The 57,671-nt window shown below is 45.4% G+C and carries 48 protein-coding genes, 1 pseudogene and 1 riboswitch (1 of these 50 running past the window's edge); of the genes and pseudogenes, 16 read left to right on the forward strand and 33 right to left on the reverse strand.

Features of this window, described 5'->3' with window-relative positions; translation table 11 throughout:
- A protein-coding gene (locus tag C558_RS0111265) for an ABC transporter substrate-binding protein (protein ID WP_018756375.1) crosses the window boundary here: on the reverse strand, positions 1-275 show its 5' end (the start). The gene continues 730 nt to the left of window position 1, outside the view; only the first 275 of its 1,005 coding nucleotides appear in the window; it begins with the start codon at positions 273-275; the stop codon falls past the left edge of the window.
- Positions 276-438: 163 nt separating this feature from the next.
- Positions 439-638, reverse strand: a riboswitch (cobalamin riboswitch).
- Positions 639-809: 171 nt separating this feature from the next.
- Here C558_RS0111265 and C558_RS0111270 point away from each other — a divergent pair.
- Genes C558_RS0111270 through C558_RS0111285 form a run of 4 tightly spaced genes read left to right on the forward strand, consistent with a single transcriptional unit; the run spans position 810 to position 5,170 of the window.
- Positions 810-1,514, forward strand: a complete 705-nt coding sequence (locus C558_RS0111270; protein ID WP_018756376.1) for a response regulator transcription factor — start codon at positions 810-812, stop codon at positions 1,512-1,514.
- On the forward strand, positions 1,511-2,527 hold the full coding sequence (locus C558_RS30870) for a sensor histidine kinase (protein ID WP_018756377.1): 1,017 nt from the start codon (positions 1,511-1,513) through the stop codon (positions 2,525-2,527). The genes C558_RS0111270 and C558_RS30870 overlap by 4 nt, the downstream gene beginning before the upstream one ends.
- Positions 2,528-2,532: 5 nt before the next feature.
- Positions 2,533-3,303, forward strand: a complete 771-nt coding sequence (locus C558_RS0111280) for an ABC transporter ATP-binding protein (RefSeq protein ID WP_018756378.1) — start codon at positions 2,533-2,535, stop codon at positions 3,301-3,303.
- On the forward strand, positions 3,278-5,170 hold the full coding sequence (locus C558_RS0111285) for an FtsX-like permease family protein (protein WP_018756379.1): 1,893 nt from the start codon (positions 3,278-3,280) through the stop codon (positions 5,168-5,170). Before C558_RS0111280 ends, C558_RS0111285 begins: the two co-directional genes overlap by 26 nt.
- Before the next feature lie 501 nt (positions 5,171-5,671).
- On the opposite strand, the gene cbiB is transcribed toward C558_RS0111285, so the two are convergent.
- The 3 genes from cbiB to C558_RS0111300 are packed head-to-tail and all read right to left on the reverse strand — an operon-like array spanning position 5,672 to position 8,473.
- Positions 5,672-6,646, reverse strand: coding sequence for an adenosylcobinamide-phosphate synthase CbiB (gene cbiB, locus C558_RS0111290; protein WP_018756380.1), 975 nt, complete (start codon positions 6,644-6,646; stop codon positions 5,672-5,674).
- Entirely contained in the window at positions 6,646-7,371 is a 726-nt protein-coding gene (locus C558_RS0111295) for an adenosylcobinamide amidohydrolase (protein WP_040674859.1), read from the reverse strand. The genes cbiB and C558_RS0111295 overlap by 1 nt, the downstream gene beginning before the upstream one ends.
- A 7-nt stretch (positions 7,372-7,378) precedes the next feature.
- Complete coding sequence (locus C558_RS0111300) at positions 7,379-8,473, reverse strand: pyridoxal phosphate-dependent aminotransferase (RefSeq protein WP_018756382.1); 1,095 nt, start codon at positions 8,471-8,473, stop codon at positions 7,379-7,381.
- Positions 8,474-9,055: 582 nt separating this feature from the next.
- Between C558_RS0111300 and lplA the strand changes: the two genes are divergently transcribed.
- The 3 genes from lplA (at position 9,056) to C558_RS0111315 (ending at position 12,032) form a co-directional block, all read left to right on the forward strand.
- Positions 9,056-10,057 (forward strand): lipoate--protein ligase, encoded by a 1,002-nt coding sequence (gene lplA, locus C558_RS0111305; RefSeq protein ID WP_018756383.1) that lies wholly within the window; start codon positions 9,056-9,058, stop codon positions 10,055-10,057.
- Positions 10,058-10,065: 8 nt separating this feature from the next.
- Positions 10,066-11,001 carry a DMT family transporter gene (locus tag C558_RS0111310; protein WP_018756384.1) on the forward strand — a complete coding sequence of 312 codons (936 nt, stop codon included), beginning with the start codon at positions 10,066-10,068 and terminating at the stop codon, positions 10,999-11,001.
- A gap of 236 nt (positions 11,002-11,237) precedes the next feature.
- Positions 11,238-12,032, forward strand: coding sequence for a Cof-type HAD-IIB family hydrolase (locus C558_RS0111315; protein WP_018756385.1), 795 nt, complete (start codon positions 11,238-11,240; stop codon positions 12,030-12,032).
- Positions 12,033-12,107: 75 nt separating this feature from the next.
- Here C558_RS0111315 and nrdG read toward each other — a convergent pair whose 3' ends face one another.
- From nrdG to C558_RS0111330, 3 genes are all read right to left on the reverse strand, one after another.
- Positions 12,108-12,581, reverse strand: coding sequence for an anaerobic ribonucleoside-triphosphate reductase activating protein (gene nrdG, locus C558_RS0111320; RefSeq protein ID WP_018756386.1), 474 nt, complete (start codon positions 12,579-12,581; stop codon positions 12,108-12,110).
- A complete protein-coding gene (locus tag C558_RS0111325; protein ID WP_018756387.1) occupies positions 12,578-14,425 on the reverse strand; it encodes an anaerobic ribonucleoside triphosphate reductase in 1,848 nt (615 codons plus the stop codon). Before C558_RS0111325 ends, nrdG begins: the two co-directional genes overlap by 4 nt.
- A gap of 161 nt (positions 14,426-14,586) precedes the next feature.
- Positions 14,587-16,344, reverse strand: coding sequence for a glycoside hydrolase family 35 protein (locus C558_RS0111330; protein WP_018756388.1), 1,758 nt, complete (start codon positions 16,342-16,344; stop codon positions 14,587-14,589).
- 165 nt (positions 16,345-16,509) lie between these two features.
- Between C558_RS0111330 and C558_RS0111335 the strand changes: the two genes are divergently transcribed.
- Positions 16,510-17,409 carry a helix-turn-helix domain-containing protein gene (locus C558_RS0111335; protein WP_018756389.1) on the forward strand — a complete coding sequence of 300 codons (900 nt, stop codon included), beginning with the start codon at positions 16,510-16,512 and terminating at the stop codon, positions 17,407-17,409.
- A 64-nt stretch (positions 17,410-17,473) separates the two neighbouring features.
- Here the strand turns inward: C558_RS0111335 and C558_RS0111340 are convergent, their stop codons facing one another.
- Entirely contained in the window at positions 17,474-18,358 is an 885-nt protein-coding gene (locus tag C558_RS0111340) for an AraC family transcriptional regulator (RefSeq protein ID WP_342662329.1), read from the reverse strand.
- Between the two features lie 120 nt (positions 18,359-18,478).
- Here C558_RS0111340 and C558_RS0111345 point away from each other — a divergent pair, with 120 nt between their 5' ends.
- From C558_RS0111345 to C558_RS0111355, 3 genes are all read left to right on the forward strand, one after another.
- Positions 18,479-19,537: a Gfo/Idh/MocA family protein gene (locus tag C558_RS0111345; protein ID WP_018756391.1), complete on the forward strand. Its 1,059-nt coding sequence runs from the start codon at positions 18,479-18,481 to the stop codon at positions 19,535-19,537.
- A 62-nt stretch (positions 19,538-19,599) separates the two neighbouring features.
- Positions 19,600-20,457 (forward strand): sugar phosphate isomerase/epimerase family protein, encoded by an 858-nt coding sequence (locus tag C558_RS0111350; protein ID WP_018756392.1) that lies wholly within the window; start codon positions 19,600-19,602, stop codon positions 20,455-20,457.
- Positions 20,458-20,498: 41 nt separating this feature from the next.
- Positions 20,499-21,374, forward strand: a complete 876-nt coding sequence (locus tag C558_RS0111355; RefSeq protein ID WP_018756393.1) for a sugar phosphate isomerase/epimerase family protein — start codon at positions 20,499-20,501, stop codon at positions 21,372-21,374.
- A 78-nt stretch (positions 21,375-21,452) separates the two neighbouring features.
- Here the strand turns inward: C558_RS0111355 and C558_RS0111360 are convergent, their stop codons facing one another.
- From C558_RS0111360 to C558_RS0111395, 8 genes are all read right to left on the reverse strand, one after another.
- On the reverse strand, positions 21,453-21,758 hold the full coding sequence (locus C558_RS0111360) for an MTH1187 family thiamine-binding protein (protein ID WP_018756394.1): 306 nt from the start codon (positions 21,756-21,758) through the stop codon (positions 21,453-21,455).
- Positions 21,759-21,893: 135 nt separating this feature from the next.
- Positions 21,894-22,979 (reverse strand): sulfate ABC transporter substrate-binding protein, encoded by a 1,086-nt coding sequence (locus tag C558_RS0111365; RefSeq protein ID WP_018756395.1) that lies wholly within the window; start codon positions 22,977-22,979, stop codon positions 21,894-21,896.
- 38 nt (positions 22,980-23,017) lie between these two features.
- On the reverse strand, positions 23,018-24,082 hold the full coding sequence (locus tag C558_RS0111370; RefSeq protein ID WP_018756396.1) for a sulfate/molybdate ABC transporter ATP-binding protein: 1,065 nt from the start codon (positions 24,080-24,082) through the stop codon (positions 23,018-23,020).
- Between the two features lie 2 nt (positions 24,083-24,084).
- A complete protein-coding gene (locus C558_RS0111375; protein ID WP_018756397.1) occupies positions 24,085-24,882 on the reverse strand; it encodes a sulfate ABC transporter permease subunit in 798 nt (265 codons plus the stop codon).
- Entirely contained in the window at positions 24,879-25,694 is an 816-nt protein-coding gene (gene cysT / locus C558_RS0111380) for a sulfate ABC transporter permease subunit CysT (protein ID WP_018756398.1), read from the reverse strand. Before cysT ends, C558_RS0111375 begins: the two co-directional genes overlap by 4 nt.
- A 228-nt stretch (positions 25,695-25,922) precedes the next feature.
- Positions 25,923-26,522, reverse strand: a complete 600-nt coding sequence (locus C558_RS0111385) for a TetR/AcrR family transcriptional regulator (protein ID WP_018756399.1) — start codon at positions 26,520-26,522, stop codon at positions 25,923-25,925.
- A gap of 11 nt (positions 26,523-26,533) precedes the next feature.
- Positions 26,534-27,166 carry a YigZ family protein gene (locus C558_RS0111390; RefSeq protein ID WP_018756400.1) on the reverse strand — a complete coding sequence of 211 codons (633 nt, stop codon included), beginning with the start codon at positions 27,164-27,166 and terminating at the stop codon, positions 26,534-26,536.
- 109 nt (positions 27,167-27,275) lie between these two features.
- Positions 27,276-28,631 carry a glucose-6-phosphate isomerase gene (locus tag C558_RS0111395; protein WP_018756401.1) on the reverse strand — a complete coding sequence of 452 codons (1,356 nt, stop codon included), beginning with the start codon at positions 28,629-28,631 and terminating at the stop codon, positions 27,276-27,278.
- 237 nt (positions 28,632-28,868) lie between these two features.
- Between C558_RS0111395 and C558_RS0111400 the strand changes: the two genes are divergently transcribed.
- Positions 28,869-29,756 (forward strand): NAD(P)-dependent oxidoreductase, encoded by an 888-nt coding sequence (locus C558_RS0111400; RefSeq protein WP_018756402.1) that lies wholly within the window; start codon positions 28,869-28,871, stop codon positions 29,754-29,756.
- Positions 29,757-29,849: 93 nt separating this feature from the next.
- Here the strand turns inward: C558_RS0111400 and ppnP are convergent, their stop codons facing one another.
- From ppnP to C558_RS0111420, 4 genes are all read right to left on the reverse strand, one after another.
- Positions 29,850-30,167, reverse strand: a complete 318-nt coding sequence (gene ppnP / locus C558_RS0111405; RefSeq protein ID WP_026263854.1) for a pyrimidine/purine nucleoside phosphorylase — start codon at positions 30,165-30,167, stop codon at positions 29,850-29,852.
- A gap of 38 nt (positions 30,168-30,205) precedes the next feature.
- A complete protein-coding gene (gene tkt / locus C558_RS0111410) occupies positions 30,206-32,221 on the reverse strand; it encodes a transketolase (RefSeq protein ID WP_018756404.1) in 2,016 nt (671 codons plus the stop codon).
- Positions 32,222-32,415: 194 nt separating this feature from the next.
- Positions 32,416-33,276 carry a formyltetrahydrofolate deformylase gene (gene purU / locus C558_RS0111415; protein ID WP_018756405.1) on the reverse strand — a complete coding sequence of 287 codons (861 nt, stop codon included), beginning with the start codon at positions 33,274-33,276 and terminating at the stop codon, positions 32,416-32,418.
- Positions 33,277-33,293: 17 nt separating this feature from the next.
- Positions 33,294-34,415, reverse strand: coding sequence for a deoxyribonuclease IV (locus tag C558_RS0111420; protein WP_018756406.1), 1,122 nt, complete (start codon positions 34,413-34,415; stop codon positions 33,294-33,296).
- A gap of 142 nt (positions 34,416-34,557) precedes the next feature.
- On the opposite strand from C558_RS0111420, the gene C558_RS0111425 reads away from it, so the two are divergent.
- Together C558_RS0111425 and C558_RS0111430 are read left to right on the forward strand one after the other, a co-directional pair.
- Entirely contained in the window at positions 34,558-35,031 is a 474-nt protein-coding gene (locus C558_RS0111425; RefSeq protein WP_018756407.1) for a DUF2621 domain-containing protein, read from the forward strand.
- A gap of 24 nt (positions 35,032-35,055) precedes the next feature.
- On the forward strand, positions 35,056-35,964 hold the full coding sequence (locus C558_RS0111430; RefSeq protein WP_018756408.1) for a TIGR01777 family oxidoreductase: 909 nt from the start codon (positions 35,056-35,058) through the stop codon (positions 35,962-35,964).
- Here the strand turns inward: C558_RS0111430 and C558_RS0111435 are convergent.
- From C558_RS0111435 to C558_RS0111495, 13 genes and pseudogenes are all read right to left on the reverse strand, one after another.
- Positions 35,961-37,568: a DUF6382 and FHA domain-containing protein gene (locus C558_RS0111435; RefSeq protein ID WP_018756409.1), complete on the reverse strand. Its 1,608-nt coding sequence runs from the start codon at positions 37,566-37,568 to the stop codon at positions 35,961-35,963. The genes C558_RS0111430 and C558_RS0111435 overlap by 4 nt on opposite strands.
- Before the next feature lie 18 nt (positions 37,569-37,586).
- A complete protein-coding gene (locus C558_RS0111440; RefSeq protein WP_018756410.1) occupies positions 37,587-38,036 on the reverse strand; it encodes an A24 family peptidase in 450 nt (149 codons plus the stop codon).
- Positions 38,033-38,977, reverse strand: a complete 945-nt coding sequence (locus tag C558_RS0111445; protein WP_018756411.1) for a TadE/TadG family type IV pilus assembly protein — start codon at positions 38,975-38,977, stop codon at positions 38,033-38,035. The genes C558_RS0111440 and C558_RS0111445 overlap by 4 nt, the downstream gene beginning before the upstream one ends.
- 320 nt (positions 38,978-39,297) lie before the next feature.
- The gene (locus tag C558_RS0111450; RefSeq protein ID WP_018756412.1) at positions 39,298-41,586 is read right to left on the reverse strand and encodes a hypothetical protein; all 2,289 of its coding nucleotides are present in this window, start codon (positions 41,584-41,586) and stop codon (positions 39,298-39,300) included.
- Between the two features lie 35 nt (positions 41,587-41,621).
- Positions 41,622-42,329: a TadE/TadG family type IV pilus assembly protein gene (locus C558_RS0111455; protein ID WP_018756413.1), complete on the reverse strand. Its 708-nt coding sequence runs from the start codon at positions 42,327-42,329 to the stop codon at positions 41,622-41,624.
- The gene (locus C558_RS0111460) at positions 42,330-42,518 is read right to left on the reverse strand and encodes a Flp1 family type IVb pilin (protein ID WP_018756414.1); all 189 of its coding nucleotides are present in this window, start codon (positions 42,516-42,518) and stop codon (positions 42,330-42,332) included. It abuts the gene before it with no gap.
- Between the two features lie 36 nt (positions 42,519-42,554).
- On the reverse strand, positions 42,555-43,433 hold the full coding sequence (locus tag C558_RS0111465; protein WP_018756415.1) for a type II secretion system F family protein: 879 nt from the start codon (positions 43,431-43,433) through the stop codon (positions 42,555-42,557).
- A 36-nt stretch (positions 43,434-43,469) separates the two neighbouring features.
- Positions 43,470-44,360, reverse strand: a complete 891-nt coding sequence (locus C558_RS0111470; protein ID WP_018756416.1) for a type II secretion system F family protein — start codon at positions 44,358-44,360, stop codon at positions 43,470-43,472.
- Positions 44,357-44,770 (reverse strand): annotated as a pseudogene (locus C558_RS0111475) (ATPase, T2SS/T4P/T4SS family); the annotation flags it as partial. The pseudogene C558_RS0111475 and the gene C558_RS0111470, both read right to left, overlap by 4 nt.
- Positions 44,771-45,168: 398 nt before the next feature.
- Positions 45,169-45,606: a hypothetical protein gene (locus tag C558_RS0111480; RefSeq protein WP_018756418.1), complete on the reverse strand. Its 438-nt coding sequence runs from the start codon at positions 45,604-45,606 to the stop codon at positions 45,169-45,171.
- A 16-nt stretch (positions 45,607-45,622) separates the two neighbouring features.
- Positions 45,623-51,892, reverse strand: a complete 6,270-nt coding sequence (locus C558_RS30875; RefSeq protein WP_018756419.1) for a polymorphic toxin-type HINT domain-containing protein — start codon at positions 51,890-51,892, stop codon at positions 45,623-45,625.
- 88 nt (positions 51,893-51,980) lie between these two features.
- Entirely contained in the window at positions 51,981-53,666 is a 1,686-nt protein-coding gene (locus tag C558_RS0111490) for a hypothetical protein (protein WP_018756420.1), read from the reverse strand.
- Between the two features lie 305 nt (positions 53,667-53,971).
- Positions 53,972-55,855, reverse strand: a complete 1,884-nt coding sequence (locus tag C558_RS0111495; protein ID WP_156826066.1) for a recombinase family protein — start codon at positions 55,853-55,855, stop codon at positions 53,972-53,974.
- Positions 55,856-56,186: 331 nt separating this feature from the next.
- Between C558_RS0111495 and C558_RS0111500 the strand changes: the two genes are divergently transcribed.
- Together C558_RS0111500 and C558_RS0111505 are read left to right on the forward strand one after the other, a co-directional pair.
- Positions 56,187-56,975: a Cthe_2314 family HEPN domain-containing protein gene (locus C558_RS0111500; protein WP_211220752.1), complete on the forward strand. Its 789-nt coding sequence runs from the start codon at positions 56,187-56,189 to the stop codon at positions 56,973-56,975.
- Between the two features lie 47 nt (positions 56,976-57,022).
- Positions 57,023-57,652 (forward strand): hypothetical protein, encoded by a 630-nt coding sequence (locus C558_RS0111505; protein ID WP_018756423.1) that lies wholly within the window; start codon positions 57,023-57,025, stop codon positions 57,650-57,652.
- The last annotated feature ends 19 nt before the right edge of the window (positions 57,653-57,671 follow it).

Here is a 57,671-nt window from a genome sequence, read left to right on the forward strand (position 1 = left end):
GCGAAGAGGGACTCCGTCTCTGCCGGCGATACCGATACGATACGTTCAGGTGCTTTGTCAAATGTAAATTCCTCGCCAGTCGCATCCTTAATCGTAAGAGGATACTTCGTCTTGAGGTCCGATGTTTCTGTATTGTCCTTCTGCTCCTGTTTGCTCTGCTCTGTCTGAGCCCCTTGCTTCGCTGCGTCTTCTGTCCCCTTCGTACCGCAAGCAGCGATACTGACAACGAGCGCGAGAATCAGTGCCCACGTCGATAAACCTTTCCAAATCTTCATCCTTGTCTCTCTCCCCTTATTCTTTATTGATGCTGAACGTTTGAACAGAGAAAACCCCAGATCCTGAAGGACCCGGGGCACGTCAATTTCGGAATAAATCCGTATGTATGCGTACTGCATGTCACACGTCTTCCAACTGAGCGCAACCCTTTCCTCGAAGGTTTGTCATTCGTATCCATAGGCAGGTCTCCTGACTTATGGGTCTTGCATGCCCTCGCCTTCCCATTCCTGCTATGGAACAGTGGCTATTGAGGTCATCCCCAGATTACAGTGGCGGGACCGTCCCGGATTTGCACCGGATTCCCTTTTAACCCGATCTATACGACATTCGCACAGATAGGGACCTACAGATTTCCTATTCAATTCAGGCTATGCCTTTCAGCCTTTCACCTAGTTATTATAGGGGAAAAGCCCCCACCTTACAACTAAATTAGTAGCACATTTTCAGCCTCGTGATTTGTATTTCGAATAAGAAATCTTTATCATCATAACTAGCAAATAACGAACCTCTTGTTGAAGGAGAGAAATGCCCTCATGGATAGAATCATGATTGTAGAAGATGATCCCAAGATATACACCTTGCTCAAAGAGCAGCTTGAAAAATACGGCTATGAGGCTGTCGTCGCAGATGATTTCGACCGCATTGCGGATCAGTTCACCCAGATCGAACCCAATCTCGTACTGCTCGATGTCAATTTGCCGAAGTTCGATGGATTCTATTGGTGCCGCCAAATCCGCCAAATCTCCACCTGTCCCATCCTCTTCATCTCAGCAAGGGAAGGTAAAATGGAGCAAGTGATGGCCCTAGAGCACGGTGCCGATGATTATATTACCAAGCCTTTCGATTATGATATTGTCATGGCCAAAATCGCCAGCCACCTGCGCCGCGCCTATGGCAGCTATGCACCAAAAGCTACGGAACGTTCTTTAAGTCTCCACGGACTTACCCTCTTACCTGAACGTCTGGAGGTTTCCTTAGCGGATCAAAGTCTAGAGCTGCTGCGGAAAGAATCGTTGCTGCTGGAAGTGCTCATGGAGCGTTATCCTCGCGTTGTTAGCCGTGATCGAATTCTGGAGAAGCTATGGGATGAGAACCATTTCGTGGACGAGAATACGCTCAATGTGTATGTCACGCGCCTTCGCAAGAAGCTGAAGGATCTTGGCATAGAAGAAGCGGTCGAGACGGTCCGGGGCGCGGGCTATCGCCTGAAGGTGACATGGGCGGATGTCTCCTCATGAGACTTTTCCTTCGTGATCACGTTCCATTAATGATTATTCTAGGACTTCAAATTGTTATAACATCCATTGTATATGCCTTTAATGACGGTTCAGCACTATCGACCATCAGTTACGTCTTCTTCGTAAGTCTATTTCTGTTACTGGTCTTCCTCGTCTATCAATATGTGTCCAAACGGGGGTTCTATGCCAGATTATCGAATCCGGAGGCATCCATGGAGCCCATCTTCACATCCAAGAGCAGACAGTTCACACCGATCGAACAAGCATTGCAAGATTTGCTCACTGACCAGTTTCATTTTATGCAGCAAGAGCTTCATCAGGCAGAGAATCGTATGAACCGCCATGTTACATTTATGAATCAATGGGTGCATGATATGAAGACACCGCTCTCCGTCATCCATATGACGATTCAAGATGAAGATGAGCCGATTTTTGATAGTATACGGGAAGAGACAGACCGGCTAACCAAGGGGCTTGAGACCGTGCTCTATATGGCTAGGCTGGATAGCTTCGAGCATGACTTTTATATTGAAGAGGTCGACCTCGCCCAGATGATGGGGCAATTCGTGAAGCAGAATAAAAGGTTATTCATTCGCAGTCAAGTCTTCCCGAAAATCGGGATCGCTGAGAACCAGACGGTCGTGTCCGATGAGAAATGGCTTACCTTCGTCTTTAGTCAGATCATTAACAATGCCGTAAAATATTCCGCAGGCAAAAGCCGCACCATCGAGATCAGCGCTTCCATGGAGCAGGAGCATACCGTGGTCCAAGTACGTGATTATGGCATTGGTATTCCAGCGCACGATGTTGAACGTGTATTCGAACCGTATTTTACCGGAGATAATGGGAGACAATATCCCGCTTCGACCGGCATGGGCTTATATCTCGTCCATGAGATCTGCAGTCGACTCGGTCATCGCATCACCGTCGATTCGGAACAAGGCGAAGGCACAAGTGTAAGAATATATTTCACCAATACAACCGAAGACGATGCTTACCGGCGAAAGGAGTGAGGCGCGTGGATATGCTTCAAGTTCGAAATATCAATAAAGTATACAGCGGACGCAAAGCGTTCCGAGCATTGACCGACCTCAGCTTAACGATCCGTGAAGGCGAATTCGTCGGTATTATGGGACCATCCGGCAGTGGGAAGACCACGCTCTTAAATGTGATCTCGACGATTGATATGCCGTCATCCGGCCAGATTCTCATTAACGGCAGCAACCCGTACAAGCTTCGCAAGAACAAGCTTGCCGCTTTTCGAAGACAACAGCTCGGGTTCGTATTCCAAGAGTTCCATCTCATTGAGACGCTGACAATTGGAGAGAACATCATCCTTCCGTTAACGCTGGACGGCGTACGCGTCTCCGAAATGGAAGAGCGGCTGAGCAGCATTATTCAGAAGCTTGGGATCAAGGATATTCGTGATAACAGTATTTTCGAAGTATCACGGGGACAGCAGCAGCGAGCAGCAATCGCACGCGCAATTATTCATCGTCCATCGCTCCTGCTCGCCGATGAGCCGACAGGGAACTTGGACTCTAAAGCATCCAGACATGTCATGGAGACGCTTCAGCAGATTAATGAAACCGATCGCACCACGATGATGATGGTAACCCATGACCCGATCGCAGCCAGCTATTGCCACCGGGTGATCTTCATTAAGGACGGAATGCTCTACAATGAGATCGTTCAGGGACAGAATCGTTCCGCATTCTATCAGAAGATCATCAATGCGATCGCGCTTCTAGGAGGGGACGCGAATGAATTTTCTACAATTCGCGTTTAACAATGTCAAGCGGCATGCTCGGAAATATGCAGCCTATTTCTTCAGCAGCGCCTTCGCCGTGATGATCTTCTTCTTATACGTTGCCTTTAGCCTACATCCCAAAATTCTACCAAGCACGGTCAATGAAATCGTATCCGGCGGCATGACGCTTGGGGCAAGCTCTATCGTATTTTTCTCATTCATCTTCATTCTCTATTCCACGGCCGTCTTTGTCCAAGCTCGCAGTCAGCAGTTCGGCATTCTGACGATCCTCGGAATGACGAAGAGGCAGCTGCGATTCATGCTATTCTTGGAATTTTCCATTATTGGCGTCGGTTCGATACTAACAGGGACTGTCACAGGACTTGTCTTCCTGAAATTATTCCTGATCATCGCATCGCTTGCGGTTGGCGGCAGCTCAATGACGTTCTATTTTCCAATCGAAGCATTGAAGACAACGGCCATCACATACGGCATCTTGTTCATCTTCATCTCGCCATTGTCCTATCTGTTCATTGGCAGACAACCACTGATGGAGCTGCTCACGGTTCGCCGCAGAAAACTACGATTCCGTAATTCTTCCTACATTTTCGCGACCATCGCACTATGCTGCTTGATCTGGAGTTACGTGCAAGCTTTCAGAAAAGATATAGGGACCTTTCTCATCGCGTTTATGGTCATTCATATTGGGTTATATGGATTGTTCAGGCATGTCCTTCCTATCATTATGCGCTGGATGAAGAAGATTCGCTCGCTGTTCTGGAGGAAGACGAATCTGCTCAAATTATCGGAGACAGAGCTTCGCATTCGTGAGAATGGGCTGATGTTCTATTTGCTTACGATACTCTGGACCATTACCTGCTTATGTGTTGTCGTCCTCGTATCCATCCGATTTCTGATGGACGTAACGCCGAACAAAGAACCGTTTCAGTTATACTATGTTTCCAACTTGAACAATCCGAAGCAGGATACACATATCCAATATATTGAGCAGAGTCTGAAGCAAACAGGCGTAACGTACAGTAAACAACGTATACCATTGTTGCGCTTCACAACAACACCAGAGAACTATGTGGATTATTTCATGCGATATCAAGATTATGTGCGTCTCGGCGAGTTCTACAAGTCTCCGATCACACCATTGCAAGAAGGTGAGGCGTTATGGCTTTCCAGGGGAAAAGAAAACATGGCGAAAAATCGTACCTCGATTCAGATACCTAACCATTCGAGCTCACTGCAACTGTTAAAGCCACTAGATACCAAAAAGAACTGGATGCCAGAGCTGCGAGGTAAGAACGGGAGCGTACTGGTGATCACTGATTCCCTGTACAAGGAACTAGCAGCCAACACAGCAGGCGAAAGCATGACTTTCTTCGGTTATCAATTCACGAATAGCAATAATGCATTAACCTTGTTCGCACTCGTGGAGAAAGGACTAGGCCAGGAAGGAGTTCAAGATCGTTATCAATATTCCCTCGCCGCCTATTATGAATATCTCTTCCAGCAGATGCCGTACATTGTGATCTTTATCGGCTTATTCATTACAGCTGTATTCTTCACAGCCGGCGCCAGCTTCGTCTATTTCAAAATCTACTCTGACTTGAACAAAGATCTCGTTCAATTCCGGGCGCTCTATAATATAGGCGTCAGCATTCCTGAGCTCTATCAGATCGTCAAAACCCGCGTCGTCCTGATGATGGGCCTGCCGAGTTTGTTCGCAATATTGAACAGCGCAGGGCTCTTGCTCTTCATCAAGCAGCAGGATGACACAATGTTCAAGTGGCTTCCGTTCATTGTGTCCTTCGTCCTCTTCATCTTGATCCAGACGTGCTTCAGTTTAATTCTGCGGAAGCGGTATTGGGCACATATTGAGAATAGTCTGAAGTGAGGAGCGGCTTGCGATGAGGGGGGCGAGCCGTTTAGGGCAAATAACTGCAAAAATGCAGTTATTTGAGTCTCTGCGAGCGGGGTATCGCGATTTAACTGCGCTTTTGCAGTTACTTGCGCCTCTGCGAGCGAGGTATCGCGATTTAACTGCATTTTTGCAGTTATTTGAGCCTCTGCGAGCGGGGTATTGCGATTTAACTGCGTTTTTGCAGTTATTCGCGCCTCTGCGAGCGGGGTATCGCGATTTAACTGCGTTTTTGCAGTTATTCGGGCCTCTGCGAGCGGGGTATCGCGATTTAACTGCGTTTTTGCAGTTATTTGTGCCACTGCGAGCGGGGTATCGCGATTTAACTGCATTTTTGCAGTTATTTGCGCTACTGCGAGCGGGGTATCGCGATTTAACTGCATTTTTGCAGTTATTCGCGCCGCTCAATGAGACATATAAGAAAAGGGGCTTGTCAACCTGCATACCTGCAGTGACAAGCCCCTTTTTCGTTCGTGATTACCACATCGATGACGATGCAGCGAGCCATAGGATGGCCGCACTGATCAGCGCGAACATTGCTGAGCTCAGGTACATCAATCTCACGGTCATCGGAATGTGGTCCGCGCGAAGGGGCTCCTTCGGTTCCCCCATGTATGCGCGAAACGATGCGATCCCCTTGTAAACGTTATGCCCTCCGAGCCTTACGCCAAGCGCGCCGGCAACCGCAGACTCCGGGTATCCGCTGTTCGGACTCGGGTGCTCCTTCGCATCTCGGCGAACCGTCCGCCAAGCGCTTCGTGCATCATGACGCAGCAGCCAAGCAGCTATCGTGAGTAATATCGCGGTTATCCGCGCCGGGATCCAATTTGCCACATCATCCAGCCGTGCCGATGCGAATCCAAGGTCTTTATACTTCTCATTCTTGTAGCCGACCATCGAATCGAGCGTATTTACCGCGCGGTAAGCCATGGCGAGTGGTGCGCCTCCAATAGCAGCATAGAATAAAGGCGATGTAATCGCATCGACGATATTTTCGGCGACGGTCTCGACGGTTCCTCGCACGATTTCCGGTTCGTCCAAATGCTCCGTATCTCGACCAACGATCATCCCGAGTGATCGTCGTGCCGCAGGCATATCCCCTGCACGGAGATGACGGTATACCTCCATCCCTGCATCCTTCAAGCCTTTCGTTGCAATCGTCGTCGCGATCAGCAAGACCTCCAGCGCCCAAGCCAGCAACGGATGAATCAGCGCAACCAAATAGAGCACTCCCCATGTGAGCAGGAATACACCCCCGACGAGGATCAGTGGGAGCAAGAACCCTCCTGCTTTCAATTGCTTTGGTGTATGTGCGATGCGGCGAACGCCACGTTCCAATTGGGTAATCGCTCTGCCCATGAAGATAACCGGATGCGGAATCCAGCGGGGATCGCCGATAATGCAATCGACGATATAAGCGAGAATGATAAAATACGCATGCTCTAACATCATTATGCTTCTCCTTGCGTTCGTACCGCTTCATAGACGGTGTTGTACACGAGACGTCCGAGCAGATTGCCGAGCGTCGTCGCGCTGCCCGCATACTGGTGCTCCGCACCATAGCGGGCGCTCTGGCTCACGGCGAGCACGACGGTGTCCGTCGTCGTGCCCGTCGCCACATCACCGTCCTGCGGGTCGGTGATGCCCAGATCTTGCAGCGCGGCGGCCTTCGCTTCCGTCGCGGTAATAACCGCGCCGACCAGCGCAGCCGGCGCGAGCCGCCCGTCCACGGCCACGATCGTATTGATCGTGCCCGGCGCGTAGGCGGCGAACGTCTCGCGCGCTCGCCCAGCGCGCGCGGCATTGGAGGTGCCCGCCGTCGTACACACGACGATACGGGCCTGGTCACCCTCCGCTTCCGCAATGGAGGCATGCGTCAGCTTCGCTGCGGTCAACAGGCCTACCGTCTGATCCAGCGGATAGCCCCAAGCCGTAATCTCCGATTCCAGATGCTGAATCGGATCGGGGCGATTATAATCTTTCGTGACGTAGACGTTCACGATATGATCAGCAACCGTACTGCCGCCTGCATATGGAGCACTGCTAAGCATCTGCAGTGGCTCCGGTGCGAGCATCCGAATATGATGCTGTGCCCGATCATAACGGAATACAAGACCTGGCCAGTACGTACTCTCATACACCATCAGCGCTTCACCAACTCGAAAAGGCTGTACCATCTTCAAGCTACACCCCTCCCTGCCACACTTCGATAAGCTTATTGAATAGGATTTCATTCCGTTCTCGATCCTTCACCGCAAGCCGGATGTCCGTTTCGCTGAGCCCTTCATACATAGCACAGCTCCGAATTAATATTCCTTTCAGCCCCAGCTTTGTCTGAAGCTGCTCCGCAGTCCAAGGCTTCGGTAACCGCACGAGGATGAAATTCACAAGACTTGGCCAGGTCTGGCAGCCAAATTCCTGTTCCAATCGCTCAATCATGTAATTCCGTTCAATCACCGTCTGTTCTCGCGTTACCGCCTCATATTCCTCACAATCTACCAAACAGGCTTCCCCAGCCGCTAATGCAAGCCGATTCACGCTCCATGTTACCTGCTTCGATTTTAGCCGATGAATGAGTGACGGCCCTGCGACCGCATAACCCAACCGCAATCCAGGAATCGCATAGAACTTCGTCATCGAACGAATGAGGATGACATGCGAATATTGCTCCACACAAGGCAGTAAGGTCGCCTGCCTATCCGGTGCGATGAAATCCATGAACGCTTCATCAATAATCAACATTGTGTCCGTATCAGCCGCGATCGCCGCAAGCTGCTCCAGCTCTTCGAGATCGTACTGCACACCTGTCGGATTGTTCGGCTGCCCGAGGAAGAGAAGATCCACATCCTGCATCAAGCCTGCAATTTCATTCAGTTCCGCACGAAACCCCTGTTCCGCATACCCATGGATCCCAATGACCTCCGCACCGAATTTTCGGGACAACTCCGCATATTCGGAGAAACATGGGTAGATCACGCCAACGCGGCTCGGCGCCATCGCAAGCAATGCGAGTGCCATGCATTCCGCTGCGCCGTTCCCAATGCAGATCATCGATTCATCCACATGCAGCGCTTCCGATAACAAAGCCCGCAGCCGCCGATGATCCGGGTCCGGATAATGCACCACATCCCGCAGCTCCTGTTGAACCCTTGCCAGCACATGCTGCGGCGGACCGAGTGGGTTAATATTTGCGCTATAATCGATGAACGCCCCTCGGTCCACACCAAATACCGCTTGGGCCGTCTCTAAATCTCCCCCATGACCAAACCTTTCAATCATTTTTTCAATCGTCCTTTCCCCATCGCACACATGTTTATTTCGTTCAAATATAAGAGTCTATAAGTTATAGAGGTTGTTCAAAAAGTCAACTTTTGATCACGATGTGTTTCAAGTAGCAAATTCGACATCGAATCTTGCGTTCATCCTCGAAGAGCTTACGCTTACGAAGTATGTTTCCTTTGGAAACATTTCAGGTACTCATTTAGGTTTTGCCTAAACTCCGTTCCTCCTAAAAGTTTTTCGAAGAAAAACTTGCTACGGGAGCATCGGCTTTCGGATTCACGCAACCTAAGCATATGCTTACGATGTCAGTTTTCCGCGAAAACGCTCAGGTGCTGAAAAGCCGACTTTTTGAACACGCACTTATACGTTCTTATATTTCTCGCTTAAACGCTTCCCATCCATGTAAGGATCCCGTAGTCGTTTATGCTTGATTATGGGCATGAATGCACCTTGGCGTCAACACTGATTCTGCCTTGATCCTTTGTAGATTTTGACGAAATAGATTACAATGAATAGTTGAATGAACATTCGTGAAATTTGCAATATTTTCAGAAAAATCGATCTGCTGGAGGGGTACACATGTTATTTATTGACAACCAAGGGATTACCGACCCGACACTCAATCTAGCCATTGAAGAATATGCGCTTCGGCATCTCCCAATGGATGACAGCTACTTGCTGTTCTATATTAATGAACCGTCCATTATCATCGGTAAGCATCAGAATACGATTGAAGAGATTAATGCGGAATATGTCAAAGAACATGGCATTCACATCGTACGCCGTTTATCCGGTGGCGGAGCCGTGTATCACGATCTTGGCAACCTGAACTTCAGCTTCTTGACCAAGGACGATGGACAATCCTTCAACAATTTCAAGAAATTCACCGAGCCTGTCGTCGATGCCCTTCGCAAGCTTGGCGTCGAGTCCGAACTAACAGGCCGCAATGATATCCAGATCGGCGAGCGTAAAATCTCGGGGAATGCGCAATTTAGCTCCCGCGGACGTATGTTCAGCCACGGTACATTACTCTTCAACTCCGAAATGGAGAATGTCGCTTCCGCACTGAAAGTGAACGCTGAGAAGATCGCTTCCAAAGGAACCAAATCGGTTCGCAGCCGCGTCGCGAATATCTCGGAGTTCCTCACCGAGCCGATGACGATCGAACAATTCCGTGCTGAGGTTTTACGCAGCATTTTCGGCATGGAGCCAGATCAAGTTCCACAATATCGACTGACCGAGGAAGATTGGGTCAAAATCCGCCAAATCGCGGATGAACGCTACCGTAATTGGGATTGGAACTACGGCGAATCGCCAAAATTCAATATCCGCAACTCGAAACGCTTCCCGATTGGCATCGTCGATCTACGTCTTGATGTGGAAGATGGCAACATCCATGAAATCAAAATTTATGGCGATTTCTTCGCTAAACGTGATATTTCAGAACTCGAAGATCTTCTACGCGGTACTCGATATGAAGAATCCTCTGTTCGCGCCAAGCTAGAAGGTACAGACATTACGCAATTTTTCGGCAATCTCGAATTCGATGCATTTGTGGGCTTGCTCTTCTTGGAGGCTTAATCCGCACCATGAAACGCTCGCTCTTCGCAGATCTGATTCTTCTATCGGTTGCCCTCATCTGGGGGACGACCTTTCTTATTGTGCAGCATGCCGTTCAGGCCTTGCCGCCGCTTGCTTTTAACGGTATCCGGTTTACAGGGGCCGCACTCTTATTCTTCATCATTCTAATCTTCGTGCATCGAGATTGGTTGATGCGCGTGAACACAAGGTTGCTCTGGCACGGCTTCGTGCTCGGCGTACTGCTGTTCGGCGGATATGGGTTCCAAACCTACGGCCTCCTATATACGACATCCTCCAATGCAGGATTTATTACGGGACTCTCCGTCGTTTTGGTTCCCTTCTTCTCGATGTGGTTCCTACGCCAGCGGCTGAACTGGATCGCTTGGCTCAGCGCAGCCGTTGCACTTATCGGCTTATTCCTGCTCTCCACCGGCGGAGCATCATTATCCATTAATTTCGGAGATCTACTCGTGCTCCTCTGCGCGATTTGCTTCGCATTGCAAATTGTCGCAACCGGCCGATATGCCCCGGAACATCCGACACTGCTGCTCGTGACAATTCAACTCGGTACGGTAGGGATTCTCGGCATCATCGGTTCTATTCTACTCGAGGACACGGGGACGATGCAGGATTGGATCCACCTTGCCTCGCAGCCGGAGGTTTTGATGGCACTTGGCATTACCTTGCTGTTCGGTACCGCCTTCGCGTTCTGGGCACAGACTTACTGTCAGAAATACACGTCTCCAGCGCGCGTCGCGATTATTTTCGCCATGGAGCCCGTGTTCGCAGGCATTACAGGATACATCTGGGGCAACGAGAAGCTCGGCGTCACGTCCATTATCGGTTGTATCCTCATGTTCATCAGTATGTTAATCGCAGAGCTGCGTCCCTCAGGGCAGCACGCTTCTGAACCCTCTGCTGAACGATTGGAACGAGCGAACTAGTCATGATTTCACGAAAAGCACCGGACACTGGATCCGCTAAACGCCCCGATTCTAGCCATTTGTGATGACTTACGGACCGACGTGCTCTTATTGACCCATTCATGAACACTTTATGTGTAAAAAGGAGCGAATAACGGATTCATTGTCCGTTACACCGCAATATAAAGATCCCATATCCAAAATAACGGACGTACCGTCCGTCGGGAGTTGGGATGCTTACTTTAGGAGGTTCCACCATGTACAAACTTATCGCGATCGATGTAGATGACACACTCATCAATGATGATAAAATCGTGACCGAGGCGACCCAACTCGCCCTCGAGCAAGCGATTGCGCAAGGCGTGACGGTCACACTCGCAACAGGACGCATGTATGCGTCCGCGCAGGCCATCGCCCGCCAAATCGGGATGAACGTACCATTGATTACCTATCAAGGTTCCTTGGTCAAAAACTTACTGGACGGTCACGTATTATATGAGCGCAGCGTGCCGCAAGATGCCGCGCGCCGCATTCTCCAATATTCCGAAGCGCATGGGCTGCATTTGCAGCTCTATATTGATGACCAACTCTATGTGCAAGTAGATAACGAGAAGACGCAATCGTATGCGGGACTCTCCAAAATCCCTTACATCGTCGAGCCCGACTTCAGCAAATTGATCGATCAACCTTCTACCAAAATGCTCATCATCGATGAGCCAGATTACCTGGATGAAGTCGCTGTGAAGCTTCGCGACATGTTAGGCGATCAAGTGCACATCACGAAGTCCAAGCCGCATTTCCTCGAGATCATGCACAAAGAAGGTACCAAAGGCCACGCGCTCACGTATCTCGCTGAGCATTTTGACTGCGACCTCTCCGAAGTCATGGCGATCGGCGATGCTTGGAACGACCGTGAAATGCTTGAGGTAGCTGGACTTGGGGTAGCCATGGGCAATGCAGTCCCATCCCTCAAAGAAATCGCCGATGAAATCACCCTCTCGAACAATGAAGACGGCGTGGCGCACATCATTCGCAAGTATATCTTGAACTAGCTAGTACACGTGATAAAGCCCTCCCGTTGTCGCAACACTGAAATGTTGATGACACGAGAGGGCTTCTTATTTTATTTACCTTCGAATCGCATCCATCAACACTGCTTTTGAGAGCAGTCTCTGATTCCGACTCCCCCGAAAAGCAAGCGTGATATCCCGCTCCGCGAGCATAAAAGGACCATCTACCAGCATATCGCATTCCTCTAAGAGCAATCGCTGTTCGGCCGTTCCATGCTCAAGCAGCTGTTCTAACGTGTAGCCCGTGTAGACCCATAAGTTCTTGCCCATTCGTTTCACTTCGCGTGCTAGCAGATAAGCTTCCTCGGCTTGCGCGAACGGATCGCCCCCTGAGAAGGTCACATCCGATATCGGATTGCTCACAATCTCATCGGCAGCTTCCGCAATCGTCATTTCGGTTCCATTCGCCATTCGCCAGCTCTGGGGGTTATGACATCCAGGACAATGATGCGGACAGCCTGCGAAGAACAGCACCGTCCGCAATCCTTCACCATCCACGACGGAATCATGAATGATATTCATCATTTTCATGTATGCTTCACCCGGTCCGACTCTTCCGCCTTCTTGGCTGAATTCCAGCGGGACAATGCGCCGACCAGGTACCCCGTAATGCGGCGAATCCTTTCAATGTCCGCTTCATCTGTCGCTCCGCAAGATGGGCATGCTTCATGAATGATTCCCGAATATCCACATGGTTTGCAGCGATCGACCGGATGATTAATCGATCCATAGCCAATCCCTTCGCGGTGCATCGTACGAACGAGTGCATCGATTGCAGCGGTATTGTGTCGCAGCGACCCGTCGCATTCCACATACGTAATATGCCCGGCATTGCATGCGGCATGGAACGGCGCCTCTTTACGAATTTTATCGACTGCCTTCAATTTGTAATAGACCGGCACATGGAAGCTGTTCGTATAGTACGACCGATCTGTAATTCCAGGCAGCTTGCCGAACCGCGCACGATCTTCACCTACGAACTTACCCGATAACCCTTCTGCTGGCGTTGCGAGGAGCGAATAATTCAATTGATATTGCTCCAACGCTTGATCCATCTTCTCACGCATATAGCGTACAATCGAGAGACCCAGCTCCCATGACTCATCACTCTCGCCATGATGCTGTCCACGAAGCGCTACGAGTGCCTCTGCGAGTCCAATAAACCCTAGACTAAGCGTCCCCTGCTTCAGCACCTGCTCCAGCGTATCGTCCATCTGAAGCTTCTCCCCGCCGCGCCAGACGCCTTGGGCATATAAGAAGCGGAAGTTCGCCGCTTTTTTCTTGCATTGATAGAGATAGCGGTCATAGAGCTGCTCAATCCCCACTTGCATCACGTGATCCAATCGACGCCAGAAATCTTCCAGATCCGTACTCAGTAGTGCCAGCCGAACCAAATTCACCGTCGAGAAGGAGAGATTCCCGCGCCCAATACTCGTCTCTTCGCCATGGATGTTCCCCATCACCCGAGTACGGCATCCCATGTAAGCCACTTCGCTCTCCGGTGTTCCGTTCAGATATTGCGTATTAAATGGTGCATCCAAGAAGCTGAAATTCGGGAACAGCCGCTCACTCGTCGTCTCTAGCGCCAATTGATAGAGATCATGATTCGGATCACCTGGATTGAAATTGACGCCTTCTTTGACCTTGAACACCTGAATCGGGAAAATCGGCGTCTCGCCGTGTCCTAGTCCTGCCTTGGTTGCGCGCAGCAAGCTTCGCGTCAGCATACGCCCTTCTCGCGATATATCGGTGCCATAATTGACCGAAATGAACGGCACTTGTCCACCCCCACGCGAATGCATGCTATTCGCATTATGTACGAAAGCTTCACATGCTTGATACGTATCTCGTTCCGTCTCCAGCCACGCCTGCTCCTCGCACTGCTCTATTGTAAAAGTCGTCGGATAGCTCTGAATTCGTGCGAGATTCCGTTCATAGGTTCGTGTTATATATGGCGCCAGATCATAATCGAACATCGGATAGGCTTGTCCCCCATGCTGCATATTTTGATTCGATTGGAGAATGATCGAAGATAGTGCCATCGCACTCTTAATGTCCCGCGGTGAACGCATATGCCCATGTCCTGTATTGAATCCCGAAGCCAATAACTGCCCGAGTGGGATTTGACAACATGTCGTCGTTCCGGTCGCCATGAAGTCCGCATCATGGACATAGAGTAGATTCTCATCCACCATCGCATGTGCTTCTGCAGATAATAGATGCTGTTTCATATACCATTTACTGCTCTCGGAAGCGAGCTTCGCCATCTGCCCCATCGGAGAGCGTCCATCCATATTCGCATTCTCCTGCAAAATATCGCTATTCTCCTCCCCGAAAATAGCTTCAAAATGGTTATCTAAATGATGTGATTTCATAGTCTCCGTCCTTATCCCTACAAGATATAGTTGATATTTACGGATTTTACTACGAGATATAGATTTTCACTGTGACTATTCGCACTACTCCAAATCGTTCCCAAGACGCAGCGAAGCGCCTCTCGCCCGTTACTGACAGGGCTGGAAGCGCTTCGTAAAAATTAATTTTTCGTCGATGCTAAAATAGGCTGATCTGTGAACTCAAGTTCGGATTGTCCGGAAGGGTGAAGCTCAAGCACCACGATTTCATTCTCGCCTTGACGCAATAGCGGAGCCGGGATATAGAGCGTCTGCTGCGGTCCGCGATTCCAGTAGCGTCCGATGTTGAAGCCATTCACATACACGACGCCTTTCTTCCAGTCTTCCATCTGCAAGAACGTATCGGCTGGCGCGCCTTCAATGTTCAGGACTGCACGATGGAAGGTTGGTTCATTCGATAACGACTCGGTTCCATAGGCAATTCCTTCCGCATTATCGAGCGGTAAGCAATAAGTCGTCCATCCGAACAAGAATTGGTAACCGTGGCGTACGCCTTCCGTGATCCCCTTACGGTCCATCATGTACGGGCCATAATTGATTCGGCCCATATTCTCAAGGATGATTCGCAGCTTCGCACCGCCTTCAGGCACCGAGAAGGCAACTTTCTTCGAGGCATCCCAACGCTCGATCACGCCCATATATTGATCATCCAGGAAGACAATCGCACGGTCATGACAATCCTGAATCGTGAGCTCGCTCTCGCCGCGTGGCCCGGAAATGAAAGTCTCGTAGACGATAAAGCCATCATTTTGGCCTAACGCTTCCATCGTCTCCGGCGCTGCGGTCTGAATCGGCGTCGAAATTCGGTTCAACTGCGCGAAGAAGCCAGCCGTCTCTTGAATCGCAACTTTGCCATAAGCCGCCTTCGCAATTGGCGCAGGCAGTTCAAGCTCAGGAAGATCGACATATTTTCCGACAACTTCTCTGACTTTGAAATATTTCTCCGTCGGTTCGCCGGACTCATTCAGCGACACATCGTAATCGTAGCTCGTAATTGTAGGATCGTACTTGTCGCCGCAGTTTGCCCCGCTCGTAAATCCGAAGTTCGTGCCGCCGTGGAACATGTAGAAGTTCACCGATGCGCCTTGGCTGAGCATCTCTTCTAAATTCGCCGCGGCATCATCCGCATCGCGCGTATGGTGTTCTTCGCCCCAATGGTCGAACCAACCGTTCCAATATTCCATACACATGAGCGGTCCTTCTGGCTGATACTTACGCAGCTCCTCGAATGCCTCCTTCGAACGAGAGCCGAAGTTGACCGTCTCCAGCACCCCAGGAACCATACCACCTTGCAGCATGAAGTCGCCAGGACCGTCCGACGTGAACAGAAGCACGTCGATGCCGCGCTGAATCATCGATTGCTGCAGATGTACAAGATAAGACGTGTCATTGCCGTAGCTGCCATATTCATTTTCGATTTGCATCGCAATGATCGGTCCGCCGTTCGTAATGAGAAGCGGCTTCAGGATCGGAAGCAAGACATCATAGTACGCATCCACGTGATCTAGGAAAGGCTTGTGATTGCAGCGGATTTTCATCCCTGGTTCTGCAAGCAGCCATGCCGGCAATCCGCCGAACTCCCACTCAGCGCAAATATATGGACTCGGACGCACGATCACATGCAGCCCAATTTCGCCTGCCGTGCGGATGAATCCTGCCACATCCGCCATGCCATCGAAGCGGAATTCCCCTTTTTTCGGCTCATGGAAGTTCCATGGAATGTAAGTCTCCACCGTGTTGAAGCCGCAGGCTTTCAATTTAAGTAACCGATCCCGCCAATATTCCGGCACCACGCGGAAGTAATGGATTGCTCCTGATAGAAGGCGAATCGGTTCGCCGTTTAGCACAAAATCATTCTTTTTGACGATAAACTCTCCCATTATGCCACCTCAATATTCATGATTGTAAACGCATACCCTCATACTAAATGAAATCGTGCGAACTCCACATAGCCAAACCCGCCCATTATTTGACCTTTTTTTCTAGCATACTTATACTTGAATAGAAATCATCATAAATCGTCTTGTCGGAGGGGATGACGGGATATGGAACTCTATTTGCCGGACCTGACCAGCACGATGCAAATTATTGGCTGCCATTTCGGAACGAAACCGCCAGGGTGGCGTTATGCGCGGCATCACCATTTTTTGTTCGAAATTCTACATTGTATGGAAGGTTCAGCTTACCAAATGATCGGGGACGATGAGACGACCCTTCATGCCGGTGAATGGATGCTCTTCAAGTCAGGCGTTGCGCATGAGATGATGAATCTTGCCGATCAACCTTATCGTTATTTCAACGTCCATTTTGACCTAGACGATCCGATCCTGCGCGCTGCCCTGTGTCAATTCGACTATACGATCCTAACGCCTGAGGAGATTGGTGCGAGTATGGATCAGCAATTAGCCATCGTGGAAGGGACAATACTGTCGCTGACGCAGAATACCGGCAATAAGCTTAGCGGCTCGATACAACAGCTGCATATTCAAGCTTTTATTCTGGAGCTGATCGAACGGTTCTCACAGAAAATCCAAGCCCAGCTATCGGCATCTGTTGGCGAAAGCGCTGCCAGACCTACATCCTATACCCCAACGAGCAGTGAGACGGCTATCGCACGTGAGATGGAGTACATCCTGAGAATGGAGCAGCCCTATAAAGGGACGATCGGAGACATTGCATCCGAACTTGGCCTCAGTCGAAGCCAATGCAGCAAAATTTTCACCAAAGTGTATGGACAATCTCCGCGTCAATATATTAGCCGACTCATCTTGAACAAAGCGAAGCACTTATTGGTTAACTCCAACTTATCGATTGAACAAATCGCCGAAGAACTCGGCTTCGAATCCACGAGTCAATTTTCCAGACAATTCCGGAGATGGACGGGAACGGCACCATCGCATTTCAGACCGCGTCTGCACAATTCCGTGACTGTCGCTTCTCAATAAATGCAAAACACAAATAAGACGCCTACAGCAATAATGCGGGCGTCTTTTTCTTATGCGATTGAGTTTAGTGCAATCCCATACGACGCACATGCGAAGGGGAGACACCTTTATAGGTTTTAAACAACCGGCTGAAATAATAAATATCGTTAAACCCTGTAGCCAGTGCGATCTCCGAAATACTCTTCGACGTATTGTGCAGCATATATTCCGAATTGTTGATGCGCACATGATTGATATAATCTGAAATCGTCTTCCCGGTTAGCTCCTTGAACAGGCGGCTAAAATGGAATCGGCTCATATTGACCTGCTTGGCTAGATCGTCCACGGTCATTTTCGACGCATAGTTCTCCTCAATATATTGTAGGATTGGATCGAACCGTTCTAGATTTTTGATCCTTGTCTTATATTCGTTCACAGGCAGAACCCGCGCCACATATCTTCGCAGCAAGATTGTAAGCAGACGGTACAATTCTGACTTTACCGCGAGCTCATAGCCGAACTCCCTACCATCGTACTCTTCGATCAGCTTCTTCAGGCAGGCATTTACCTCGGCATCCTGCGATATTTTATGCTGGAACGAGATCTGATTCTGGGTAATCGGCGTAATGTACTTCGTCTCCACTGCATCCACGGATTGACTGTGCAGTAAGGACGGGTCCGCAATCACCGTAAAATAGAACAAATTATCCGATAGATTCACGCCGTGGTGCAAATCCGTACTATTCACAACCACTAAATCCCCGCCCGATACATAGCTCGGCTCCGAGTTGCATTCGATCATCGCCTCACCCTCAACAATGACAAGGAATTCAATATGTTCATGCCAATGATGCGGAAAACACGTCATACCATATTCGGTAAAACGCGTTCGATGAATTTTGAGCGGAAAATGCGGATCGGGCATATCCATATGCTCACGATGGGATTGTAGTTTTTCCAATTTCCTCACCTCAAATAGCACAATAATACAAAACATCAGCAATGCTTTTCATGGAGTTCCCTCCTCTAAATAATATAATACAGACATAAAGATTAATAGATGAAATCATTGAGAGGAGCAAAAAATATTATGTCTACAATTAAAATTGGTGTCATTGGTGCAGGTTCCATCTCGGAGGCGCATTTTAATGCGTACAAAGGCAATAAAGAAGTTGAGATTTATGCGGTTTGTGATTTGAATGAACAAAGAGCGCAAGACAAAGCAAATAAATACGGTGCTTCGAAAATATATACAGACTATAACGAGCTGCTAGCTAACCCGGAAATTGAAGCTGTCAGCATCTGTACTTGGAATAACACACATGCAGAGATTAGTGCTGCAGCGATTCGCGCAGGCAAACATGTTCTTGTCGAGAAGCCACTTTGCCGCACTGTTGAGGAAGCGCTTCAATTACAAGAAGTGGTTCGCTCTTCGAACAAAATTCTTCAAGTCGGTGTCGTTCGTCGTTACGATCCTAACGCGCAAATGCTTCGTAAATTCATCGACAATGGCGATATTGGCGAAATCTATTATGCCAAAGCATCCAGCATTCGCCGTCTTGGCAACCCAGGCGGCTGGTTCTCGGATATCGAGCGTTCCGGCGGCGGACCACTTATCGATATCGGCGTACACGTCATCGACTTGTGCTGGTACATGATGGGCAGACCAAAAGTAAAATCCGTAAGTGGTAATACGTACCGCAAGCTGGGCAACCGTTCGAACATCCAGAACCTTTCCTTCTATCAAGCAGCAGACTATGATGCTGAGAAGAATACGGTTGAAGATATGACGAACGCATTGATTCGCTTCGAAAATGGCGCTTCCCTACTCGTTGATGTGAGCTTTACGCTGCATGCAAGAAAAGATGAAGCGACTGTGAAATTGTTCGGAACGAAGGGCGGCCTTGAAATCGATCCTGAAATTTATATTGCAACAGAGAAATATGACACGATTCTTAATATCAAGCCGCAAACAGACGCAGCAAGCTTCGACTTCGGACGCGCGTTCCAATCGGAAATTGATAACTTTATCCGCTGCGTAAAAACAGGCGAAGAGCCAATCAGTCCGGTTGAAGACGGCGTTGAGATCATGAAAATTCTACGCGGTATCTACGAATCCGCTGAGAAGGGCCAAGAAATTCACTTCTAGAGGTTGTTCAAAAAGTCATCTTTGACGAATAGCATCATAACTAATAAAAGGATGTGTACGAGATGAAACTCGGATTAAGTTCATATAGTCTATATCAAGCTATGCAGTCTGGCCAATTGACATTTTCAGAGGCCATTGAATGGGCCGCAGATCATGGCGCTGAACATATCGAGATCGTTCCGCTCGGATTCGATCTGAACAAGAACCCAGAGCTAATCGATGTGATCCGTCAGACGGCGGAAGCGAAAGGCATCGAAATCTCGAACTACGCGATTGGCGCGAACTTCATTACGGAAGACGAAGCATCCTATGAGGCAGAAATCGCCCGCGTCATGAAAGAAGTCGATAACGCAGCCGCGCTCGGCGTGAAGCTGATGCGCCACGACGTTGCGAGCCGCAGCGACATTTCCATCAATAACTTTAATAGCGATCTGCCGAAGCTTGCTGACGCATGCCGCCGCATCGCGGATCATGCCGCGCAATACGGCATCACGACAAGCGTAGAGAACCACGGCTACTACATTCAGAACGCAGATCGCGTGCAAGCGCTCGTGCATGCAGTTGATCGTCCGAACTACCGCACGACGCTAGATATCGGGAACTTCATGTGCTCCGACGAAGAATCTGTTGTTGCGACGAAGAAGAATATCGGCATCGCATCGATGGTTCACATTAAAGACTTCTACCTGCGTCCAGCAGGACAGAATCCTGGCAGAGGCTGGTTCCCGACGTCTTCCGGCAACTACTTACGCGGAGCGATCGCAGGACATGGCGACGTCAATATGCGTGAAGTACTGCGCGTTGTGAAGCAATCCGGCTACGATGGTTACCTCTCGCTCGAATTCGAAGGCATGGAAGAATGCCGCCTAGCTTCGGAGATTGGCCTTGAGAACATCCGTCGTATCTGGGATGAAGTATAAGCGCAGGAATCTATGAATAACGAATGAAGGAGAGAATCGAGATGGGAATTCCAAATAAAATCGGCGTTATCGTCGATAGCTTCCAGGTGGGCGTACGTGAAGGCCTCATTAAAGCTAAAAATGTAGGTGCAGACGGCGTACAAATCTATGCGGTCAAAGGTGAGATGGATCCCGACAATCTATCCACTGCACAGCGCAAAGAGCTGAAAGAATATATCGCATCACTTGGTCTTGAAATCTCCGCCCTTGTCGGCGACCTTGGCGGTCATGGATTCCAAGATAAGAATGAAAATGCATGGAAAATCGAGAAATCCAAACGAATTCTTGACCTGGCTGTAGAGCTCGGAACGAATGTCGTAACGACACATATCGGAATTGTGCCTGACGATACGAACAGCGAAGTCTACCATGCCATGCAGCAAGCTTGTGATGAGCTTAGCCGTTATGCAACGAGCGTCAATGCCTATTTCGCGATTGAGACAGGTCCTGAGCGTTCCGCTCATTTGCGTGACTTCCTTAATACGCTTAGCACGAACGGATTATCCGTTAACTTCGATCCTGCGAATATGGTCATGGTCACAGGCGATGACCCCGTTGAGGGCGTACACAACCTGAAGGATTACATCGTGCATACGCATGCGAAGGACGGTATTCGCTTGCAAGAAGTTGATCCTCGTGTCATCTATGGGGCACTTGGTTTCGAACCGCTTGATCATGAGAAGATGGCTAAGATGGTTACAGACGGCCAATTCTTCCGTGAAGTGCCGCTTGGCGAGGGGAAAGTCGCATGGCCTGCTTATATTCAAGCGCTGCAAGATATCGGCTATACGGGCTACTTGACGATTGAACGCGAGGTAGGCACGAACCCAGAGGCTGACATTGCGAAGGCGGTTCAGTTCTTGAAGCAATTCAAATAACATCCAAAGATATGCAAAGACCCTTCCGGTTCATCCGAACCTTGGAAGGGTCTCTTCGTATTCTACATCTTCACGAACCTAGGTATTCAGCTTCGCTCTCACCGATTCAAGCTTCTGCGCCACCGAGCTGTCTTGATCTCTACGGTCATCGATCTTCACCACCGTCGATACACGTCCTGCTCCCGCTTGGAATGGACACTCATGCAGCCTTTGGATTGCGTCGAACAGTCGATCAATCGAACCTTCGATGATCGTCCCCATCGCCGTCATCTCATAGTTGATGCCTTCAACTGAGGATAAGGTCCGCTGCATATCTGCCACGTACCCGCTAAGACTTGTCGTTGCCGTCCCAATGGGAATCACCGTAATTTCAGCAATTGCCATCATTCACCCTCCTCTCTTTGTGCTTCATTCTTCTATTTTACCTGATTTTAGACCGTAACCCTAGTCATGCGAAAAGACTCCTACCAGGAACAGCTTTATGCCCGCTGATAAGAGTCCTTCAATTCGTAAAGGAATTTAAATCCCTGCCAACACCTGATACCATACGCCTCGCTTAGAATACAGCTTCTCGCGCACTTCTTTCCACCCACCTAGATACTGGATGTCGAAAAGTCCTTGCGGTGTTGCATAGCGATCTTTTACCGTCGCATAGACTTTCGGATTTACAGGTCTAAATCCTGCATCCGCAAATGCCTTCTGCGCTTCATCTTGAACGAGATAGTCAATGAACGCTTCGGCGACTTCCCTCGTACCGTGCTTATCTACGTTCTTATCGACAACCGCTGCCGGGTTCTCGATCCGAATCGTATTCGTCGGAACAACGATATCGTATTTCTTCCCTTGCTGAATGCGTGCGAGCAGCTCATTCTCGTATGTCACGATGACATCCCCGACACCGTATTCGAACGCAGCCATCGATGCCCGCCCGCTCTTATCGAGCGACTCAATATTCTGATGCACTCGTTCTAAATACTGCTTGGCAAAGGCAGGGTCCTTCACACCCTTCGCTTCTGAAACTTTGAGACCTGCGCCATAAATCGCATTAATGTCCCATTGCGCACCGCCGGATGTCTTCGGATTCGGGTAGAGCACCTTCACGCCCGGCTTCATCAGATCTTCCCAATCCTTGATTCCGAGCGGGTTGCCTGAACGTGTGCCGAGGACAACAATCGAATCTGTGATCATCCCTTGATTCGCTTTCTTCTTCCACTCATGCGTGATCAGGCTAGCCTTCGTTAGTTTATCGATATCGCCTTCCATCGCAAGTAAAGTAACATCCGCCTCGAAGCCACCGACAATTGCCCTAGCCTGTGTACCCGAAGCTTCATAAGACTCTTGGAATTCCACGCGTTGCCCCGTCTTCGCCAGCCAAAAAGATTGAAATCTCGGTAAAATGTCCTGAAGTGCATCCTTCACGACACTATAAGCACCGATCACCAGTGTCACCTTTTGACCCGTTGACGACGTCTTCGGTTGTGAATCCGATGCGCCAGCTGTTGAAGCTGAAGGTTGTGATGCGCCCCCGCAAGCCGTCATACTTACGCTGAGTAGACTGATCATTAACAATAGGGCCAGCGCAGAGCGCAAACGCTTCGATCGCATCACATTTCCTCTTTTCTTGATTGTATTTGAAGTCTCATCTAGATATGGACCGGCATTGGATCGACCTTGAGCCGATTCTCCATCATCCAGCTGTCATGATCATTGAACAGATATGCCCTATGAATCAGCACGTAAATCTCATCCCCCGGATGGAGTACTTCTTTCTCCAAGGAACGATACGTAATTAACGTATGCTTACCGACGACCACTTCAACCATCCATTCACTGCCTCGGAAATGAATATGCTTAATGCGGCCCTGCTCCGTCGCCGAAGCGATCGGGAACTCATGCCGACTACCAATCTCGATATATTCCGGACGAATCAACGCCCTTGTACTCGGCCAATGCGCAGCATCCTCAAAGCCTTTCAATTCTGATATATTGTCTACAATCGAAGACTCGCCGATAAAGCTCGCAACGAACGGTGTCTGCGGCGCCTTATAAATATCCCAAGGTGTTCCCTTCTGCTCGACCCGCCCCTGGCTAATAATCATAATCTCATCGGCAACCTCAATCGCCTCATCTTGGTCATGCGTGACGAAAATGGAAGTAATACCTACACGCTCAATCAGATCTCTTAGCCAAGTGCGAAGCTCTTGACGTATTTTCGCATCAATCGCTGCGAATGGCTCATCTAACAGCAGTAACTGAGGTTCAGGTGCGAGTGCCCGCGCGAACGCAACACGCTGCCGCTGCCCACCTGATAGCTGGTGCGGATAACGGTGCTCGAATCCCGATAACCCCGTCAATTCGACGAGCTCCATCACGCGTGCCTTAATCTGCTGCTTCGATTGCTTCTTAATTTTCAGCCCGAACGCAATATTGTCATAGACCGTCATGTGCTTGAACAATGCATAGTTCTGAAAAACAAACCCAATGCCACGCTCCTGCGGAGGCAGATCATTGACACGGCGTCCATGGAAAAGAATATCTCCCGAATCTGGACTCTCAAGTCCTGCCAGCATCCGTAGAATCGACGTTTTACCGCCGCCGCTCGGACCGAGCAGCCCGATCAGATGCCCTTTCTCAATCGAGAAGCTCACATCTTTCACCGCATGAAATTGACCAAAATGTTTATTTAACCCCGACACTTCAATATGCATCGTTAATGCACTCCCCTTCTTCTTTTGGCCCATTCCATAAATAACAGCAAAAGTACCGAGAATACAGCTAGCACCAGTGCCACGCCATTCGCGGACACCACATTGAAATTCTCCACATCCTGATAGACGAGCGTCGTCGCTGTCTGCGTCTTATTCATCACATTCCCGGATACGACGAGTACCGCACCGAATTCGCCAAGCGATCTTGCAATCGTCAGCACGACGCCATATATCACACCGAACCGAATGAGCGGCCACGTCACTTTCCAGAACGTCGTCCAACCATAAGCGCCAAGCGTCGAAGCGGCCTCTTCCTGCTGTGTGCCGACTTCTTGCAGAACAGGCATCACTTCGCGCACCATCAGCGGAAAGGTAACGAATAGCGTCGCGAGCACCATGCCCGGAAACGCATAGACAATTTTGAAACCGATCGATTCGAAGAACGCCCCTATGGTTGTGCTCGGACCGAGGATCAACACAATCATTAATCCTCCAATGACCGGCGATACAGCAAAAGGCAAATCAACAATGCTATTTAAGAACTGCTTCAGCCGAGAACCCATCCAAGTCCCTCGAACCAAATACATCGCGAGCATGACGCCAAAGATTGTGTTTAACATCGTCACGACCACGACAATCCAAGCGGTCATCATAAGCGCATGAACGGCTTCAGGACGCGTAATCGCATGAATAAGCCCATCAAGCCCTTCCTGCCAAGCACCGGTACCTATTTTGAAGAGGGGGATAATCAATAAGACGATGAATACGAGATACGTTAATGCAATTAGAATTCGTCTCACTTCGCATGCCTCCTCATCTGCACCCAGTTCACAAGCCATAAGATGAGGAACGATAACGACAATAGCAGAATCGATACGGCTGCCGCACCTTGCGGATTATCGCTCTCCACTTCACCAAAAATATATACAGACGCGATGAGTGTTTTGCCGGGAATGTTCCCTGCAACAAGCACTACCGCACCGAATTCTGCGAGCGCACGCGAAAATGCAAGCATTGCTCCACTTAACACACCGGGAAGAATCGATGGTAAAATGACACGACGAAACACATGGAACTTCGAAGCCCCCAATAAATAAGCAGCTTCTTCTTCTGATTTATCCAATTCTTCGAGCAGCGGTTGAATCGCACGAATGACGAATGGAAACGTAACGAAGACCATCGCAATCACAATGGCTGGTTCATGGAAGACGATCTGCAGTCCTAATTGTGCGGCGAGATTACCCACCCAACTGTTCGGACCAAGCAACAGCAATATCATTAATCCACCTACAGCGGTGGGTAAGGCGAAGGGCAGATCCACGAGGCTGTTCAAGAAGGTACGACCAATAAATTTATAGCGATTTAGTACCCACGCGATCATCGTGCCAATGAGTATATTGATCGCCGTTGCAATCAGTGACAGCTTCAAGGTTAACAGAATCGACTTCCATGCAAGCGGATCACTTACGCTATCCGCGAACGCGCTCCATCCGAGCGAGAATGACTTGGTGTATACACCGATAATTGGCAGGGCAATTAATACGATAAAATACAGCATGACTGTACTTCGAAATCCCCAGCTCCATCCTTTGTGACGCAAAATGCCATTCATGCGAAGATCCTCCTCAAGCAGCGAAGTTCATATAATTCCTATTTACTTACTTGGTATTATGAACACTCTACCATTTGTTACCGAATAACGTCAATGACTAAATAACTATCCGTTTATCAGGTTTTCTAATGCATTCTATTCGTTTTCCTTATGATGTGTGAATGCCTAATGCGCCCATCTGAAGGATTGCATGAAAAAAGCCGACCACCCTTATCGGGTAATCGGCTGCTATTGCTGAATCACAGGGGGTTCAATGATTTTCAATAATGATTGAATGTGGGATAAGGCCGCGGGTTTTACTTCGTCAAATGAGACGCGATCTTGAATATAATACGAGATGAATCCATGAACGGATAAAAATAATGTTAATGGGAGCGTAAGCTTCAGCGTCTCAGGATGTTTGAGTCCCATGCTTTGACGAACGATGACAGAGAACAATTCCAGACTGCGAGCTTGTTCCGTTCTGCAATAAGCCAGCATTTCTTCTTCACGCATTAGGAACATAATCTCATAATGATGCGGTTTCTCAAGACCGAACCGGATTAACTCGAGCATGACATGCTCTAGCTTGGCAATACCTTCTCCTGGCGCATGGGTGTAGACACGCTCCATGACTCGAATCAGCGCATTGAAATCCTCCACGACGAGCGCATAGAACAATTCGGCTTTTTCTTTAAAATGATAATATAATGACCCATGGCTGTAACCAAGTTGCTGCCCGATACTACGCATTGAGATCGCACGGTACCCTTTGGTTACGAATAAATGCCGAGCGACTTCCAATATGCGTTCCCGGGTGAGCTCCTGCTCAACTGCTCTTCTCGCCATACCCTTTTCTCCTATTCTCCCTCGATGAAATACACCTGTTCTCCATTCGTTATCAATCCTTGACCTTGCGTTAAATCCGTCATCCAAGCAACGAAGGCATCCGTGTCCTTCGCTTCCGGCAGGCACAGTAAGACAACCTTATCAGTGAACTGTGTCTCGCCCATCCGCATTCCGCGGTTCCGAAGTTCATTCTCGAGCTTCCCGAGCCATGTATACTCCACTTCCACGAATACTTCCTGATGCAGCACCTTCGTAATCGACTCCGCTGCTTCAATCGCAGCGACAGCGCCGTCGGTGTATGCCCGGACGAGTCCGCCGGCACCTAGCATAATCCCGCCGAAGTAACGCGTCACGACGATTGCAACATTTTTCAAACCTTGATTCTTGATTACTTCTAGAATCGGCTTCCCGGCTGTACCGCTCGGTTCGCCATCATCGGATTGTTTCTGAATTTCGTCACGTTCACCGATCATATAGGCGGAACAGTTATGCGTGGCATTCCAGTGCAACTTCTTGATCTCATCAATAAAACGAATCGCTTCATCTTCTGTTGCTACAGGTCTGCCGTAACCGATGAACCGTGACTTCTTAATGACGATCTCCTTACTGCCAAACGCCCTAACCGTCTTATAACGATCTAACATGACTGATCATCCTCTGCTTCTTGCTAAGAAAGCAGTCCACCTTATCGCTAACGCCCGCGGTGAACTGCTTCTTGACATGTTGTATATCTGGTTGCTGCCTGGCTACAGATTATTCGGATAGTCTCGATTCGAGCTCCGCTTTTTCCTTTTCATATCCTGGCTTACCAAGAAGTGCGAACATGTTCTTCTTATAGGCTTCTACACCCGGTTGGTCAAATGGATTGACACCAGACAAGTAGCCGCTGATTCCACAAGCAATTTCAAAGAAATACACGAGCGATCCGAAGGCAGCTGGTGTCATATCCGGAATCGTCACGATCAAGTTCGGTACTTGACCGTCCGTGTGCGCGAGCATCGTGCCTTGGAATGCTTTCTTGTTCACGAAATCCATCGTCTTGCCTGTTAGGAAGTTCAAGCCGTCCAAATCGGTTGGATCGCTCTCAATTGTAATGTGCGAAGGCACTTCTTCCACTTGGATGATCGTCTCGAATAAGTTACGGGAGCCTTCTTGAATGAATTGTCCCATCGAGTGAAGGTCTGTCGAGAAATCAACAGATGCCGGATAAATACCTTTGTAATCTTTCCCTTCGCTCTCGCCATACAATTGCTTCCACCATTCAGATACGAAGTGGAGTGCAGGCTCGTAGTTCACGAGGATTTCGATCGCTTTACCTTTGCGGTACAATGCATTACGAACAGCAGCATATTGGTACGCTTGGTTCTCTGCCACGTTCGGGTTGTTGTATTCTTTGGCTGCATCAGCTGCGCCTTGCATCATTTCGTCGATGTTGATGCCTGCCACGGCAATTGGAAGCAAGCCAACAGGTGTTAATACCGAATAACGTCCGCCTACATCATCTGGAATGACGAATGTCTCATAGCCTTCTTCGTTCGATAGCTTTTTCAGTGCGCCTTGCTCACGATCCGTAGTTGCGTAGATGCGCTTGCGTGCACCTTCCTTGCCGTATTTCTTCTCGAGCAATGCACGGAATACACGGAATGCAATTGCAGGCTCTGTTGTTGTGCCGGATTTCGAGATCACGTTCACGGAGAAGTCACGGTCCCCGATCAATTGAATCAAATGATTCACATAGTTCGAGCTGATGTTGTTCCCTGCAAAGTAAATCTCAGGTGTTTTGCGCTCTTCTTTTGGAAGCATATTGTAGAACGAGTGCGACAACATTTCGATCGCCGCGCGTGCTCCGAGGTAAGATCCACCGATACCGATCACAACCAGCACTTCGGAACTCGATTGAATTTGCTCTGCGGATTTCTTAATGCGCGCGAATTCTTCTTTATCATAGTTAAATGGCAAGTCGATCCAACCTAGGAAGTCGGAACCTACGCCGGACTTATTATGTAGCTGTTCATGAGCAAGACGAATTGGTTCTGCGAAATAATCGACTTCATGCTGCCCTACGAATGCTGCTGCTTTGCTGTAATCAAACTGGATTTTTCTACTCATGGTATTTCCTCCTAGCCATTCTTTTTTTATCTCTATAACTTTCGTCCTTTAAACCGTCACATTATCGGTTAGCATTAGGATACTGGATTTACGACAATTATTCAAGTTCAGACGGTACACTTCTTGCAAACTTTTATCCAATGTAGACAAAACTCGTATTCGTCGAAATTTTATAATGCTATTGTGGTAAAATGATCTAAGCTATTGACTACAATGTGTAAGGACGAGGTGAGCCTGATGAAAAACATCGGTTTTATTGGACTCGGGACAATGGGTGCCCCGATGGTCGCTAATCTACTCAGTAAAGGTTTTGCTGTAACGGTATATAATCGTACAGCATCCAAAACAGAAGAATCACGTGCGCTCGGCGCAACTGTCGCAAATACGCCAGCAGAAGCTGCGCAAGCATCAGATGTACTCATTTCCATCATCAGCAACGATCAAGCAACGGAAGCGGTCTATTACGGCGAAAATGGGATCTTCGCAGGCCTCCATGCCAATCTGACAATTATCGATTGCAGCACGTTATCCCCTGCACTCGTGAAGCGCCTATCGAAGGATCTCGCTGCGCAAAGCGTAAGCTTCCTGGATGCACCGGTAACCGGTAGCAAGCCTGGCGCGGTAAACGGAACCCTCCTCTTCATGATCGGCGGAGAAGAATCCGTCATGCAGCAGCATATGGATGTATTCGAAGCGCTAGGCACGAAATTCCTATACATGGGTGAGAACGGTAGCGGTTCGATTGCCAAGCTCGCACATAATACCATTGTCGGCATTAACAACGTTGCCCTCGTTGAAGGCTTCTCCATCGCAGCCAAAGCGAATCTGCCTATGTATAACTTCATGGAGCTCATTCAATCCGGTTCAGCTGGCAGTAAAGCGGCAGAGCTCAAGGGACGCAAGATCATTGAACATGACTTCAGCAACCAATTCTCGCTCAATCTCATGCTCAAAGATATGAAGCTATCTTCGCAGCTGACGGATGAGATGCAGCTTCCGACACCGATGCTTGAAGCCGCGAAAAGCATGCTCCAAATGGGACAATCCCAAGGCTTTGGTGAGGAAGACTTAAGCGCCGTAGCCAAAGCGTATGAACAATGGATCGGCAAACGAATTGGTGACTAACAAATATTTCATATTGGGAAAAGGGTGGCTCGTCAAAGGTCCTGCTATGGACTGACGAGCCACCCTTTCCATATTCATGAAACATGTCGGTGGTTATTCTGTGATGTAAGAGCAGCAATAGTCCGTAACGGAAGCAATTTGCAGCTTGAATTTCGCGTTCGCCGGAACAGTAAACTCGCCTTCGCCTTGAATGTGAATCCACTCTTCACTGCCGGGTAGTTGAACTTTCAGATCCCCTGCAAGGATTTCCATAATTTCAACACAATCCGTACCGAACTCGTAATCCCCTGGCAGCATAATGCCAAGCGTCTTCTTCGTTCCGTCTGCGAACAATACGGTACGGCTTGTCACCTTACCATCGAAATAAATATTTGCTTTTTTGACTGCAGTTACATTTTCGAATTGTTGAATCTCCGCCATGTCTCTCTTCCCTTCCCCAGGACCACAAATTATAACAATGCTTTTACTTTGCTAACAACATTCTCAACCGTAAAGCCGTATTCTTTGATCACGCGATCGCCAGGAGCGGAAGCGCCGAATGTGGAGATGCCTAGGATATCGCCTTGATCGCCGACATATTTCTCCCAACCCATTGGATGTGCCATCTCGATCGCAAGACGTGCTTTAACGCCTGGCAAGATAACGGAATCCTTGTACTCTTTGGATTGTTTGTCGAATAGATCCCAGCTTGGCATACTGATGACACGTACTTGAATGCCTTCTTCAGCGAGTGCTTTTTGAGCTGCAACTGCCAATTGAACCTCAGAACCTGTTGCGATAATTTGTGCTTGCGGCGCACCATTTGCATCAGATACCACATAAGCACCTTTCTTGATGCCTTCGCGGGATAATTCAGCTGTTGTCTCCAAGATTGGCAAGTTCTGACGCGTTAACACCATCGCTACCGGGTTCTTACGGTTCTCAACCGCGTAAGCCCATGCTGCCGATGTTTCGTTACCGTCTGCCGGACGAAGAACCGTCAAGTTCGGGATAATACGAAGCGAAGCCAATTGCTCGATCGGCTCATGCGTAGGACCATCTTCACCTACAGCAATAGAGTCATGTGTTAAGACATATACCACTGGAAGTCCCATCAATGCAGATAGACGAACCGCTGGACGCAGGTAATCGGTGAATACGAAGAATGTACCGCCGTATACGCGAACGCCGCCGTGCAGCATCATACCGTTGATCGCTGTCGCCATACCGAACTCACGAACACCAAAGTAGATGTTACGTCCTGCATAGTTCTCAGCATTATAGACGTCGATGCCTTTGAGGTGCGTCATCGTGGAGCTCTCTAGGTCAGCAGAACCACCCATCAAGTTCGGTACGTTCGGTGCAAGACCGTTCAAGGCATTACCGGAAGCAACACGTGTCGACAATGCTTTGTCTGCTGTTGTATATTTCGGAAGGTCACGATCCCAGCCTTCAGGAAGCTCACCATTTACCGCTTGCTCAAATTGCTTCGCAAGTTCTGGGTAAGCTGCTTTGTATGCTTCGAATTGCTCGTTCCATGCTTTGTTCGCTGCAATGCCGCGGTCTTTCACTTCTTGGAAGTGCGCGCGTACTTCTTGTGGTACGAAGAATGGCTCTTCGGAAGACCAGCCATAGTATTCTTTCGTTAATTTGGTCTCATCAGCACCAAGTGGAGATCCGTGCGTACCGCCGTGACCGCCTTTACCTTGTTTGTTCGGGCTACCGTAACCAATGACGGTTTTCACTTCGATCAATGTTGGTTTGTTCAGCTCTTGGTTCGCAGCTTGGATTGCCGCTTCAAGCGCTGCAAGATCGTTACCGTCTTCAACGCGAAGCACTTGCCATCCATACGCTTCGAAACGCATTTGAGCTTGTTCGGAATTCGATAAACCTAGTTTACCATCTAGGGAGATATCGTTGGAATCGTACAGAACGACTAATTTGCCAAGCTTCAAATGGCCTGCAAGGGAAGCTGCTTCATGGGATACGCCTTCCATCAAGTCGCCATCGCCGCAAATCGCGTAAGTGAAGTGGTCAACAACTTTAAAGTTATCTTTGTTATACGTTGCGCCGAGCTGTGTCTCAGCAAGCGCCATACCTACAGCCATTGCAATCCCTTGACCAAGCGGCCCAGTCGTCGCATCCACACCTGCTGTGTGACCATACTCTGGGTGACCTGGCGTCAAACTTCCCCATTGACGGAAATTTTTGATTTCTTCGAGAGGAAGATCATAGCCGCTCAAGTGAAGCAAGCTGTACAATAACATGGAACCGTGTCCCGCAGATAGAACGAAACGGTCGCGGTTAATCCAAGTTGGGTTCTCTGGGTTATGGTTCATCACTTTCGCGAATAATTCATACCCCATTGGTGCTGCACCCATTGGCATCCCTGGGTGACCTGAATTGGCTTTCTCGATCGCATCGATCGCTAATGTACGAATTGTATCGATGGATAACTGTTCTACAGACTTGTTGCTCGCTGTCATGTTGTGATTCCTCCATTCATTACTTTTAATAATATCAAATTGAGTATATTACATTGCTACTATTGTAACACGTAACCCCACTACATTCCAATCCTCAATTTCTACACAAGGAAAATCTCCCCATTGGCCCTTTTTATCATATCCACTTTTTGAAAAAAATCCCCTCAAAATTGAGGGGATTCCATGTCAACTCTCTAGTTGAAAACAACCGTTTTATTCTGATGTACCAAGACGCGGTCTTCAATGTGCCAATGAACGGCACGTGCAAGAACAACACGTTCAATCGTGCGCCCGATGCGCTTCAGATCGTCCACATCATCACTATGGCTTACACGCTGCACGTCCTGCTCAATGATCGGGCCGCCGTCAAGCTCTTCCGTCACGTAGTGAGCCGTTGCTCCGATAATTTTAACGCCCCGTGTATAGGCTTGCGCATAAGGCTTACCGCCAACAAACGCAGGCAAGAACGAGTGATGGATGTTAATAATTCGGTTCCGGTAATGCTCTATAAACTTCGGCGAGATGATCTGCATATATCTTGCAAGAATAATGACGTCGACTTTACCGTCCACGACAGCAAGCTGTTGACGTTCTGCCTCCGCTTTATTGTCCTTCGTCACTGGAATGTGGTGGTACGGAATACCGAACTGCTCCACATATTCGCGCATATCATCATGATTGCTGATGACCATGGCGATATCCGCATCCAAATCCCCTGCTTGCCATTGCCAGAGTAATTCTACAAGACAGTGATCTTCCTTGGATACGAAAATAGCAAGGCTCTTACGCTTGCTTACTTCATGAATTCCCCACTTCATCTGGAACTTGCTCGCAACCTCTGCGAAATCTTGTTTGAGCTTCGGCAATAAATCGCTAAGCTGTTGTAGATCAAATTCGATGCGCATGAAGAACATACCGCCTTCAGGGTCCATCGTGTATTGATCCGATTGTACGATATTCGCGCCATGATCAAAAAGAAAATGTGATACCGTTGCTACAATTCCAGCCTGATCCGGGCATGAAATAAGCATTCTTGCTCGATTCTGTTTGTCCATCTCTCTACCCTCTGTTTCTATTTAATAAGTTGTTTACCCGCAAACCATCCCATAATCCGCTGGTTGATTGCTTCTTCACTCAGCTCAGGGAATACATTCGCCTCCGCGACCATGTCATAGAGACGATCCATCGGCTCGCGAGGATCTGCCTTCTTCGCTTTGGCATCATTCTTCAACGTCGTCCAAACCGACAATATAAACTGACGCGAATCTACTTCTTGTTGATCGAAGAAAGCGTGTAGTCGCTCTACATCCGCTAGATAAGCTTGTCCAAAGCGCTCTCCAGCGTCACCGCGAAGAAGTGCAATTTCCGCTTCATACATCGGACGTTGCTTCTTGTCGTCTTTACCGATCCAAGGCGTCTCCAAGATAAATGGTCTTCCAGCAAGTCCTTCATGCGTAATGACACGCTTCATCGCTTCGTGACCAATCCATCCAGCACCGACAGGAGCATGTCTATCTTTCCCTGCGCCTGTCGGATTCTTACTATCATTCATATGCACAACGGCAATGCGATCAAGACCAACAACTTGGTCAAATTTCGTAAGAACGCCGTCTAGATCATTGACGATATCGTAACCCGCATCGTGAATATGGCATGTATCCATACAAACCGTCAAGCGATGATTGTCTTCAACCTTCTCGATGATCGATGCAATTTCCTCGAAGCTGCGTCCGATTTCGGTACCTTTACCAGCCATCGTCTCAAGGGCAATGTTCACATCCAGCTCTTTCGTTCCGCGAAGCACTTCATTTAGTCCTTCCGCAATACGGTTAATCCCGTACTCTGGATCTTTCTCGGTATAGGCCCCTGGATGGAGAACGATATTGCGCACGCCAATCGCTTGCGTACGACGAATTTCTTCCTGCAAGAAGTTCACGGCAAGCTCGAACGTGTCAGGCTTGTAGGAACCCAGGTTAATAATATATGGCGCATGCACGACAATCTCATCAATACCATGCTGCCCCATGAGATCTCTGCCTTCAGCAATATATAGCGAATCGATCGCTTTGCGGCGTGTATTCTGCGGTGCGCCTGTATATATCATGAATGTATTTGAGCCGTATGAAATCGCTTCTTTAGTTGCCGTTAGCAAGCCTTTGTCCGAAAATGAAACGTGTGATCCGATTTTCAACATAATTCATGCTCCTTTTCCAAATAATCAACCCTTATTTTACCTTGAATATCGTCATAAAGCTAGAAATACGTTATAATTCTTAATATCCAATATTGCTCTATTTCGGGGCAATGCAGTGCATTTACATAACTATGGGGTGACAATGGTGGTTCAATCTACAATATTTTTCGCTGCAGCAGACAATATGCCAGGTACGGGCTATATGCGATTTATCGCACTCTGGACATTTGTGCTTATTTTCTTTATGTCGATCGGCGGATTTTTCATGTTCCGCAAATTCTTTAAGGTCCTCCCAAAGCAAGATGGGAAATCAAAATTAGATTGGCAAAATCACTGGGTCGATGCGAGCCGCCATCTCTGGACGGAAGAGTCCAAGACATTCCTCGAACTGCTGGTATCGCCTGTACCGAAGGCATTTCGCGATATTGCGAAGCATACCATTGCAGCGAAGATTGGTCAGATTGCTGTCGAGAGCGGCGCTTCCGAAGTGACACGCGATCATTGCATCCAAGGATATATTGAAGCAACACCGAAGCGCGACTATCGCAGCTTAATTTCTTTCCTAGAGAAACATCAAATCGACTATCAACCATATAAGCATCTATTGAACAAATGAGAATGGATGGGGTGTGGTAAGACGATGAAAATTGCCATTTGCGGGGGAACGGGATTCATTGGAACGGCATTGACGTCCTTCTGGCTGAACCAAAAGGATGAAGTCATTATTGTTACGAGACGGATACCTGATGGAGACAAAGCCAACCCAGGCGTTCGTTATGTCACATGGGAACAGCTCGAAACAGATCCTCAGCTTATCTCCGGGACAGGAGCGATCGTGAATCTCACGGGTGAATCGATCAACCAACGCTGGACTGCAAGCGCGAAGGATCGGATCTTACAGTCTCGCTTGCAGGCTGCCGCACGAGTCGCTAAGCTAGTCCGATCACTCGATCCTAAGCCATTGGTCGTCGTGAATGCTTCTGGGATTTCGATTCATGGCACATCCGAAGTGGAGTGCTTCGACGAGACGAGTCCTCACCATACAACCGATTTCCTGGCCGAAGTGGTAGAACAATGGGAACAGGCCGCAGATGCCATTCCTGTTGATCGTCTCGTGAAGCTGCGTGTCGGATTAGTACTGGGGAATCATGGCGGGGCTTACCCGCTTATGAAGCTGCCTTATTTGCTCGGCGCAGGCGGCCGTGTAGGCGGCGGTCGACAATGGTTCTCGTGGATTCACCTCGAAGATATGGTGCGATTAATCGACTTCTGCATCCGTCATGAGACGGTGAAAGGGCCTGTCAATGCAACGGCTCCGACGCCTGTTCGCAATGATGAATTCGGACGCATTCTCGGTAAGGTCTATCATCGGCCGCATTGGTTTCCTGTTCCTTCGATCCTCTTCAAGACCTTATTCGGAGAGCTCTCCATTCTCTTGCTTGAAGGTCAGCAAGTGCTGCCGAATGCAGCCATTCAGCAGGGATTCGAATTTCGGTATCCGACTTTGGATACAGCACTCACTGCATTGAAGAATGATAAATCCTATTAAGTTAAACGAAACACATATTCAGACTGTGCAATCATGAATCGATCCCCATCCTTCAGCGGATAAGGCGTATACGGCACCATAGCTTCCTCGAGGAGCCGGGTGCCGTTTTTGGATCCGAGATCTTTTAACTGATACCCTTCCTCTGTACGAATAATCTCGGCATGGGAGCGTGATACCCCTGCCGATGTATCGAGATAATGGGCAACATCCCCGCTCCGTCCAATAATAAAGTGAGTCTGGTTCACAGCAATACGTTCCTTCTCACCGCCACCTGGAATACTCCGCTCTAAGACGGGATGTTGCGGTGCGACAGATGCGACCAACACTTCAGTCTGTCCGCCATTCAGCATCACGGTTGCTTCTTGATGGATACCCCGGTTCACTGGTGGAGTGACAGTACTAATTGAATGGAATCGATGATCCTCTGGCTGCCAACCCATGAGCGACCTCGCTTCCTGTTCTGCAGTTCGCAGTCCGCTAGTCAATCGATCCGCCGTAAATGCAGGTGCTTGAAATAATAGCCCTGACGCATCATGATCTGGCTCTGGCTCATTCCACCTCGGCGACTTCGCATGTAATTCACTGCTGCTTCTCATCCCTGCCTCTACTCCGAGAGGAGTCCGACCCTTGAACAGCCACGAAGGCCGATACCCTCTCCAAGCAAGAAAGGCGACGTCCCCAATAAGAACCGTGATCCCAACGGTGATATAGAACATTCCCTGTACAGTTGCATAGGTCGAATAAAGAAACTTCCATAGCATTACGATAATCAAAAGTGCTCCGCCAATGATATAAATTGTATGTTTCGACGAAGATGGTTGTGTGGCTGTAACTGTCGCTTGCTCTCGTGCTTGATCATCAGAAATGATCGCTTGATTGAAAGTGTCCACACTCGATGTCTGCACAGTGTTTCCTTTGGGTTGAACCGGTTCTCTAACAGGAACGAACTCATCCCGTGGAAGAGCGGGGGTCCGTTGAGCATGCAATTTATGCTCTTGTCTAGACCTCGGTAAATCTGTTCCTCCATCCTCATTAGCCAGCAGCTTCAACAGAAGCGTCTTTAATCCTTGGAGACTAAAGTGATCTTCATGACAATAATGAATCAGCTGTTGAATCCCCTTTCCGGTTAATTCAGTCACTGAGGCCATGAACAAAGTCAACATACTGCCTAATCGATGCTGTAACGAATCTGTCTGGACCGCACCCTGCGTTGGAACATAACACAACCATAACGAGCCCATATCCAACGATCCTTCGACGAACATATAATCGGCATGAAGGATGTATTGTTCCGGACGCAGCATATATCTCCGACTATCGTCTAGTATCGTTACGAGCTGCATGAGAATCGTATAGTACGTCGTAAGTGACAGCTTCTCGCTGCGAAGACATTGCGACAGCATTCTTTTGCCTGAGATGTTGTATCGCAATTGGATCTGAAGATCCAGCTCATGCATGTTCAGCGGAACGAATTGCGGAATCGTCGATGACTGGATCATTTTCACTTCGAGTCTCGCCATATCATTGGCCTTTAGCCCCACCGTTTTGTCTAGGATCATCCAGGTCGAGCCATCTTGAATAAATCGAACTCCAAAGTCTAACATCCTATTCCTCCTCTCACGTTAAGGCATGTATAGAAATGCGGTAACTGCACCCGGCAGCACAGCATACATAAATGGAAATTTCAACATCTTCCCCTCTCCAAAAGATATCCACGTTCTCCGCCGAATCAGCATGATGACCACAGCAATAGCTCCTGCATATAAGACGGAATACATCAAGGATTGCATCGTATATTGCAGGCCTGTTACCGCTCCGAGTGCTGCGAATAACTTCACATCCCCGGCTCCAACCGCTTTGAACAGATATAGTACGAATAGGATTGCAAATCCCGCTCCAGCACCATAGATTGCATATAAGAATCCAGCCCATCCTTCCGTCACGGCATGAAGCCCCAGTCCAAGAATGGCAATCGGCACTGTCAATCGATTCGGGATTTTCGAACGCGTCACATCCGTATAAAAAGCAATACCTAAATAAATGGCGCATAATACCGCTACAATAATCGTCAACCCTTACCCTCCTTCATCGATTCTTGAACTTGAACCTGCATTTCCGTCTTCTGACCATCGACTGTCTCAACGACAATCTGGACCGTACTTCCCTTGGTCGTATTACCTGATACACGCCATGTCCACTCTACGTTGCCTTCTGCATCTGCCGTCTTCTCACCCAAATATTTCGCCGTACTCTTACCGCTCTTATAGTAAACGACCACTTGAACCGTCTGATTCGGCTGTACCTTCACTTTGACTGTAGCATTGGATCCAGGCTTCATCGGATTCGGTTCCATCCCGACGATTTGCGGTTGACCCGTTGTCCCTTCCGAACCCGTTCCCGTGCCTGCACCCGAGGTATCACCAATCCATGCCCGTTCTGCCGCTCTCGCCTGTATGACCAGCTCCTTGTCCAGGAACGGGACTCGCATCGGCATCGTATACGAAAGCTCTAGAGCAACGAAAGTTGGGGTTTTCTTCTTCAAATTCGGGAACGAAAATCGTGTCACATGAATTCGTTCCTCACGCAGCATGGCATCCTGAAGATAAGGTTTAAGCAGCGGCTTCACGAGTGTATCCCCAGCGGCTTGATAGAGCGCATCTTCGGTGCGACGATATAGCTCTGTATTCTTCACCCAATCCCCAATTGGAGGTGGCAGAATCCGGTTATACGTCTGTGCTACCTCTTCCATCGTCAGCATTCCCCCGCCACCTGTCTCGGCCCCCTGTGCCGCTGTAGCTCGGTCCATGACAATAGAAACAGGATACAGATGAGTCGCCAGCTGTTTGACCGTATTCGAGACGGTTAATTGCAGCACAATTGACGTATATACCATCTGGATCATATAGATTAGAAAAATAACAAAAAACAAAAAGATAGGCAGAACCATGGCAGCCTCAACCGTCATGCTCCCATGCTCTTGGCGCCGCATCTTCTTATGGAGTTGCTGTAACATGATTCGCCTCCTTGGGAGCAAATGTTGAGTTAAAAAGTTCAAAATTTGACTTATTAGCACCTGAAAGTTTTCTTAGAAAGCTCACTTCGTAAGTGAGTTCTAAGTTTGCTTGAAACCTATGCTGTGCTTCCGATGCGAGTTTTTCTACGAAAAACTTTTAGGAGGAGCGGAGTTTAGGAGAAACCTAAATGAGCACCTGAAATGTTTCCGGAGGAAACATACTTCGTAAGCATATGCTGTTCGAGGTTGAATGCAAGATTCGATACCGAATTCACTTCTTGAAAATCTTCGTGATCATGAGTCGAATTTTGAACTACCTATTAGTAGGTAAAGGCTGCTTTTTTGGTTACAAAGTAGCGACTCCCCTCCACTTCCCCTTGGGAGATAAACTGTGTTAATCGCAACGTTTTCATGACTCCGGGTAGGAACCACAGCCGTATGGACGCCCTTACATCCCCTTCGATTGTCGTCACTCTCTCGTTCGGATTGATTTTCGTATTGAATTGAATGACGGCCAGCATACGGGACATCATTGCTTCGTTCCGGCTGTGCAGCATGAGGAACATCCGGAGATAGTCTTTATATGTCAGACGGACAGGTACATATTTGGACATTTCGATATCCCCGTGATTCACCAATTCGAGCATATCCTGAATCGCATGTTCGACCCCATAGAGAATTGCTGCTGCTAGAATCAGAAGCGGATTACCCATCCGGCTGCATTCCACAAGTCCTTCCATTGTTCGAATCGCAAGTCGCACACTGAAAATTTCACCATAGGAAGCCGCTAGATTACTACCTGGGTGATGAAATCCATAGAGGATATATTCCAGCTCTTGGCTCGGCACTTGCAGCGCATCCACCAATTGATCACTCATATTTTTCGAGGTGAAGAGGTCTTTCAGCTTCTCAGGCTCAAATCTTGTAAACCGATTCACCGCATACTCATTCCGATAGAATTCATCACGCATACCAATCAACATGCCCGCCATTCCGCCATATAAGTCATCCATCATCGACATGGAATCCTTGCTCGCATCTTCGGGTTGATCATTTAGATTGGATTGACTTGCTTCCTGTTCCGCACGAGCATTGAAATTCAGGTTATCATCGTAAAATTGCCGTAACTGATTGAATTGCTCTTGCCCCTTCTGTGCTCCTGCTCCTACTTCTTTCAGCTTCTTCAGAAGACCAACTACTTCACCCAGCTTCGCCTTGGACTTCGCTTCCGCCTTCTTCCGCTCGGCATCCGAACTGCGGTAGGCCTGAATAGCTGCCTCCCTTGCTTGCAGGACATTAACACCACCATGCCTCACATAGGCATTCAAATAGTCATTAATCGCTTGGCTCAGTCGTATTACTGCTTGCTTCAGTGGATAGGCGCTTCCTGTAGTACTTGGCACAGCCGACGATACGATAGAATCAAAATCCTGACTTACTCGTTCAAAACGTTCAAAAGCTTGGATCTGACCTTGAACTTCACGTTCAAATTGCTGAATGAATTCATCCGGTAGAATCAATTGATCCACCTGATTACGTATGTCTTCGATCGCCGTTGCAGTGTCACCCGGAAGTTCTGAAAGCCCGCCACTCGGTGTGCGACCATTCTCTACCTGATCGTAAGCCTCTTTGTTCTGCGCTCTTGCTTCGGCAATGGTTCGCTTCATTTGTTCATTAAGTGCCCTGATTTCTGCAAATTTCGGAAGCACAGCTTGCAGCTTTTCTCGATGCTGCCGCTGTACACGATCCACAAGCTCTTTAAAATCACGCTGGAACGAGCGAACATCTTCCTCATACCCTGAAGTCTCATCCGAATACGCCGGCGATTCATCTTCATCTCTCATCGAATCCGCATATTTCATCCGAACATAGTCTTCATATTGCGCGGCAATATCGACAGCTCGACTGATTGTTCCTACCATTGTATTTGCAATGCTGTACTGACCATTGCCTCCAACATAGCGGTCATCAAAATTGGTACGGGATATTTGCTCGCTAGCCCGCTGCTGCGCTTGAAGTACCTCATCCATCAGCTTCTCTCGCTTCTCATATTGCCTCTGGAGCGATACGAGTAAATCTGTCGTGCGTGACGCTTCCTTCATCTGCTGCGACATCGGCTTCAATCGATTAATGATTTCAAGGGTAAAGTCAATCGGCGCCTTGTATTTCATATCCTCCTGGATCTGATGCTCAAATACGGGATAGCGCCCTAACTGATTACTGCCCTCGATACTCTGTGTATCTGGAACAATATCTAATAGTCGAACAGCTGACCCTTTGAGGGATTGTATCCCGGTTGCCTGTTTCAACGAATCGGCGAGCAATGCATTAGAATCTGTTCCACCTTGCGCGAATAAACCGTATTTTTCTTGTAAAATCGGATCATAACTTGACATCACTGAACGCATACCCGACTTCGCCAGCTGTTCTGTCTGGAATTGAAAAGCTGCGATTCGGGCGTAATCTATAAAAACCGCAATAAACATAAAAATAATGGCCACAATCATAATGAGAAATACCGTTACAGCTCCATGCTGCTGATCCTGCAGCTCCCGAAAGGGGAGCAAAATGCTCAAGCGGTTGTTGTTCTTACGTCGCTGCTTGCGCATGTCTCTCCCCCTCATTTCCACAAATGACAAGCAATTTATTTCTTACCTTTACTTCGCTGCTGCTCAAGCACTTCCCGTGCTTGCTCTTGGGTTACGGGCGATCCGCCTCCACTTCCCGCATTCTTGAACTTCGCACCGTAATAGCGAACCAGCTCAACAGTTCGAATAAATTCAACGGGGTCGACAACGGAACTGCTAACCTGCGTCTGCAAAGAGACTTGTCTGCCCATCATCCATTCTAGCGGCTTAAATCGGAGCGGATTCAGAACATCTACCGTCACCGAACGTCTCCAGCCTTGGTTCTGATACTGCATCGTCCCTCGGATCGTTGCTGGAACCGCGACAGATGCGCCCGCCATCTTACGCGTAGGCAAACTGCTCACCTCACTCCCTGAACGATGAAGTTCATAGGAAGTTCCTTGTGCCTGCCCCGTTAACCCAAATAGAACATCCAGGGTCTGATCATCCGTAAGCCGCCAATACAAGCCATCAAATTGACCATATTGGAAGGCGCCTGTCGCTGCTTCTTTCGAAGAATTGTCCCAGTTATACGCCGTTCGTTCCACGGACACCGATCCAATATAGACGAGGACGACTTTCTGATAGGTATAGAGACAGAAGAATAGCAGTCCAATAATGATCATGAATATAAACGGGAACAACATCGACGCCTCGACGGTGAAGCTGCCATCTTCCTGTCTTAACTTGTTAATTTGCCGTCTAAAGTTACGCATCATATCCATTTATTTCTGATACAGCTTATCCGTTTCGTCCATCGTTTTCCCCATCAACGTATCAATCAGTTCCGATATCTTATCTTTAAAAATAAGAACAATGACTACGAGCACAGCAATAATAAAGATGATCTCTACCGTCCCAAGACCTTCTTCCTCTTTCCAGACCGCCTTTAGCGATTTTCCTACATTCAACATCCCTCAACACTCCTTATCGTTATTAATCCCTTACACTCATGCACTCATCATCATGAAGATCGGGGTACATACCAATACCAGCAACAGAAAAAATACAACAACCATCGGGAACACTAGCTTAGATGAGGCCTCCTCCCCGCGCACGCGGCTTACTGCTTTGCGTTTCTCCCATAGGATTCGGGACAAATCGCGCAAGGCAACGACAAATTCACCCCCTCCTCTTCGATAGTTGAGCATAATGGTGGTCGTGAAGATCGAGACTTCCTGCAAGGCGCATCGCTTGCTGAACTGTTCAAAGGATTGCTGGAAGGAATACCCCCCGCTCCATTCATGGATCATCTGAATCAATTCTTTGTATAGCGGATGCGATGTTTGCGACCTCTTGCGATCCACACATAATGTGAGCGCTCGTTGAACCGTCTCCCCCGCATCTACCAGCAAGATCATCTGATTCAAGAACTCCGGCAATTCCAGCAAAATCTCATGTTCCCTGTTCTTCACACGCTTGTCCAATTCTTTCAATTGAGCCAAGGGCAGCAGAACCGCGAGCATCAGTCCTACGCCAAACCCAGCTAAGCCACCATCCGTCAGCATGGGGAGCAGACAGGCGAATATAAGCATGAAGAAGGCATAGTTCAGAATCTCCGCCATGAACAACGTACTATACAAGGCCGATACCTGACTTCCATACAACACCTGCATAGCGCGTTGAATACGGTAAAATATCGCTGGAATGCGCTCGATCCATCGGATCTCTTCCAGTAAATAAAGCATTGGAGATGCAACTTGCAGTAGCTTCATATTCGGAACAGACGCAGGAATTCTTTCTTTGAACCGCCCCCCTGCGCGTAGCGCGCACACGCCCCAGCTAAGAAACAGCAGCAACGCAATCATTCCCCATCCTAGGGTCGGCATTTCCATTCAACCTCCTTTACCAGGGGAAATATCATGTCATACACGTATATCCATAATCTTCAGAATCCAAGCACTACAAGCCACTAATCCCACCAGAACAAAAGTTGATACAACGAATCCAAACCCTTGATACATCGGTTGCATGAACTCGGGAGCGCTCATATTCAAGAAAGCGAGGAACCCCACCGGAGCCAGCATAATAATCTTGGATTCGAATTTCTTCTGGGCTACCATCACCGCAATCTCTTGTTTCACGTCCATCTTCTCCCCAATCAAATTCGACGTTCGGCGCACAACCTCAACGAGATCGCCACCTGTACGTTTGCAAGCAGAGAACACTTCGGCAAAATTCGTAATATCTTCAATGCCCGCCCGCTGGCTTAAATCAAGTAAAGCCTGCTCAATCGGCTCCCCATTCTCCAAGCGTGAACGGATAATGCGGAATTCCCGGATCAAATCGGTATTCGCATCGGGATACAAAAGCTGTAAGTCTTGAATCACCTCATGAAAGCTATTCTCGACGGATCTTCCTGCAGCAAGAGATGATGAAATCGAGTACAAAGCCTGCTTAAATTGCAGACTAAGCTCGGTTCTACGCCTTAGTAACAAGGCTTCACGCCGGAATTTGGGATATAGCGCACCTGCGCCAAAGCACAGGATTGCAGCTACGAGATTGTGATAGAACAAGTAACCTACGATACCGAAGATCAATCCTGCCGCAACAAACGCCGTCAGCCATTGTATCCGAGACAGCTTGTACGCCGTGTAGATCGTTAATCCTTCAGGCATTTGCCTATCAATCTGCACGGAGGGCACTTCCGGATCAACACCGGCAACCTTCAACCGTCGTCTTCGCATCCGCTCCTGTACAACGAAAAACCCGCCTGTCGCTATCGCAGCTACCAACGCCAAAACAAGTACGTTCATCCATCTCCCCCTCTACCTTTTAGTTGATCGTCTTCGTTCAGCAGGCCTGCCATCTGAAGCTTGCTCATATCCTGTAATCCATGTCCTGTCGCACGCAGTTCACCTTTTACTTGACCGGCCTCTTCCCCCTCTTCTTGGAATCGGAATAATGGTCGTAGTACCACCTCCCCCTCCTCAAGTCCTATCACTTCGCTAATTTCAATCACATGTCTGGATCGATCACGAAGACGAGAAAGGTGGACAATAATATCGATCGCAGAACAAATCTGCTGACGGACTACCTCTATTGGTAGCGGCGCACCACTAAGCACCATCGTCTCCAAGCGGCTAATCATATCCTGTGGGCCATTGCTGTGCCCGGTGGATAGGGAGCCATCGTGGCCAGTATTCATCGCCTGTAGCATATCTATAAATAGGTATTAAAAATATCGTTGTTTTAGAATCAATTCATCGCCGCCATACATCAGTAGGTTTGTAGATTACATATAAAAAACACATGGAGGTGCAATTCATGACCTTATCTACAGAAATAATTTACTTTTTAAAAACAGCAAGAAAACAATAGTAAAGTATTTGAATCTTAAACCTGAGATATCTTATGGTTTCGGGGCCTTACGAAGTAGAAGGATTGACTTAAAGGGTTATATTAATCAGCACTTTACTTGTGCGTATAATCATACTAGGGATATTTCATACAGGGATAACGAGAGTTATGATTGGGCTTATCCGCCTTATCCACTCGGCACTGGGTGGGGGTAAAAGAAAAGAACCAAGAAGACAAAATCTTCTAGGTTCTTAATTGTTTTTTTTACAAATCCTTCTTGTTTATAAATTCAGCTTCTATTACTTCATAATTTTTATTAACAGGATTACCACCGTACCTCTGAAGGATTTTGGTTATGACATTATAAAAAGCAAATTCAGGGGTCGCTCCTTTAGAAGAGTACTCATACTCTTGGTTATCGGTAACAATTACCTTATATCCCATTCCCGAATAAGATAAGTTGAATTTGGTATCATTTTCTTCTAACCAAGAGATTAAATCAAGTAAACTCGGAATCCATGTACCTTCCTTGTATATCTCTTCCTCACAGAGAAAATTTCCCGAAGGCAAGATTCTTCCACCTACCACCCATGTTGAGTTTTGATAATCATAAATGTCTTGTGGATACACTGAATCTGCATAATCGGGTCTTTTGAATCCTAAATTAAACAACTTTACTGCTTCTGTTTTCGATAAGGACATATCATCACACCCAGACCTACTTTATTTTGATAACTGTACCAGTTGAACTCTTATGTTTTCCAACAATAAAGTTACCGTATTCGTCGGCGTCAGAAACCCAATTGAGTTCTTTTCCACCTTTTGCTTCTTTAAATACTTTAAAAGCAGAATCAGCATGACCAGTCGTGTCTTTAGCCCACCACATTCCTGTTTTCGGGTCACGATATGCTGAAACAGTACTTCCATTAAATTTATAATCTATTTTCTTATCAGCACCAGTCTTTATATCCCATTTTGTAGTTGTATTAGGTGTACTACAAGCGTTATGCGTCCAAATACCAAGGTTGGATACAAAGTACGTATGGAAGTCCTTTACCTTAAAGTTGTAGACTGTCCTATGTTCCTTCTTAACTTCAATCTTCTCGATGGCTAATTCTTTGCCATCTGAAGTTGTCAGAACATCGCCCACCACAAGGTCTTTGGACTTCACCCAATCCTTGCCAACAATCCAGAACGGATGCTCATCAGTTGTCGTTATGACTTCGCCGCCAACAGTAATATTATACGTTTCTTCAACATCGCGATGGAAGAGCCATTCAACTTCCTTGTAAGCTATCTCTCCTGTATCATCGTCTTTAGCTAGGACTTTATCCCCTACCTCGATTTCCTCGATAGGTTTCTCCCCTTCGTCTGTCATTACTTTAGTACCAGCTATGAAACACTGGCATTCATTTTGTCTTTTGAGAGAATTTGAACCAGATTTAATACTAGTTACTCCTTCAACTAATGCAATCCCTAAAATAATCGTATCTATATTCTCTACATCGTATTTTAATACAACATCACCCATCGCTTGCTTATACTTAATATTACCTTTATTGTTTGCTGTCATAAAACTTTTGTGATCAAATTGATACTGGTACATGTAAAAGCTATAATCAATTTCGGAATTAGATTTCATTCTTCTGATATTATTCTTATCTAAATAATATCCCGAATCCCCACCAACTCCACTACTTAATATTAGAAAATGTCCACTAGGATCAAAATATATGAGCGGGTTGTTACTCACATACGTATATAAATTCAAACTTAATGGATTATTTTGTTCCCCTTCATACGTATCCTCATTAATAAACCTTCCAATACTCGGATCGTACCATCTTGCTCGTAAATATTGTAATTGGGTCGTATCATCCCATAACTCACCAGAATATCTAAATGGATTGTGAACCTGTTCTGTCTGGTTGATTGGTTTTCCCCAAATATCATAACTATACTGATTTAAGATATTACCTGCTTCATCACGCAATTCAACAATATCGCCATGCCCATTTGTTAGAACAAAAGCTCTACTACCATTTGCATATTCTATAGACTCTAGTTTATTTCCTCTAACATAGTGTGCTTTAAGTTGTGGCCTACCGTTTACAACAGTTGCTTCAGCGATGATTTGTTGACCATCATAATAATAACGTGTCGTTATTCCATTCTCTATACGCTCAACAAGTAGATCATCTCCATCGTAACGATATTGTACCAGTTTGCCGTCAATTTTCACGCTTGTTAGCCGGTCTGTGGAATCGAAAGCATTCTCCACCGATGCTAGACTCAATACTTCATTCGATGATTTTAACTCTGATCTGTTACCGCGCAGATCATACGTATATTTCATGTCATACGATAATGATTCAATGCGATTTAATACATCATAAGTAAAGCTCTTTGCTTGTCCAGTCTGGCTTTGATACACTATATTCTTATTCGAATCGTATTTATACTCGTAATTATTAATTGAGTTATTATTCAAACTTTCTGATAACCTAACAAGCGATTTCCCATCATATTGATTCTTCGAAATTAGACCAGTAGATGTGTTTGTTTCTTTTAACAATCCATTTAGGTAATATGAATACTGAACATCTGTCTTAGTTTCCATATTTCCTACACTCTTCAAACGATTCATATTATCATATGCATAGTAGATATTCTTACCGAATGGATCCGTCATCTGAATCCGATTACCATTGGTATCGTACGTCATTGATAACTGTAGCCCATCAGGATACGTCTTAGTTAGGAGTTGTTCTGTTTCTGGATCATACTTATAACTTGTAACCCCTGTTCCATCCGTCATACTAATACGTTTACCACCTGCATCATAAGAATAACTCGTTTCATCATCAGAACTTATTCTTGATACCAGACGATTGCGTTTATCATAATCAAACGTAACCTGCTTCCCATTGCGGTCTATTCTCTTGACGAGATTATCGTTCGCATCATAATATTTACGCTCAGCTTGATTTGTTTCATCAATAATGCGGATTACACGACCAAGCTCATCATATTCTTTGGTCTTCAATTTCCCATCTGGGAATTGAGTCTTTTGTAAATTTCCCATCATATCGTAACTATAACGAGTTACTTCATTCTTTGCATTTGTTACAGCCGTTAATTGACCCAAAATATCATATCCATACTTTGTGCTTTGTTGCTTGGCATCTAGTTCTTCAATGAGCTTTCCTGTTATTGGATTATAAACATACTTCGCTTCTTGCGTTGAGGTAGTACTTCCTGATGTTTTTTCATCAATCCTATCAAGACGGCCAAACTTATCATAAGTTTCGATCACCATGTTACCTTCAGCATCCGTACTTGACTTTTGTCGAGTTGAATCGAGATACTGAAATCTTGATTCTGAGCCCTCTGCATTCACTGTTGATTGAATTCGTCCCCACGCATCATAACGATTCTGAGTTAAATTGGACAGCGCATCTTCAGTAGAAATTACGCGTCCAAATGCATCGTAATTATACTTCGCCTTCTTCTCATAACTAGATCCCTTAAAAATACCTTCTTCGGTCTTCCAGCCTAGGGCATTCCAGCGAGTTTGACTCTTGCTTCCAACCTCATTAGTCACAGTTGTCGTATTTAATTTATCATCATACTCAGCTTTTATTGACTCACCTGCTGGATAAGTGACTTGACGTATTCTGCCTAAGTTGTCATATTGGTAGCTTGTTCGAGAACCTTTCCCATCAATCATCCCTGTAACGAGCCCCGTTAATGACTCATACTCATTTTCGAGCGAGACTAGACTCTTTGTTCCCTCAGCATTACTAACCATTACTGATTGTTTCGTTGGGAATGCTGAAGCACTTGCACTATTATACTCGGTGTTAACTGTTATCGTCTGTGAACCATTAACAATAGACCTTGATGTTACATTGCCATACGTATCAATCGAATTATTGTTTACTTGTTGTAACAATTCTCCCGAAGCATTATTCTTCTTAACTGTAGTCCGCGTGACATCACCAGCAATATTCCTAATCATTTCAGTATAAATGAATTGATTCGTGTCAACTTGTTCCAGTGAGTTTGCAAGGAGATGATTTCCAGAATCATAGTTAAAAGTACTTACTGCTCCATTGCTATCTACTCGTCTCGTCACATTACCATGATCATCATATTCAGTCGTTACTGTTAATTTATCAGATGTTAGGTTGTCACTCGTAGTTACGCTAGTTGGAGATGTTGAATTATATGAGCGACTACCCACTTTCTTATTATAGGAATACTCAGTAGTTTTGATCGTACTACCAGCTTTCACCTCTGTATTATCTAGATAAAACTGTGAAGCCGTATTATTGTCAATATAATCCTTGCGGTATTTAAATGTATTTTGAATCAAACCGTCATCTATCGTTGTAGAGAAGCTCATATCTTGATCATACGAGCTTCCAAAGAAGCTATTATTGTAATTCATTGACTGACGGTTATACGGTAAGACGCTTCCGTTCGTATAGCTAACCTCATCCCAACGAGAGGAAATGCGATAGACTTCATTATAAGACTCTGAACCCATATAGTTTTTTTGAGGTGATTTTTCATAATCATATAATGTAGTTGCTCCTGTTGGATGTTGAATCTTAGTAATTAAAGCATATGGATTATTAGCTGCACGTTCAGGGTAAGCTCCTAATAAGTTAAAACGTGCATTTGCTTTCAAATAATAATAAGTCGTCTTACGTCCTTCGGCATCTGTAACTGAATCTAAAAATTCTACACCGTCCACAATTCGTTTCGTATATGTAATCGTCTGTTTTCCATTTGTAACTATAACTTGGGAAGGAGTGTACGCGATTCTAATTGTATTGCCAATACTATCTTTAATTTGTGTAAGTAATTTACTATTATAAGTTGAACTTTGCTCATACAAGAAATGAATTTTATTGTTATATGGATCCGAAATTTGAATTAATCGTCCATCACTTGTAAACCATTGTTTCAACCTACTGTCAATTGAAGTCAATACATAATTTGATTGTTCACCATTTACATTCAGAGTTGAATCTATTGTTAATGTTGGACTTTCCCACTCATATCCTTTTAATTTCGTTCCCTCGATTTGATAACGCCCACCATCCATCATATTTATATACTGTTTGCCCTTTTCTGACTCCATATATGGCAGCTTCCAGCGCCAACCTTTTCCGATTGGGGCTATTTTTTCGAACTGAGGGGTTTTGGTAGTGTTACTGTAGGTATATCCATAACCAGTATACGCAACATAGCCTTTAATTACTGGGTTTGGATTCGATGAAATATAATATACCTTGCTATCTTGCACACCTAAGCGTGCTCCCTGATTATTCATAATAAAATTTTTTAGATTCGATATTTCATTATAATCATATGAAGCCTCAGAATTTAGCTGAACATTTACGCCAGGTCCAGTTTGCTCTATTTTCGACTCAACTATAAATGGTTTCTGGTTCGTATAAGCAAATCTCCAACTACCTTTATTCGAACCATACGAAATCCAATTATCATATCTTGTGTCTGTTGAATATCCAGGTTTTGTAATAGTCCCTATGTAACCTTGACGCCATGTTCTTGTATCTGGAGATGCGGGCTTAGTTACAGTGCCTGAATAATTAGCTTTATACTCTTTGGTACATACATATCCAGCTGATTTCAGATCCGGAGAAGAACAAGCTTTCACTATATCCGTTGTCGTTCTATTTAAAGTCCCTGAGTATCCTCCATTAGTATATTGTAAAGAATCTGGGCAGGTATTCCCGCTTCCCGTTCTACTCCATACTCCTTTGGAATCATATTTTCCGGGTATTCTATTGGTACAGCTACCAGGCTCAGTCTTAGAATGAGCAGGAGTATAGGACCCTGAAATAATTTTCGATCCTCCATCTTTGTATAACCTACCAACAAATTGATTCTTATCATAATTTATATAATCCGGAAAACTATCTGTACTTTTTTCTAATTTTTCCTTGTGGTCATATTCAGATACCGCTGGATAATGGTATAATACAGGTTCATTTGCAGCTTTAATTGCCTGGTCTTTTATGTTATAGACTCCGACTGTTCGTTCATAAGTCTCATAAACTGGAGACGACGAAGAGTCAACTATACCATCATTATTCATATCATCCTGAATATACTTCACTTCGTTATACTTAACTGTGTATTGTGGAATTAGTGTTTTGGCTACGGCACTGTACTCAACGTAATATTTATAAATATCATATGGGAAAGATTCTTCTCTATAATCCATATCATAGAATTGAGCATCTCTAGTGCTATATTGTCGTGTCAATGAAAATCCTAGCCCATTCCTGCCAGGAAGTTTGATCTCGGTATTCTGAAGTGATAGCTCTCCAGTCATACTAGAAATTGACTCATTATTATTTCCAATAGCATATGGAGCTTGGCTGAATGAATCTTTCTGGTATACGGGCGCTTTTTCCAATACTGGAGGTGGTGTTACCCCCAGAAAATTCATTCGTGTCATCTGCCCCACATAAACTTCGTCGGTTACAGAAGATTCATTATTACTACTATGATTTTTTTCATCATAAACTTGGCCTGTCACCGTTGCACTGCTACTCTCAATAAAACTCATTTTTTGTAAAATAGAGTTATTTATATCACCATACACCTGACCAGGTACACCTTGTGAAGTGTCCATTTCGTACACTTCACCTGTAACACTTTGAGATCTGTTCATTTCTGTTGCAAATAGTTTTTTCAATGCCTCTTCGTAACTGATATTCATACGCTCTGCATGATAAAGAATTTTATATATATCACTTAAATTGTGACCTGCATCAAGTTGTTCCTGAATAAATTCTTCTGTTACTGAAAACCGATCCAATATAGACTCAATTGTAATTTGTGAGATCTCTTCATTAGCAGATACTTGTCCTAGATTATAGCCAATCAGTTCAATATTAAGCGTAAGTATTAATAGTAAGACAACTATCTTTCTGATTAGTTTCATAAATAATAACTCCCTTAAAAGGATGATTTACAAGCAACAACAAGGAAATAAATGTGTTTCTTATAATTTTTATTTAAGTCATTAGTTCCTATGGTGTAATAATTTTCAAAAGATTCCCGTTTTTATCGTATTGATAAATTTTCAAAACTTGTCCAGAAGGAGTCGTGACATTACTCAATCGTCCTGATTGATCATAATTGTACTTAAGCTCCCCCTTGTAAAAGGTTATTACATTTGATGGGTTAGACTCATTACCATCAGCATCATAAGCCTTTACTGATAACTTATATAAATTATTATTTGGTAATAGGTTTACTGGATAGGAATTCGTATTTCCAGGAACACTAGCTATAACAAATTGGGTTCCATTATAAATATGATACCATTCGACACCAAAGTTATCTGTTGATCCCGACCAGCTTAGTGTTGTTAGAGTACTCGATATTGCAAAATTGGTAGGTGCTGTAGGAGCTTGGTTATCAATTGGACTATCTACATAATCAATTGTATAATCAATTGTTGCATACTCAGTTGCTGCTGCTAAATTCGGAGAATATGCTGCGGCGCCATAAATTACACCTGACCATAAGCTCCTAAGATCCTGTCCGCGAACATTAAGTATCCCCTTCTGTGTTGATCCAACATATATAACGTTTCTCCCGTCTTTACCCGGTTTCGGAGAAGTGTAACCGAAATTCGCCTCATTTCCGTACTCCTCTTTAGTTAAATAAATCTCAACAGGCTGGAATAGCATTTCTGGATCATTATCGCCAAGATAGCTTTCTACGTACATTTGTTGGATTTGATTAACATTAAGGTCGGGGAAATCTACGTATACTTTATTTGATGTCCCAGGTTTATATATTCCTCCGTCAATAGTTACAGATGGGTCAACAGTTATTGGGTATGTTAATCCTGTTGTATCAAACTCAAGATCAATATATAATAAGCCCTCATTTTCATTCCTTAATAATTGTTTTACATCCCGCTTAATACCATTAGCATCAATCAAAAAAGCAGGAGCAATTTTCATCTTTCCTGATACTAGTCTGTCTGATAACTGACCTTTAACTTGAAAAGAAAATTTTCTCGGAGCATTTATCGACTTTAAAATGATATCTTCTTTTATTCCATTTGGTAAAACTTTAAGTTGAATGTCAGAGTCTTTCCAGACATCTTGATAACTAATTTTATCCCGATCTACCGAACCAATGACATCAGTAGCTCCAATAGGAATGAAAGTCAACTGGATGTTATCTTTCCCAATTAAATATCCTTTCTTAACACTCTTAGAAACCTCCAAATAAAATGGTACTTGAGCTGCAGTATAGGTATTGACCGCTGAATCTTTCTTTGTATTTTTCATCTGATTACTCTTTATTTTTTTTATATTTACTGCCGTTTCACTTGACATGACTATATCAGATGTCAACAAATCATTTGTATCTAATAGAGATGTGTTTATATCCAAAAAATTACCATTATTATCAAGATAGTGCATTGGCATTGAAGAATAAGTTTTCCGAGAATGACCGTTACTTAATCGGTATTGTTTTGAATTGCTAGTACGTTTACTAACTATTTCAGTTGCTTCTTCACCACTTTTACCTTTCCCAATATTGATACATTTACTGAGATCTACAGTACATGTTTCTGTTTTTCCATTAATCTGCTGCGAATACTCCACTTTACTCGCCTTCAACTCGTTAGGTATGAGAGATAGTGAAAACAAGATTACTAGCAACATCAAACTAACTTTTTTGGGATTCTTCATTGTTTAAATACCCACTTTCTCTTTTTGAAATAATCGACAAATATTTACACTTAGATCATTATAAAGATCCCAATCTATAACTACTATCGCTAAAAATGTCGTTTTTTATCGTTTTATCTATAGTATTTGTAAATGGCTCTGTAAGAATTATACAGAGCTTAACAACATGCTTTCTTTATAGTGGCATGACGTGATACGCACAAACCACCACAGCTTTGTTATACTTCAATAAAAAATCTAATTAACTATCATACCAATCCATGAAATCAGCCTAAAATAATACAAAAAAATAGACCTTCTCAGGTCTACTTAATTGGAAGAAGAGTCCATGGATCTATATACTCATCATCACCAACTTTAAAATATTTACTTGTATATTCATAAGACAAATCCCCCACGGATTGACCCATATACTTCCAATGTATCTCTTTGGGTTCTGGTAAATGAACATACCCCATCATAGCGCCATAATTTAGATCGAGATCATTTGTTGTAAAAACAATCTTATCAATTATTTTCCTAAGGGTAGCATTACTTAAATTTTTAGTATCTATTTTTTTTAGGCCTTCAACAAAATCATTAAACTGTGCAACAAGTCTACACTTTTCCAAATCAATGTTTTTCAATTGCTCTAGTTCATTCTTTAAGATACTCATTTGATTGTTTAGTTTCCTTGAACGTTCAGCAAATTCTGTTTCTTCGATATATCCTTTAGAAAGTACATATAGATTTGTATCCGATTGCTCTTTTAATTCTGATAATTTTTCATTAAGATTACGAATCTTACTTTCATTATCGCCGTCAGAGTCAAACTGTAGTTTTATCATTTTTTCGATAATGTCTTTATGCTGAAAATCATTTAATTTGAAGGTTTCAATTTCTTGCTTTACCCATTCAATTAATTCTTCATCCTTTTGAAGGTTTCGATATTTACATCGACCATCTTTATCATTACTTGAACAGAACCAATAATGATGTATTCTACCACTGGTACTTTTCTGCTTTTTAAATCTAAGTGGGGAGTGACAATTTCCACATCTTAATAAATTGCTAAATAGATGAGCTCCGCTATATCTTTGACTTGCCCTGTCGATACCTACTCTAACTTTCCGTTCTAGCTCATTCCCCAATTCGTCTTCTTCTGTAATGATCTTATATTTGAAGTCACCGAACATTTTTAAACGTTCTTCCTTTAATTCCTGAACTTTATCAAATGTTTCTGGATCGATCATTAACAAAGACGTATCTTCAAATACAATTTGTTCTTCTACTGGTACATTGACAATAATATTTTGTTGGGGATCTCGCTTATATGTCCTATGTTGCCAAACCGTTCCTTTATATATTGGATTTTTAAGCATCTTACCAATAATACTTTGATCCCACTTGTTCGAATTTCTTTTTCTGGGTACATCTTTAGAATTTAAGTATTTTGCAATTTTACTTAATCCCCATCCTTTATTTAAATATGCATCGAATATTTCCTTTACAATGCCTGCTTCTGATTCATTGATCACTAATCGGCCTTTTACAAATTGTCTAACACCATCTATTTCTAATACACCTGTGTAAATATCGTATCCGAATGGCTCTCTACCACTCCAAACCCCTTTTTCAGCGGCAGTCATCTTTCCCTTTTGAACACTTGCGCTTTTTAGGCGTGATTCTTCTTGGGCAAGTCCCATAAATATATGAATTTTGAAATCGTCATTTCGATCAAGAGTGTTTGCGTTAATATCTTCAAAATAAACACCAACATTATTCCTTCTTAAATCATTGATTGTGGTGATGATATCCTCTACATTCCTACCAAATCGACTTATTGAGCGCGTATAAATCATATCAAATTTTTTCAATCGGGCATCATTTATCATTTTCATAAAGGCTTTACGGTACTTTTTCGATTTATATCCTGATATACCCTCGTCAATATAATATCCACCTCTTGGTACTAACACACCTTCGCGATTAAAAAACGCCCCACAATTAGGATTCATTTTTAAGTTATTGCTTTTAAAATAGTCCTTCCAGTAATCTTCCTGATTGTCTAGTGCCGATAACTGTTGATTACTATCTGTAGATACACGTCCATAAAATGTACAGAACATGTCATTGTCACCACCAAAGTTAAAGTCATTTATATAATATGGTAATACTATCATGTATACTTTTGAAATGATATTAAACAATCCATATGGATATTTTCATATGACTTCTTATAACCAATTGTTCCAGGCCTGGGGTTAAATTTTCAATCCACAATCACGACACCAGAACTTTGCCATGCTGTAGTGTATAATTGTAGTAGTGTTTTATCGTTAGTGTTTTGTAGTTAGTGTTTTGTAGTTAGTATAATGCTTGTGCCACAACTACGAATCTGTAGTACATTATTTAGTGGAAGTTGTATTGCTGTTAGATCAATCGAATATATACTGACATGGTGTGGAAGTTGAAGTGCTAGGGGCATATAAAACAACATATTAAGCATGTAATGTTTTAAATACCCCCCATTATCATTAAGTGCATGAAGTGACTATTTTAAATGAGAAGGGTGAGAAGTTGGAGGAGCTATATAGTTTGATATACCCAGATTTTGGAGACCTAAATCGAATAAATAGTCATTTAAGGATACCCAAGAAAAAAAACAGATTAGAACATCACATGGGGTATCAACTAAGTGTTTGGTTTGAATCTTTCTATGAAAAAGTATGGCAAGCAGAGATAAGTCTTGTGAATATGCTACATATTCTTGATCAAGGGATTAACGATGAAAATTGGTTTAATAAAACCAGAGGAGGCTTCCAACTATTTACCCAATTCGAAGAGAAAGATCACTTTTTAAAAAGTTATTATGACAATTATAGTGATATATTTCTTTATAAAGTTTCGTCTGCTCTAGACATTTTGGCAAATATCGGATGCATAATGTATGACTGGAACATTCCTAAACCTTCATTCGAGAAATGTTGGAAAATTGAAAGAAATCAACAACAGGTTCAAAAATCTAATCCTGAATTGTATTCTAAATTAAATAAAATAATTGAGAAATCCATTTACCAAAAATTTAGGGAACTTAGAAATGATTATACGCACAACTTTCCGCCATCCACACCCACTTCAGGAGTAATTCGTTATCAAGATGGAAAAGGTCCAATTAGCGAATTAGGTGGAGTTAAGTACAGGGTTACTACATCTTTTTCTGGAGAAAATATTATTTACATTACGTCTAATGAAATGAAGAACCTTTGTATAGATATATGGGATATGCTCATAGAAATCATAGATATTGTTGATGATCACATGATTTAATTTCGAATGAAAGACGTGTTTCATTATAAACTATGAGGAGATGAAATATGATCAGAATGGGGTTAGCTGAGAACGGAGCCGATTCATTAAAGGCAGCTTATTTAATCATGGAAAAACTCTCAACCTTAGAAGAGGGACTAGCTCATAATTTAAAAGACGCAGTGATCTCTCTAAATCATGGAATAGAGATTCTCTTCAAATTAATACTTAAAAACTATGAAGAGTATTTAATTTTCGCTGATATAGATAAATATATGATAGCTAAGAAGGCAATGCTGGAGAAAGGGAAGGATAATGTACTGGAAGTTAACCCACTCCTTAAAACTGTAACTTTAAACGAAGCAATTAGACGAGTCAAATATTTATGTAATTATGATATCTCAAGTGACTTTGAGGTAGCAATAAGTTATCTAAATAAGATTAGAAACCAGTTTATGCACTATGAGATTAATTTGTCAGATGGAGAAATGCTTGAATTATTAGTTAAAATGAGAATCGCATATGATTTAAGCTATGATTTTTTTATAACTTATATTGAAGACTTATACTCTATACTTGAGGACGCAAGATATGAAATTACAATCGATGATTATTCTGACGAAATAGCAGAAATGCATAGAAGCATGATGGAAGATTCGACGTATGAAGAATACAGGGAAAATAAGTTTGATTATTAAATGAAATGCAGTTTTCATC

The organism is Paenibacillus terrigena DSM 21567, from assembly GCF_000374845.1.
Classification (GTDB): Bacteria; Bacillota; Bacilli; order Paenibacillales; family Paenibacillaceae; genus Paenibacillus_K; species Paenibacillus_K terrigena.

Excerpts from the sequence above, each read along its gene's own strand:
- C558_RS30870 (WP_018756377.1), top strand. The coding sequence starts at position 1,511 with ATGAGACTTTTCCTTCGTGATCACGTTCCATTAATGATTATTCTAGGA.
- C558_RS0111350 (WP_018756392.1), top strand. The coding sequence starts at position 19,600 with ATGAAACTCGGATTAAGTTCATATAGTCTATATCAAGCTATGCAGTCT.
- C558_RS0111365 (WP_018756395.1), bottom strand. The coding sequence starts at position 22,979 with ATGCGATCGAAGCGTTTGCGCTCTGCGCTGGCCCTATTGTTAATGATC.
- C558_RS0111430 (WP_018756408.1), top strand. The coding sequence starts at position 35,056 with ATGAAAATTGCCATTTGCGGGGGAACGGGATTCATTGGAACGGCATTG.
- C558_RS0111470 (WP_018756416.1), bottom strand. The coding sequence starts at position 44,360 with ATGAACGTACTTGTTTTGGCGTTGGTAGCTGCGATAGCGACAGGCGGG.
- nrdG (WP_018756386.1), bottom strand. The coding sequence starts at position 12,581 with ATGAAAATGATGAATATCATTCATGATTCCGTCGTGGATGGTGAAGGA.
- C558_RS0111385 (WP_018756399.1), bottom strand. The coding sequence starts at position 26,522 with ATGGCGAGAAGAGCAGTTGAGCAGGAGCTCACCCGGGAACGCATATTG.
- C558_RS0111445 (WP_018756411.1), bottom strand. The coding sequence starts at position 38,977 with ATGTTACAGCAACTCCATAAGAAGATGCGGCGCCAAGAGCATGGGAGC.
- C558_RS0111400 (WP_018756402.1), top strand. The coding sequence starts at position 28,869 with ATGAAAAACATCGGTTTTATTGGACTCGGGACAATGGGTGCCCCGATG.
- C558_RS0111390 (WP_018756400.1), bottom strand. The coding sequence starts at position 27,166 with ATGTTAGATCGTTATAAGACGGTTAGGGCGTTTGGCAGTAAGGAGATC.
- C558_RS0111310 (WP_018756384.1), top strand. The coding sequence starts at position 10,066 with ATGAAACGCTCGCTCTTCGCAGATCTGATTCTTCTATCGGTTGCCCTC.
- C558_RS0111370 (WP_018756396.1), bottom strand. The coding sequence starts at position 24,082 with ATGCATATTGAAGTGTCGGGGTTAAATAAACATTTTGGTCAATTTCAT.
- C558_RS0111490 (WP_018756420.1), bottom strand. The coding sequence starts at position 53,666 with ATGAAGAATCCCAAAAAAGTTAGTTTGATGTTGCTAGTAATCTTGTTT.
- C558_RS0111450 (WP_018756412.1), bottom strand. The coding sequence starts at position 41,586 with ATGCGCAAGCAGCGACGTAAGAACAACAACCGCTTGAGCATTTTGCTC.
- C558_RS0111300 (WP_018756382.1), bottom strand. The coding sequence starts at position 8,473 with ATGATTGAAAGGTTTGGTCATGGGGGAGATTTAGAGACGGCCCAAGCG.
- C558_RS0111315 (WP_018756385.1), top strand. The coding sequence starts at position 11,238 with ATGTACAAACTTATCGCGATCGATGTAGATGACACACTCATCAATGAT.
- C558_RS0111285 (WP_018756379.1), top strand. The coding sequence starts at position 3,278 with ATGAATTTTCTACAATTCGCGTTTAACAATGTCAAGCGGCATGCTCGG.
- C558_RS0111420 (WP_018756406.1), bottom strand. The coding sequence starts at position 34,415 with ATGTTGAAAATCGGATCACACGTTTCATTTTCGGACAAAGGCTTGCTA.
- C558_RS0111395 (WP_018756401.1), bottom strand. The coding sequence starts at position 28,631 with ATGAGTAGAAAAATCCAGTTTGATTACAGCAAAGCAGCAGCATTCGTA.
- C558_RS0111270 (WP_018756376.1), top strand. The coding sequence starts at position 810 with ATGGATAGAATCATGATTGTAGAAGATGATCCCAAGATATACACCTTG.
- C558_RS0111425 (WP_018756407.1), top strand. The coding sequence starts at position 34,558 with ATGGTGGTTCAATCTACAATATTTTTCGCTGCAGCAGACAATATGCCA.
- cbiB (WP_018756380.1), bottom strand. The coding sequence starts at position 6,646 with ATGATGTTAGAGCATGCGTATTTTATCATTCTCGCTTATATCGTCGAT.
- C558_RS0111345 (WP_018756391.1), top strand. The coding sequence starts at position 18,479 with ATGTCTACAATTAAAATTGGTGTCATTGGTGCAGGTTCCATCTCGGAG.
- C558_RS0111335 (WP_018756389.1), top strand. The coding sequence starts at position 16,510 with ATGGAACTCTATTTGCCGGACCTGACCAGCACGATGCAAATTATTGGC.
- C558_RS0111480 (WP_018756418.1), bottom strand. The coding sequence starts at position 45,606 with ATGTCCTTATCGAAAACAGAAGCAGTAAAGTTGTTTAATTTAGGATTC.
- C558_RS0111355 (WP_018756393.1), top strand. The coding sequence starts at position 20,499 with ATGGGAATTCCAAATAAAATCGGCGTTATCGTCGATAGCTTCCAGGTG.
- C558_RS0111505 (WP_018756423.1), top strand. The coding sequence starts at position 57,023 with ATGATCAGAATGGGGTTAGCTGAGAACGGAGCCGATTCATTAAAGGCA.
- tkt (WP_018756404.1), bottom strand. The coding sequence starts at position 32,221 with ATGACAGCGAGCAACAAGTCTGTAGAACAGTTATCCATCGATACAATT.
- C558_RS0111455 (WP_018756413.1), bottom strand. The coding sequence starts at position 42,329 with ATGGATATGATGCGTAACTTTAGACGGCAAATTAACAAGTTAAGACAG.
- C558_RS0111435 (WP_018756409.1), bottom strand. The coding sequence starts at position 37,568 with ATGTTAGACTTTGGAGTTCGATTTATTCAAGATGGCTCGACCTGGATG.
- C558_RS0111460 (WP_018756414.1), bottom strand. The coding sequence starts at position 42,518 with ATGTTGAATGTAGGAAAATCGCTAAAGGCGGTCTGGAAAGAGGAAGAA.
- C558_RS0111295 (WP_040674859.1), bottom strand. The coding sequence starts at position 7,371 with ATGGTACAGCCTTTTCGAGTTGGTGAAGCGCTGATGGTGTATGAGAGT.
- C558_RS0111360 (WP_018756394.1), bottom strand. The coding sequence starts at position 21,758 with ATGGCAATTGCTGAAATTACGGTGATTCCCATTGGGACGGCAACGACA.
- C558_RS0111325 (WP_018756387.1), bottom strand. The coding sequence starts at position 14,425 with ATGAAATCACATCATTTAGATAACCATTTTGAAGCTATTTTCGGGGAG.
- C558_RS30875 (WP_018756419.1), bottom strand. The coding sequence starts at position 51,892 with ATGAAACTAATCAGAAAGATAGTTGTCTTACTATTAATACTTACGCTT.
- C558_RS0111330 (WP_018756388.1), bottom strand. The coding sequence starts at position 16,344 with ATGGGAGAGTTTATCGTCAAAAAGAATGATTTTGTGCTAAACGGCGAA.
- cysT (WP_018756398.1), bottom strand. The coding sequence starts at position 25,694 with ATGAATGGCATTTTGCGTCACAAAGGATGGAGCTGGGGATTTCGAAGT.
- C558_RS0111465 (WP_018756415.1), bottom strand. The coding sequence starts at position 43,433 with ATGCCGACCCTAGGATGGGGAATGATTGCGTTGCTGCTGTTTCTTAGC.
- purU (WP_018756405.1), bottom strand. The coding sequence starts at position 33,276 with ATGGACAAACAGAATCGAGCAAGAATGCTTATTTCATGCCCGGATCAG.
- lplA (WP_018756383.1), top strand. The coding sequence starts at position 9,056 with ATGTTATTTATTGACAACCAAGGGATTACCGACCCGACACTCAATCTA.